Source organism: Shigella sp. SIG6, from assembly GCF_053555815.1.
On sequence record NZ_JBQZXC010000019.1, the window covers coordinates 1 to 44,537 of the forward strand.

Here is a 44,537-nt window from a genome sequence, read left to right on the forward strand (position 1 = left end):
GATTACGTAAAGAAGTTATTGAAGCATCCTCGTCAGTAAAAAGTTAATCTTTTCAACAGCTGTCATAAAGTTGTCACGGCCGAGACTTATAGTCGCTTTGTTTTTATTTTTTAATGTATTTGTACATGGAGAAAATAAAGTGAAACAAAGCACTATTGCACTGGCACTCTTACCGTTACTGTTTACCCCTGTGACAAAAGCCCGGACACCAGAAATGCCTGTTCTGGAAAACCGGGCTGCTCAGGGCGATATTACTGCACCCGGCGGTGCTCGCCGCTTAACGGGTGATCAGACCGCCGCTCTGCGTGATTCTCTTAGCGATAAACCTGCAAAAAATATTATTTTGCTGATTGGCGATGGGATGGGGGATTCGGAAATTACTGCCACACGTAATTATGCCGAAGGTGCGGGCGGCTTTTTTAAAGGTATCGATGCCTTACCGCTTACCGGGCAATACACTCACTATGCGCTGAATAAAAAAACTGGCAAACCGGACTACGTCACCGACTCGGCTGCATCAGCAACCGCCTGGTCAACCGGTGTCAAAACCTATAACGGCGCGCTGGGCGTCGATATTCACGAAAAAGATCACCCAACGATTCTGGAAATGGCAAAAGCCGCAGGTCTGGCGACCGGTAACGTTTCTACCGCAGAGTTGCAGGATGCCACGCCCGCTGCGCTGGTGGCACATGTGACTTCGCGCAAATGCTACGGTTCGAGCGCGACCAGTGAAAAATGTCCGGGTAACGCTCTGGAAAAAGGCGGAAAAGGATCGATTACCGAACAGCTGCTTAACGCTCGTGCCGACGTTACGCTTGGCGGCGGCGCAAAAACCTTTGCTGAAACGGCAACCGCTGGTGAATGGCAGGGAAAAACGCTGCGTGAACAGGCACAGGCGCGTGGTTATCAGTTGGTGAACGATGCTGCCTCACTGAATTCAGTGACGGAAGCGAATCAGCAAAAACCCCTGCTTGGCCTGTTTGCTGACGGCAATATGCCAGTGCGCTGGCTAGGGCCGAAAGCAACGTACCACGGCAATATCGATAAGCCCGCAGTCACCTATACGCCTAATCCGCAACGTAATGACAGTGTACCAACCCTGGCACAGATGACCGACAAAGCCATTGAATTGTTGAGTAAAAATGAGAAAGGATTTTTCCTGCAAGTTGAAGGTGCGTCAATCGATAAACAGGATCACGCTGCGAATCCTTGTGGGCAAATTGGCGAGACGGTCGATCTCGATGAAGCCGTACAACGGGCGCTGGAATTCGCTAAAAAGGAGGGTAACACGCTGGTCATAGTCACCGCTGATCACGCCCACGCCAGCTAGGTTGTTGCGCCGGATACCAAAGCGCCGGGCCTCACTCAGGCGCTAAATACTAAAGATGGCGCAGTGATGGTGATGAGTTACGGGAATTCCGAAGAGGATTCACAAGAACATACCGGCAGTCAGTTGCGTATTGCGGCGTATGGCCCGCATGCCGCCAATGTTGTTGGACTGACCGACCAGACAGATCTCTTCTACACCATGAAAGCCGCTCTGGGGCTGAAATAAAACCGCGCCCGGCAGTGAATTTTCGCTGCCGGGTGGTTTTTTTGCTGTTAGCAACCAGACTTAATGGCAGATCACGGGCGCAAACGCTCATGGTTAAAACATGAAGAGGGATGGTGCTATGAAAATAACATTACTGGTTACCTTGCTTTTTGGTCTGGTTTTTTTAACCACCGTCGGCGCTGCCGAGAGAACCTTAACCCCACAACAACAGCGTATGACCTCCTGTAATCAGCAGGCGACGGCGCAGGCGTTGAAAGGGGATGCTCGTAAGACCTACATGAGTGATTGCCTGAAGAACAGCAAGTCTGCGCCTGGTGAAAAAAGTTTGACGCCACAGCAGCAAAAGATGCGCGAATGTAATAATCAAGCAACGCAACAATCTCTGAAAGGTGATGATCGTAATAAGTTTATGAGTGCCTGCCTCAAGAAAGCCGCCTGATACCTGATAGTGCTAACGGGTGAGCTACGAAAGTGGCTCACCCGAAATTTCATACTTCTGCCTTTAGCCCCGTCTCTATAATTTGGGAAAATTGTTTCTGAATGTTCCCAAAAATAATGAATGATGAAAACTTTTTCAAAAAAGCGGCGGCGCATGGGGAGGAACCTCCTTTAACTCCTCAAAACGAACATCAGCGGTCCGGGCTGCGCTTCGCCCGTCGCGTCAGACTACCCCGTGCGGTTGGCCTGGCTGGCATGTTCTTACCGATTGCTTCAACGCTGGTTTCGCACCCGCCGCCGGGCTGGTGGTGGCTGGTGTTGGTCGGCTGGGCGTTCGTCTGGCCGCATTTAGCCTGGCAGATAGCGAGCAGGGCCGTCGATCCGCTTAGCCGGGAAATTTACAACTTAAAAACCGATGCAGTATTAGCGGGAATGTGGGTAGGCGTAATGGGCGTAAACGTGCTGCCTTCCACCGCTATGTTGATGATTCTGTGTCTGAATTTGATGGGGGCAGGCGGCCCCCGTCTGTTTGTCGCGGGTCTGGTGTTGATGGTGGTTTCCTGCCTTGTCACCCTCGAGCTTACGGGCATTACCGTGTCGTTCAATAGTGCGCCGCTGGAATGGTGGCTCTCCCTTCCCATTATTGTCGTTTATCCTCTGCTGTTTGGCTGGGTCAGCTACCAGACGGCAACCAAACTGGCGGAACATAAACGCAGGTTGCAGGTCATGAGTACTCGCGACGGCATGACGGGCGTGTATAACCGACGTCATTGGGAAACTATGTTACGCAATGAATTTGATAACTGTCGGCGGCATAATCGCGATGCAACGTTACTGATTATCGATATCGACCATTTCAAGAGCATCAACGATACCTGGGGTCATGATGTGGGCGATGAAGCGATTGTGGCGCTTACCCGACAGTTACAAATTACCCTGCGCGGTAGCGATGTGATTGGTCGGTTTGGCGGCGATGAGTTTGCAGTAATCATGTCCGGTACGCCAGCTGAGAGCGCCATTACCGCCATGTTACGGGTGCGTGAAGGGCTAAACACGTTACGCTTGCCGAATACGCCACAGGTAACTTTACGGATTAGTGTGGGGGTTGCGCCGCTGAACCCACAAATGAGTCACTATCGTGAGTGGTTGAAATCGGCAGATTTGGCGCTTTACAAAGCAAAGAAAGCCGGACGTAACCGCACCGAAGTGGCGGCCTGACGTCCGGCGAAAGTCATCAGGATTTGCTGAGTTTTTCTGATTTTTCCATACACTTCGTCATCGCTTCGATCACTGCGGCACGGAAGCCTTTCTCTTCCAGTACGCGTACCGCTTCAATGGTGGTGCCTCCCGGTGAGCAGACCATATCTTTCAGTGCCCCCGGATGTTCTCCCGTTTCCAGCACCATTTTTGCGGAACCCATTACCGCCTGAGCGGCAAATTTATACGCCTGGGCGCGTGGCATCCCGCCCAGCACGGCGGCGTCGGCCATCGCTTCGATAAACATAAATACGTAGGCTGGCGAAGAACCGCTCATACCGACCACCGGGTGGATCATCGGCTCAGCAATTACTTCCGCTTCGCCAAAGCAGCGGAAAATATTCAGCACATCAGCGGTATCTTCTGGGGTTACCAGCGCGTTTGGCGTTACGGAGGTCATCCCGGCATTAACCAGCGCGGGAGTGTTCGGCATGGCGCGGATAATTTTCCGGTCATGGCCCAGCGCGCGGGCAAGCTGGTCGAGCGTGACACCTGCAGCAATAGAAACGACCAGAGAGTCTTTATTCAGGCTGGAGGTGATTTCGCTAAGCACTTTAATCATGATGCCAGGTTTAACGGCAGCAAAAATGATGTCGGCGATTTGCGCCACTTCTTGCGCCGATTCTGCGGCGTTGATGCCGAACTGGTCATGCAGGGCGGCGACTTTATCCGGGGAGGGGGTGTATACCCAGATTTGCCCTGGAAGCACCTGACCGCTGGCAATCAGACCGCCGAGAATGGCTTTTCCCATATTGCCGCAGCCAATAAAACCGATTTTCTTTTCCATTGCCTCACTCCTGCCGTGAAATTCATTGTTTTGATAATCGCTGGCAGAAGCATAAACAGAACTATGCCGGAAGGCAAAAGCGCGACACAATAGAGGATTACCCAACAAAGGATGACTTTATGACAATTTGGGTGGATGCCGACGCGTGTCCCAATGTAATTAAAGAGATTTTGTATCGCGCGGCGGAACGTATGCAGATGCCGCTGGTACTGGTAGCAAACCAGAGTTTACGCGTGCCGCCATCGCGATTTATTCGTACGCTGCGCGTCGCGGCAGGTTTCGACGTTGCCGATAACGAAATTGTCCGGCAGTGTGAAGCGGGCGATTTGGTGATCACCGCAGATATACCTTTGGCTGCTGAAGCCATCGAGAAAGGCGCAGCGGCGCTTAATCCGCGCGGCGAACGTTACACGCCAGCGACCATTCGTGAGCGCCTGACGATGCGCGATTTTATGGATACCTTACGTGCCAGTGGGATCCAGACCGGCGGACCAGATAGCCTTTCACAACGTGACCGCCAGGCCTTTGCCGCGGAGCTGGAGAAGTGGTGGCTGGAAGTGCAACGTAGTCGTGGCTAAATGTAATTTATTATTTACACTTCATTCTTGAATATTTATTGGTATAGTAAGGGATGTATTGAGATTTTCACTTTAAGTGGAATTTTTTCTTTACAATCGAAATTGTACTAGTTTGATGGTATGATCGCTATTCTCATGACACCGGCTTTCGCCGCATTGCGACCTATTGGGGAAAACCCACGATGACACAACCTCTTTTTCTGATCGGGCCTCGGGGCTGTGGTAAAACAACGGTCGGAATGGCCCTTGCCGATTCGCTTAACCGTCGGTTTGTCGATACCGATCAGTGGTTGCAATCACAGCTCAATATGACGGTCGCAGAGATCGTCGAAAGGGAAGAGTGGGCGGGATTTCGCGCCAGAGAAACGGCGGCGCTGGAAGCGGTAACTGCGCCATCCACCGTTATCGCTACAGGCGGCGGCATTATTCTGACGGAATTTAATCGTCACTTCATGCAAAATAACGGGATCGTGGTTTATTTGTGTGCGCCAGTATCAGTCCTGGTTAACCGACTGCAAGCTGCACCGGAAGAAGATTTACGGCCAACCTTAACGGGAAAACCGCTGAGCGAAGAAGTTCAGGAAGTGCTGGAAGAACGCGATGCGCTATATCGCGAAGTTGCGCATATTATCATCGACGCAACAAACGAACCCAGCCAGGTGATTTCTGAAATTCGTAGCGCCCTGGCACAGACGATCAATTGTTGATTTTAGAGCGCCTATACTTAACGTTCATCCCGTGAAATAAGGAAGAACGATGCCAACGAAACCGCCTTATCCTCGTGAAGCATATATAGTGACGATTGAAAAAGGAAAGCCAGGACAGACGGTAACCTGGTACCAACTCAGAGCCGATCATCCTAAACCAGACTCGTTGATCAGTGAACATCCGACGGCTCAGGAAGCGATGGATGCGAAAAAACGCTATGAGGACCCTGACAAAGAGTGACCGCATCAGACTGCTCGGAAGGGATTCTGAGTGCCACTACAAGGGATCTGCGTCACATTTTTCATAATTCATGTTTTTCTAATAATTAGAATATTAAACAATAACATTCCATTACTGGAATCATTTGGAATCTTTACATTATGCCGTGCACGTCTGCTGCTACGCTTTTTGTCATTTGTAGCACAAGTAAGTGTCAGCAGTGGTGCTTCACACTTGCCCGGTAATTAACGACGAAAGAAAAGTAAGGTGGATGAACAATGAGTGCGTCGTTGGCGATCCTGACCATCGGCATTGTACCTATGCAGGAGGTTTTGCCGCTCCTGACGGAATACATTGACGAAGATAATATTTCCCATCATAGCCTGCTGGGGAAGTTAAGTCGTGAAGAAGTGATGGCGGAGTACGCGCCAGAAGCAGGCGAAGACACCATTCTCACATTATTAAATGACAACCAGCTGGCCCATGTTTCGCGTCGTAAAGTGGAGCGAGATCTGCAAGGTGTGGTTGAAGTGCTCGATAATCAGGGTTATGACGTCATTTTATTAATGAGTACAGCAAACATTAGTAGTATGACTGCGCGTAATACGATCTTTCTTGAGCCGTCGCGAATATTGCCTCCACTGGTTTCCTCTATTGTTGAAGATCATCAGGTGGGGGTTATCGTTCCGGTTGAGGAGATGCTGCCCGTTCAGGCGCAAAAATGGCAAATTTTGCAGAAATCGCCGGTATTTTCATTGGGTAACCCCATTCATGATTCAGAACAAAAAATCATTGATGCTGGGAAAGAATTACTGGCAAAAGGGGCTGATGTCATCATGCTGGATTGTTTAGGATTTCACCAACGTCATCGCGATTTACTGCAAAAACAGCTCGATGTTCCTGTCTTGCTCTCTAACGTATTGATTGCACGGCTGGCTGCGGAATTACTGGTGTAATTTTGCGTGACAGCCAGCGCCTCTGGCCCCTATAGTGAAGTAGATGTTCAACTACCAGACAGGGCCAGTTTATGCTTCAAAGTAATGAGTACTTTTCCGGCAAAGTGAAATCGATCGGCTTTTCCAGCAGCAGCACTGGTCGCGCCAGCGTGGGTGTTATGGTTGAAGGCGAATACACCTTCAGCACCGCTGAGCCGGAAGAGATGACGGTAATCAGTGGCGCGCTGAATGTGTTACTGCCTGACGCGACCGACTGGCAAGTGTATGAAGCCGGTTCGGTGTTTAATGTTCCCGGTCACAGTGAGTTTCATCTTCAAGTTGCCGAACCCACCTCTTATCTGTGCCGCTATCTGTAATTCCTCGCCTTCCCCTTGAACGGGAGGGCATTTTTCTGAAATATCCTCTCTTTAACCCATAATAATATTTCCTTTGCTGCGATTTTTTCAATTTCCGATATATTCATAATTCATCAAGGTTGATATAAATATCAGTGAAGATCTCCAGGTATTTTTTGCGGAACTGGCTACGATAAAAGATAAATCAGATGATGAATGGTGGCGTGCATTGCTGCAAAGTCGCAATGATCATTTGCGTCAAACGGCATTACGCAACGCACATACCCCGGCGTCGTTGTTAACGACATTGACTGAGCCTCAGGATCGGTCGCTGGCTATTAATAATCCACAGCTGGCTGCCGATGTGAAAACGGCGTGGTTAAAAGAGGATCCATCATTACTCTTATTTGTCGAACAACCCGATCTTTCGCAGTTACGTGATTTAGTGAAAACCGGGGCAACGCGGAAAATTCGCAGTGAAGCGCGTCACCAGCTTGAGGAAAAACAATGACACAACGTCCATGGAGCAAGTTACAGCGGGAGAACTATGACTTACTGACGCCAACGATCAACCTGCAAATTCACTGTACCCGTTATCCCATGCGCAGCCAAAATGGTGGAAGTACCGATTTACCGCGTTATTGGATCACGTTGGATAAAAACGTGATCTGGGATTACCCGAAAGACTTTATTGCAGGTAACGCTGGAGTGCGTAATTTTCACGGTGAAACTTGCTGGTATCCTTACCTGACGGATATTTGTTCAATTTCTGATTTATTGCGTGAATATATTGATACCCCAAAAGCGGAGCTGTTAACAAAACAATTTACCAGCGATAAATGGGGGGTAGTGAATATTCTGCGTGCAGCTGACAGGCGAATAGGGATGAGGCGATTAGATCAGTTACGGCGTAAAACGCATAATATTGCTGCGCTAAAAATTATTGCTCGCCGTAGCGAATAATTATATGCCTGGTGTGGCTTCGTACGCCGGATAAGACGCGGCAGGCGTCGCATCCGGCATTAAAGGAAAATCAGCAATTAACGTTGTGCTTCGCCACCTAATCCTTCAATCAGGTTTTGAATTAACGCTGCCAGTTCACCAGTCATCAGGATGAAATCGGCATCAAAACGCTGGGCGAAATCTTCACGGTCGATATCTTCGTTTTGATCGCGCAGCTCGTCGCAGAACTTAAGACGCTTGAGCGAACCATCGTCGCACATCACAAACTGAATGCGCTGCTGCCAGTCGAGCGCCAGTTTAGTCACCACTTTTCCGGCTTCAATGTGATTGGTGATCTCTTCGCTGGTCAGATCTTGTTTCTTCGCGCGGATCACGCCGCCATCTTCCAGCAACGATTTCAGCTCGGCTTCATCAAGCAGCTGGAAGCCCTGTGCAGCACTACCAGAGCGAACCCATTCGGTCAGCGTCAGTTCAATCGGGTTTTCCATGCTCAATGGTACAACCGGTAACGACCCCAGGCTTTTACGCAGTAATGCCAGCGTATCTTCCGCTTTTTTGGCACTGGCGCAGTCCACCATAATCAAACCGTTAACCGTGTCGAGCCACATCATTGTCTGGCTAAAACGGCTGAAAGCACGCGGCAGCAGAGAGTGCAGCACTTCGTCTTTCAGCGAATCTTTTTCGGTTTTCTTCAGCTTACGCGCCTGTTCCGCTTCCAGTTTGGCGATTTTCGCTTCCAGCGCCTGTTTAATCACCGGAGACGGGAGGATTTTTTCTTCTTTGCGCGCGCAGATAACAATTTGACCATTGGCAACGTACGTTAACGCATCGCTGTGCGATCCCATCGGAGGAACCCAGCCCATCTTCGCCATGTCCTGGCTGCCGCATGGGGTAAATGCCATCGAGGCTAGCTGTTTTTCCATCTCTTCTGCACGCAGCGAAATCTCGCGGCTAAGACGGTAAACCATTAAATTTTTGAACCACAGCATGATAATTTCCACGGCCTTGTCGTTAAATTTAGCGGGCATGATAACGAATTGTCGGCGGCCTTGCATTGCCAATCCGGTTGTCCGTCTCTACGCTATTGATATTGAAAAAAATAAGGAGAGTACAGTGCGTATAGGTATCGATTTAGGCGGCACCAAAACTGAAGTGATTGCACTGGGCGATGCAGGGGAGCAGTTGTACCGCCATCGTCTGCCCACGCCGCGTGATGATTACCGGCAGACTATTGAAACGATCGCCACGTTGGTTGATATGGCGGAGCAGGCGACAGGGCAGCGCGGCACGGTAGGTATGGGCATTCCAGGTTCGATTTCGCCCTACACCGGTGTGGTGAAGAATGCCAATTCAACCTGGCTCAACGGTCAGCCATTCGATAAAGACTTAAGCGCGAGGTTGCAGCGGGAAGTGCGGCTGGCAAATGATGCCAACTGTCTGGCGGTTTCAGAAGCAGTAGATGGCGCGGCAGCGGGAGCGCAGACGGTATTTGCCGTGATTATCGGCACGGGATGCGGCGCGGGCGTGGCATTCAATGGGCGGACGCATATCGGCGGCAATGGCACGGCAGGTGAGTGGGGACACAATCCGCTACCGTGGATGGACGAAGACGAACTGCGTTATCGCGAGGAAGTCCCTTGTTATTGCGGTAAACAAGGTTGTATTGAAACCTTTATTTCGGGCACGGGATTCGCGACGGATTATCGTCGTTTGAGCGGACATGCGCTGAAAGGCAGTGAAATTATCCGCCTGGTTGAAGAAAGCGATCCGGTAGTGGAACTGGCATTGCGTTGCTACGAGCTGCGGCTGGCAAAATCGCTGGCACATGTCGTGAATATTCTCGATCCGGATGTGATTGTCCTGGGGGGCGGGATGAGCAATGTAGACCGTTTATATCAAACGGTTGGGCAGTTGATTAAACAATTTGTCTTCGGCGGCGAATGTGAAACGCCGGTGAGTAAGGCGAAGCACGGTGATTCCAGCGGCGTACGCGGCGCTGCGTGGTTATGGCCACAAGAGTAAAAAACGTAGGCAATTGGCGCATCATGCCTGATGCGACGCTTGCCGCGTCTTATCAGGCCTACAAAATGTGCCAGAACCGCGTAGGGCGGATAAGGCGTTCACGCCGCATCCGGCAATAAGCAACGCGCACCGTGACAGTAATCTACCCCAGTGGTTTCGCCAGCACCGGACTATCCGCCGCTTGCTGGCGCTTATAGCGACCATACAGCAGCAACGATGACATCGCAGCAAACGAAAGCAGGGCGGCAGGCAGCGCCACGTAATTATATGCCAGCCCCAGCGTCAGCATCATACCTCCGCAATATGCGCCGACGGCGCTACCGAGGTTAAACGCTATTTGCCCACCTGCGGCACCTAATAACTCTCCGCCTTTGGCATTTTGCAGTAACAATATTTGCAGAGGTGCTGAAAGGGCAAATAATCCCGCGCAACAAATAAAAGCAAAAATAAGCGACGTTGTTTTCATGCCGCCGCAGAAAAAGAGCATCAGCAGTGCCAGTACAATGATAAAGTCAGTCACTGCTGCAATGCGCAGTGGTGAATAACGTCCTGAAATCCTGCCACTTAGCATATTTCCCAGCACCATCCCTAGCCCAACTAACATCATAATAAAGGTCATCGCCGTTTCCGAAAAACCGGAAATAAACATCATGTATGGCTTTACGTAGCTGAACCAGGCAAACACACCTGCGTTGCCAAACATCGTGGCGGCGAAAATTAACCACGGGGCCGGGCTGCGCAAAAAGTGAAATTGTTCGCGCAGATTTCCTTTCGCCTCGTCGCGAATATCTGGCACCCAAAAATAGACCGATGCCATCACCGCAATATTAAAAACAGCGATCAATAAAAAGGTGTAACGCCAGCATTCCTGACTTAAATACGTTCCCAGCGGAATGCCCAGCAAATTGGCGACTGTCATCCCGGAAACCATCCCCGCCACGGCGGCGGTGACTTTTCCGGGTTTGATAATTTTTGATAACACGATCGCTCCGACGCCAAAAAATGCGCCATGCGGAAAGCCGGATACCAGCCGACCAATGGCGAGCATCAGGTAAGACGAAGAGAGCGTGAACATGGCGTTGCCAATGACGCACAACGCCACCAGAAACAACAAGATATGTTTGAGTGAGTAGCGGCTGGAAAAGAGTGCGATGATTGGCGCACCGACCACCACCACCAGTGCATAATACGAGATCATATGCCCGGCAGCAGGAATCGAAATTCCTACGTTATGCGCCAGCTCCGTGAGCACGCCCATAATGCCAAATTCGGCCATCCCCAAACCAAACGTGCCCAGAGCCAAAGATAAAATGACTTTTTTCATACCACCATCACAACCACCAGAACGGCTACCAATCACCGTAGCCAATAAAGTGATAGCTTGCAGGATAACGACCAGCAAGGCCAAGAGATAATTCGCCCCTCTGTATTCATTATCCTGCTGAATAGTTATTTCACTGCAAACGTACTTTCCAGTTTGCTGTAGCCCAGGCCGTTGATCTTTTTCACTTTGATCTGCACCGGAATACGCTCTTTCATCGCTTCTACGTGGCTAATCACACCGATGGTTTTGCCACTGGCGTTCAGGGCATCCAGCGCATCAAGGGCGGTATCCAGCGTTTCGCTATCCAGCGTGCCAAAACCTTCATCAAGGAACAGCGAGTCAATACGTGTTTTATGGCTGACCAGATCCGAAAGCGCCAGCGCCAGCGCCAGACTAACGAGGAAACTTTCGCCGCCGGAAAGGGTACGGGTATCGCGTACCGCATCTGCCTGCCAGGTATCAACAACCTCGACTTCCAGCGCCTCGCTGGCTTTGCGCTGTAACAGATAGCGCCCGTGCAGCCGGGTAAGTTGCTGATTAGCGAGATGGACTAAATTATCCAGCGTCAGCCCCTGGGCAAACTTGCGGAATTTATCGCCCTCTTTGGAACCTATTAGCGAATTCAGATATCCCCAGTCCTCAACCTGCTGCGTCATTTGAGCAATTTGCTGCATTAAGGTTTGTTGTTGCTGACGGTTATCTGCATCCTGCTTCAGCTGCTGGCGAATCTCGCCTTGACTCGTGGTGTTTTCACGCAACTTTTGGTGAGTTTGCGCTAACTCTTGCTGAATCTGCTCCACCGTCACAGTGAGAGCCAACCCGTCAGGTCGGTGTTGTTGATGCTGTGCCAGCGTTTCTGCTGTCTGAGTGACCAGCGTTTGCGCCTGACGGCGCTGGTTTTCCAGATTCTGCTTGAGCTGTTCCAGCTGCGTTAGTGTTTGTTCATCCATTAGCGCCGCAAGGAACGCCTGCTGATCGTCAAAGACGCTGGCCTGTAGCGCGGTGTCAAACTGCGCTTGGGCTTTTTGCAGACTTTGCGCCGCCAGAACATCCTGTTGCTGTAACGTCTGCTGCTGGCTGTGTAATGCGAGACATTGTTCATGAACCTGCCGCCAGTTATCCAGCGCCACAGTTTCTTCGCTGTGCGGGAGATCATCACTTTGCGGCAACGTTTCCAGAATCGGCGTCAGCTGCTGAATACGGTTTTGCAGCGCGGTTAATTCGTTCTGGCGTTGCTGCCAGCTCTGCGCTTCTTGCTGACGTGTCGCCAACCAGCTCTCTTCTTCATCTTCCTGTGGCAATGTCAGTGCATAACCCGCCAATGCCGTTAAGAGCTGCTGCTGACGTTGTTCAATTTGCTGTTGATACTGGATAATTTGCTGATTATGCGCGGCAATCTGCCCTTGTAATTCATGTCGTTGGCTGAGTAACCGCAGCTGGCGTTCGTGCTCATCTTGTGCATCCAGCCACGGTTGAATATCGTCCTGTGGCTGCAAGGTGATATTGAGGCTGGCCGTGACGGCTTGCCATTGTTGAGTAAGTGCTTGCTCATCTTGTCGGAGGCTTTGCGCTTCGTTTTCATCGCGCTGAAGCTGCTTCGTTAATGCATCCAGTTGCCCGCGCAGCGCCGCACCTTCTTCGCCGAGCTTTTTAACTTCGTTTTCCAGCGCCAGTAATCGAGACTGATTAACACCAGGCTCCAGCGCCTGATACGCCTCGACCGCCGGGTGGCTGGTGGAACCACAAAGTGGACAAGGCTGACCCGCCTGTAACTGTGCACGCTGGGCTTCCAGCGTTTTGATGCGCGCTTCCTGCTCGCAAATGGTTTTCACATCGGCAAGTTGCTGCGTCTTTTCTTTATAACGCGGGCGCATTTCGTTAAGTGCGACATTACGTTGCGTCTGTTCCAGAGTGACATTCTGGATAGTGACCATTAACTGCGCCAGACGTTTTTGTTGGGGAACAATCTGCCCATGCAGCGCGACCAGGCGCTGACGCAGTGGGCGTTGCTCGGCATGTTGCGCCAGGGCGGTAGCAACTTCATCGGCGGTTAACGTCAACGTGATCGCCGCAAGCGCATTAAGTTTTTGCTCAGCATGGGTTAACTGTTGCTGCCATTGCCGCAGATGCTCGCGATCGCTGGTTTGTTGGGAGAACTGCGCACGCCAACCCGCCAGTTCGTTGTTCCACTGACGGAAGCGGTCGTGTTCCTGTAACCAGGTATTCAGGCTTTGTTGCTGCTGCTGTAATTCTGCTGACTGCTTCGCCGCGTGGTGGCGAATGCTCGCGCGAAGCGCCATTGTGCTCTGTAAGCGAGTATTTACTTCTTCAATCTGCTGGCGAATATGCGCCAGCGCCGCGCTGTGTTCTGCGATGCGTTCCCAGTGTGGACGAAGATTTCGTGCCGGTTGTGCCAGACTAAGCGCCGCCAGTTGAGGTTGCGCTTTTTCTTCTTCGGCTAACGCCTGTTGCAAGGCCTGCTGACGGCGGCTGGCTTCTTGCTGCAATTCGTCCTGACGCGTTAACCAGTTTAGCGATTGTTGTTCTTGCTGCTGCGCGGTAATTAACTGTTTTTCTTCGTCAGTAAGTACCTGCAAACTCGCTGTCAGCGATTGCACTTGTTCCGGCGTGAGCAACGTGACGCCGCTGGCCTGCGCTTGCAGCTTCTCCAGCTCAGTGCGGGCCGATTTGTGCTGCTCAAAAACCATCGCCGAGATTTGCCCGTAGATTTCAGTGCCGGTTAACTCCTCGAGCAATTCCGCGCGTTCTTTGGGTTTGGCATTCAGGAAGGCAGCAAATTGCCCCTGCGAAAGCAGCATCGAACGGGTGAAGCGCCCGTAATCCAGCCTGGTTAACGTCGCTGTCAGTTCCAGCTTATCTTTCACTTTGTCGGCGAGAATTTTGCCGTCGGCGCAGCGCGCCAGCTCTACGCGAGGCACCTGCAAATTACCGTCCGGCTGGTTACGCGCCCGATTCTGGCTCCAGAACGCGCGATACGCTTCACCTTTCACTTCAAACTCCACCTCCGCCAGACATTCAGCGGTATCGCGGGTCATGAGATCATTTTGCGATTGTGAAACGTTAGAGAGACGCGGAGTTTCGTGATACAGCGCCAGACAAATGGCGTCCAGCAGGGTGGTTTTCCCCGCACCGGTTGGGCCGGTAATGGCAAACAGCCCGTTGCTGGCGAACGGCTCGCGGGTGAAATCAATCTTCCATTCGCCTTTTAATGAGTTCAGGTTTTTCAGGCGCAGGCTGAGAATTTTCATGCTTCGTGTTCTCCGGCGAGGGTATGCAACGTCGTGGTGAAAAGATGCTGCAGACGTTGCTGCTGCGATTCATCCAGTTCTTCCAGTGCCAGACGGCGATTGAACACCTCTTCGACGCTGAGTTCGCTGAGGGTTTCACGCTGTTGGCTGGCTAACACACGCTCGCGCTGTTCACGACTCCGACGTACCAGCAATACTTCGACAGGCAATGATTCGGTTAATGCCTGGATTTTGCGCTGAATATCATGCAGATACTCATCAGTAGTGATTTCGATATCCAGCCAGACAGGTGGCTCCTGCGATACATCGCGCCACTGTTCCAGCTGTGCGGTAATCGACGCCAGATCGCCTTTCAGCACCGCCATGGGTTGAGTTACCGGTACGTTCAGGTTTTCCACGCTCTCTAATTTGCCGTTTGAAAATGTCACCAGATGGACATATTTACTCTTACCGCATTCATCAAAACTCAGTGGAATGGGGGAACCGCAATAGCGAACATGTTCCATGCCGCCAATAATCTGTGCGCGGTGAATATGCCCGAGCGCGATGTAGTCGGCTGGTGGAAAGTTTTGTGCCGGAAACGCGTCCAGCGTGCCAATATAAATGTCACGCACGGCGTCACTTTTACTGGCACCCACGGTCGTTAAATGTCCCGTGGCGATGATGGGCAGAGGCTGATCGCCGCGCAGTTTGCAGGCATCGGCATAGTGTTGTTGGTAATAATCGGTAATCGCTGCCAGTAAATGCTGCTGTTTTTCAATACCGTTAAGCCCCGCCTGGCTGGAAATAATGTCACGCGGGCGTAAAAACGGAATGGGGCACAGCACTGCGCCTGGCGTCCCGTCGCGACGAGGCAAGATTTGCGGCGCATGTCCGGCGCTGGCGACCACGGTTGTATTGAGGAACGCCATGATATCGCGCGATTCATTCAGCGTGGCGACCGAGTCATGGTTTCCTGCCAGTACCACCAGATGACAGCCAGTTTGCTGTAAATTGACAACAAAACGGTTGTATAACGTGCGGGCGTAACTGGGCGGCGAGCCGGTATCGAAAACATCACCAGCAACAATAATCGCATCCACCTGATGGGTTTGTGCTGTCTCCAGCAGCCAGTCAAGAAAAGCCTGATGTTCAGCTTCGCGGCTTTTACTGTAGAAGTTCTGGCCGAGATGCCAGTCTGAGGTGTGAAGGATGCGCATAACGGTTCCCTGGCGAAAAAGCATGGTCGCGATTATACCCAAACAGATGTGCCATTTGCTTTTTTCTGCGCCACGGAAATCAATAACCTGAAGATATGTGCGACGAGCTTTTCATAAATCTGTCATAAATCTGACGCATAATGACGTCGCATTAATGATCGCAACCTATTTATTACAACAGGGCAAATCATGGCGAGACGTATTCTGGTCGTAGAAGATGAAGCTCCAATTCGCGAAATGGTCTGCTTCGTGCTCGAACAAAATGGCTTTCAGCCGGTCGAAGCGGAAGATTATGACAGTGCTGTGAATCAACTGAATGAACCCTGGCCGGATTTAATTCTCCTTGACTGGATGTTACCTGGCGGCTCCGGTATCCAGTTCATCAAACACCTCAAGCGCGAGTCGATGACCCGGGATATTCCAGTGGTGATGTTGACCGCCAGAGGGGAAGAAGAAGATCGCGTGCGCGGCCTTGAAACCGGCGCGGATGACTATATCACCAAGCCATTTTCGCCGAAGGAGCTGGTGGCGCGAATCAAAGCGGTAATGCGCCGTATTTCGCCAATGGCGGTGGAAGAGGTGATTGAGATGCAGGGATTAAGTCTCGACCCGACATCTCACCGAGTGATGGCGGGCGAAGAGCCGCTGGAGATGGGGCCGACAGAATTTAAACTGCTGCACTTTTTTATGACGCATCCTGAGCGCGTGTACAGCCGCGAGCAGCTGTTAAACCACATCTGGGGAACTAACGTGTATGTGGAAGACCGCACGGTCGATGTCCACATTCGTCGCCTGCGTAAAGCACTGGAGCCCGGCGGGCATGACCGCATGGTGCAGACCGTGCGCGGTACAGGATATCGTTTTTCAACCCGCTTTTAACGCCTTGCTCATCGGACGCAGAGCAGGGCTTATGATTTCTTAACTGGAGTATCTTACGTGCTGGAACGGCTGTCGTGGAAAAGGCTGGTGCTGGAGCTGCTACTTTGCTGCCTCCCGGCTTTCATCCTGGGTGCATTTTTTGGTTACCTGCCCTGGTTTTTGCTGGCATCGGTAACAGGACTGCTTATCTGGCATTTCTGGAATTTATTGCGCCTTTCATGGTGGCAGTGGGTGGATCGCAGTATGACCCCGCCACCGGGGCGTGGTAGCTGGGAACCGCTACTATACGGCTTACACCAGATGCAGCTGCGAAATAAAAAACGCCGCCGTGAACTGGGCAATCTGATTAAACGCTTTCGTAGCGGCGCGGAGTCGCTGCCCGACGCGGTGGTGCTGACCACGGAAGAGGGCGGTATTTTCTGGTGTAACGGTCTGGCGCAACAAATTCTTGGTTTGCGCTGGCCGGAAGATAACGGGCAGAACATCCTTAACCTACTACGTTACCCGGAGTTTACGCAATATCTGAAAACGCGTGATTTTTCTCGCCCGCTCAATCTGGTGCTCAACACCGGGCGGCATCTGGAAATTAGCGTCATGCCTTATACCCACAAACAGTTGCTGATGGTGGCGCGTGATGTCACGCAAATGCATCAACTGGAAGGGGCGCGGCGTAACTTTTTTGCCAACGTGAGCCATGAGTTACGTACGCCATTGACCGTGTTACAGGGTTACCTGGAGATGATGGATGAGCAGCCGCTGGAAGGCGCGGTACGCGAAAAAGCGTTGCACACCATGCGCGAGCAGACCCAGCGGATGGAAGGGCTGGTGAAGCAGTTGCTAACGCTGTCGAAAATTGAAGCCGCGCCGACGCAATTGCTCAATGAAAAGGTTGATGTGCCGATGATGCTGCGCGTTGTTGAGCGCGAGGCTCAGACTCTGAGTCAGAAAAAACAGACATTTACCTTTGAGATAGATAACGGCCTCAAGGTGTCTGGCAACGAAGATCAGCTACGCAGTGCGATTTCGAACCTGGTCTATAACGCCGTGAATCATACGCCGGAAGGCACGCATATCACCGTACGCTGGCAGCGAGTGCCGCACGGTGCCGAATTTAGCGTTGAAGATAACGGACCGGGCATTGCACCGGAGCATATTCCGCGCCTGACCGAGCGTTTTTATCGCGTTGATAAAGCGCGTTCCCGGCAAACCGGCGGTAGCGGATTAGGGTTAGCGATTGTGAAACATGCGGTGAATCATCACGAAAGTCGCCTGAATATTGAGAGTACAGTAGGAAAAGGAACACGTTTCAGTTTTGTTATCCCGGAACGTTTAATTGCCAAAAACAGCGATTAATCCGCCTTTGTCATCTTTTATTGCCATAAGCCAGCCGATGCTGGCTTATTTTCTTTGCAGTCAAAATACGGGCGTTAGATTTTACAACGGTTGGTGATTTTTTGTTCGCATGATTAGCCATGTCTTTTTCACGGAAATAGTGTTTTATACTGGTTGGTGATTTCTTATCGCTATATACCTCTGGTTTTTAGATCCCTCCTTGCTTTAAAACGTTATAAGCGTTTAAATTGCGCTTCAGGTGCTGTCATACTGACTGCATTAACGCGGTAAATCGAAAAACTATTCTTCGCCGCGCCTGGTTGGGAGTATTTCCCGCTAAAATTGTTTAAATATACCGCTGTATCATCCCCAGGGATTGGCACAAAAATTTAACGTTACAACACCACATCCACAGGCAGTATGATTTATGACCCATCAATTAAGATCGCGCGATATCATCGCTCTGGGCTTTATGACATTTGCGTTGTTCGTCGGCGCAGGTAACATTATTTTCCCTCCAATGGTCGGCTTACAGGCAGGCGAACACGTCTGGACTGCGGCATTCGGCTTCCTCATTACTGCCGTTGGCCTGCCGGTATTAACGGTAGTGGCGCTGGCAAAAGTTGGCGGCGGTGTTGACAGCCTCAGCACGCCAATCGGTAAAGTCGCTGGCGTACTGCTGGCAACGGTTTGTTACCTGGCGGTGGGGCCGCTTTTCGCTACGCCGCGTACAGCTACCGTTTCCTTTGAAGTGGGGATTGCGCCGCTGACGGGTGATTCCGCGCTGCCGCTGTTTATCTACAGCTTGGTCTATTTCGCTATCGTTATTCTGGTTTCGCTCTATCCGGGCAAGCTGCTGGATACCGTGGGCAACTTCCTTGCGCCGCTGAAAATTATCGCGCTGGTCATCCTGTCTGTTGTCGCGATTGTCTGGCCGGCGGGTTCTATCAGCACGGCGACTGAGGCTTATCAAAACGCTGCATTTTCTAACGGCTTCGTTAACGGCTATCTGACCATGGATACGCTGGGCGCAATGGTGTTTGGTATCGTTATTGTTAACGCGGCGCGTTCTCGTGGCGTTACCGAAGCGCGTCTGCTGACCCGTTATACCGTCTGGGCTGGCCTGATGGCGGGTGTTGGTCTGACTTTGCTGTACCTGGCGCTGTTCTGTCTGGGTTCAGACAGCGCGTCGCTGGTCGATCAGTCTGCAAACGGCGCTGCTATTCTGCATGCTTACGTTCAGCACACCTTTGGCGGCGGCGGTAGCTTCCTGCTGGCGGCGTTAATCTTCATCGCCTGTCTGGTCACGGCGGTTGGCCTGACCTGTGCTTGTGCAGAATTCTTTGCCCAGTACGTACCGCTCTCTTATCGTACGCTGGTGTTTATCCTCGGCGGCTTCTCGATGGTGGTGTCTAACCTCGGCTTAAGCCAGCTGATCCAGATCTCCGTACCGGTGCTGACCGCTATTTATCCGCCGTGTATCGCACTGGTTGTATTAAGTTTTACACGCTCATGGTGGCATAATTCGTCCCGCGTGATTGCTCCGCCGATGTTTATCAGCCTGCTTTTTGGTATTCTCGACGGGATCAAAGCATCTGCATTCAGCGATATCTTACCGTCCTGGGCGCAGCGTTTACCGCTGGCCGAACAAGGTCTGGCGTGGTTAATGCCAACAGTGGTGATGGTGGTTCTGGCCATTATCTGGGATCGCGCGGCAGGTCGTCAGGTGACCTCCAGCGCTCACTAAATCACTGAACATTTGTTTTAACCACGGGGCTGCGATGCCCCGTGGTTTTTTATTGTGTTGATGGGTTAGGAATTGATGGAAAGTAAGAATAAGCTAAAGCGTGGGCTAAGTACCCGCCACATACGCTTTATGGCACTGGGTTCAGCAATTGGCACCGGGCTGTTTTACGGTTCGGCAGACGCCATCAAAATGGCCGGTCCGAGCGTGTTGTTGGCCTATATTATCGGTGGTATCGCGGCGTATATCATTATGCGTGCGCTGGGGGAAATGTCGGTACATAACCCGGCCGCCAGCTCTTTCTCGCGTTATGCGCAGGAAAACCTTGGCCCGCTGGCAGGTTACATTACCGGATGGACCTACTGCTTTGAAATCCTTATTGTCGCCATCGCCGATGTGACCGCTTTTGGTATCTATATGGGTGTCTTGTTCCCGACGGTGCCGCACTGGATTTGGGTACTGAGCGTGGTGCTGATCATTTGCGCCGTAAACCTGATGAGCGTGAAGGTCTTCGGTGAGCTGGAATTCTGGTTCTCGTTCTTTAAAGTCGCCACCATCATCATCATGATTGTCGCCGGTTTCGGCATCATCATCTGGGGGATTGGCAACGGCGGGCAACCGACCGGTATTCATAACCTGTGGAGCAACGGCGGCTTCTTCAGTAACGGCTGGCTTGGCATGGTAATGTCGTTGCAAATGGTGATGTTTGCTTACGGTGGGATCGAAATTATCGGGATTACCGCCGGTGAAGCGAAAGATCCTGAGAAATCGATTCCGCGTGCGATTAACTCCGTGCCGATGCGTATTCTGGTGTTCTACGTCGGTACGCTGTTCGTCATTATGTCTATCTACCCGTGGAATCAGGTTGGCACTGCCGGTAGCCCGTTCGTGCTGACGTTCCAGCATATGGGCATTACCTTTGCCGCCAGCATTCTTAACTTTGTTGTGCTGACCGCTTCGCTGTCGGCAATTAACAGTGACGTATTTGGCGTAGGCCGTATGCTCCACGGTATGGCAGAGCAGGGCAGCGCACCGAAAATTTTCAGCAAAACGTCGCGTCGCGGTATTCCGTGGGTTACGGTGCTGGTGATGACTACCGCGCTGCTGTTTGCGGTGTATCTGAACTACATCATGCCGGAAAACGTCTTCCTGGTGATCGCTTCGCTGGCAACCTTCGCCACGGTATGGGTGTGGATTATGATCCTGCTGTCGCAAATCGCCTGCCGTCGCCGTTTGCCGCCAGAAGAAGTTAAGGCGCTGAAATTTAAAGTGCCGGGTGGGGTAGCAACGACCATCGGCGGGCTGATTTTCCTGCTCTTTATTATCGGGTTGATTGGTTATCACCCGGATACGCGTATCTCGCTGTATGTCGGTTTCGCGTGGATTGTTGTGCTGTTGATTGGCTGGATGTTTAAACGCCGCCACGATCGTCAGCTGGCTGAAAACCAATAATACTTGCGTTCTGTAAGCCGGTTCAGGAGGAAATCCTGATCCGGCTATTCCGAAAGTTATCCGCCCCCGTCCTCCTCCCCCAAATATCCTTCAGATGATGAGTGATCCTGCATTAGGCTATGGCAAGGTGATCAGATTTTCATCACAGGGGAATTATGATGTTAAATGCATGGCACCTGCCGGTGCCCCCATTTGTTAAACAAAGCAAAGATCAACTGCTCATTACACTGTGGCTGACGGGCGAAGACCCACCGCAGCGCATTATGCTGCGTACAGAACACGATAACGAAGAAATGTCAGTACCAATGCATAAGCAGCGCAGTCAGCCGCAGCCAGGCGTCACCGCATGGCGTGCGGCGATTGATCTCTCCAGCGGACAACCCCGGCGGCGTTACAGTTTCAAACTGCTGTGGCACGATCGCCAGCGTTGGTTTACACCGCAGGGCTTCAGCCGAATGCCGCCGGCACGACTGGAGCAGTTTGCCGTCGATGTACCGGATATCGGCCCACAATGGGCTGCGGATCAGATTTTTTATCAGATCTTCCCTGATCGTTTTGCGCGTAGTCTTCCTCGTGAAGCTGAACAGGATCATGTCTATTACCATCATGCAGCCGGACAAGAGATCATCTTGCGTGACTGGGATGAACCGGTCACGGCGCAGGCGGGCGGATCAACGTTCTATGGCGGCGATCTGGACGGGATAAGCGAAAAACTGCCGTATCTGAAAAAGCTTGGCGTGACAGCGCTGTATCTCAATCCGGTGTTTAAAGCTCCCAGCGTACATAAATACGATACCGAGGATTATCGCCATGTCGATCCGCAGTTTGGCGGTGATGGGGCGTTGCTGCGTTTGCGACACAATACGCAGCAGCTGGGAATGCGGCTGGTGCTGGACGGCGTGTTTAACCACAGTGGCGATTCCCATGCCTGGTTTGACAGGCACAATCTTGGCACGGGGGGAGCTTGTCACAACTCTGAATCGCCCTGGCGCGACTGGTACTCGTTTAGTGATGATGGCACGGCGCTCGACTGGCTTGGCTATGCCAGCTTGCCGAAGCTGGATTATCAGTCGGAAAGTCTGGTGAATGAAATTTATCGCGGGGAAGACAGTATTGTCCGCCACTGGCTGAAAGCGCCGTGGAATATGGACGGCTGGCGGCTGGATGTGGTGCATATGCTGGGGGAGGCGGGTGGGGCGCGCAATAATATGCAGCACGTTGCCGGGATCACCGAAGCGGCGAAAGAAACCCAGCCGGAAGCGTATATTGTCGGCGAACATTTTGGCGATGCACGGCAATGGTTACAGGCCGATGTGGAAGATGCTGCCATGAACTATCGTGGCTTCACATTCCCGTTGTGGGGATTTCTTGCCAATACCGACATCTCTTATGATCCGCAGCAAATTGACGCCCAAACCTGTATGGCCTGGATGGATAATTACCGCGCAGGGCTTTCTCATCAACAACAATTACGTATGTTTAATCAGCTCGATAGCCACGATACTGCGCGATTTAAAACGCAGCTCGGTCGGGATATTGCGCGCCTGCCGCTGGCGGTGGTCTGGCTGTTCACCTGGCCTGGTGTACCGTGCATTTATTACGGTGATGAAGTGGGACTGGATGGTAAAAACGATCCGTTTTGCCGTAAACCGTTCCCCTGGCAGGTGGAAAAGCAGGATACGGCGTTATTCGCGCTGTACCGGCGAATGATTGTGCTGCGTAAGAAAAGTCAGGCGCTGCGTCGTGGCGGCTGTCAGGTGCTGTATGCGGAAGATAACGTAGTGGTATTTGTCCGCGTGCTGAATCAGCAACGTGTACTGGTGGCAATCAACCGTGGCGAGGCCAGTGAAGTGGTGCTACCCGCGTCACCGTTTCTCAATGCCGTGCAATGGCAATGCAAAGAAGGGCATGGGCAACTGACTGACGGGATTCTGGCTTTGCCTGCCATTTCGGCTACGGTATGGATGAACTAACGTTTTATAACGCCTTGTGTGACGCCTGCGCCATCATCCGCGGATAAAACTGCCAGAAGCGGGTTTCGAGGGCGTCATAATGAGCGTCTAAATCGTACCATGAGTCACGCAGGGCATCCAGACGTGGGCGGCGGCTTGCCATGCCGTTTAACACGTTCTGGATGAAATCCATATCGCGATAGCGCACCAGCCACTGCTCTGACCACAAGTAATTGTTCAGATTGATAAAACGTGGCGGTGAGTCCGGCAAAATCGTCATCACTTGCTCGCGGGCATAACAGACAAATACCTGTAGCGGAAAGTCCGGCGACAGCTGCGACCAGTGGCGGGAAAGAAAGTGATCCCACATGACATCCAGCGTAATAGGCGCAACGCGGCGCGTTTCACTACGAAACCACTCCCGTGCTTCGCGGACTTCCGGCAGATTGTCAGTCAATACGTCGATACGTCGATGCATATGAATGCCAGCCACGACGTCGGGCGGAAAACTTTCTTCAGGATTTCCGCGTACGAAATCAGCCAGTAAATTGCCAGAAAGCGAGCTTTCCGCGAGATGGGCTAAATGCAGGTGAGCTAAAAAATTCATCGATTATATTCTATCCAAAGGGGGGGAAAGGTTGCAGGGAGAGCGCCCCGGCACTAGACTACCCGACTCTTATTTTAGTCTGAGTCAGTGTCATGCGCGTTACCGATTTCTCCTTTGAATTGCCCGAATCCCTGATTGCCCACTATCCCATGCCTGAACGCAGTAGCTGTCGTTTACTGTCGCTGGACGGGCCGACGGGCGCGCTGACGCACGGTACTTTCACCGATTTACTCGATAAGCTCAACCCCGGCGATCTTCTGGTTTTTAATAATACCCGCGTGATCCCGGCGCGTCTGTTTGGGCGTAAAGCCAGCGGCGGCAAGATTGAAGTGCTGGTTGAGCGGATGCTCGACGACAAACGCATTCTTGCGCATATTCGCGCCTCGAAAGCGCCAAAACCTGGCGCAGAACTGTTGCTGGGCGATGACGAAAGTATCAACGCAACAATGACCGCGCGCCACGGCGCACTGTTTGAAGTCGAATTTAATGATGAACGCTCGGTACTGGATATCCTCAACAGCATCGGCCATATGCCGCTGCCGCCGTATATCGATCGTCCGGACGAAGACGCTGACCGCGAACTTTATCAAACCGTTTATAGCGAAAAACCGGGCGCGGTTGCAGCCCCGACCGCTGGTCTGCATTTTGACGAGCCTTTGCTGGAAAAATTACGCGCCAAAGGCGTGGAGATGGCGTTTGTGACGTTGCACGTTGGTGCGGGCACCTTCCAGCCGGTGCGCGTCGACACCATTGAAGATCACATCATGCACTCGGAATACGCTGAAGTACCGCAGGATGTGGTAGACGCGGTACTGGCGGCGAAAGCGCGCGGTAACCGGGTGATTGCGGTTGGCACCACTTCAGTACGTTCGCTGGAAAGCGCGGCACAGGCGGCAAAAAACGATCTTATCGAACCGTTCTTTGACGATACCCAAATCTTTATCTATCCGGGCTTCCAGTACAAAGTGGTCGATGCGCTGGTGACGAACTTCCACTTGCCAGAGTCGACGCTGATTATGCTGGTTTCGGCCTTTGCCGGTTATCAACATACCATGAATGCCTATAAAGCGGCGGTAGAAGAGAAATATCGCTTTTTTAGTTACGGTGATGCGATGTTTATCACGTACAATCCGCAGGCAATTAATGAGCGCGTCGGGGAGTAATTCCGCGGCGCTGGTTTAAACGTTGGACTGTTTTTCTGACGTAGTGGAGAAAAAATGAAATTTGAACTGGACACCACCGACGGTCGCGCACGCCGTGGCCGCCTGGTCTTTGATCGTGGCGTAGTGGAAACGCCTTGTTTTATGCCTGTTGGCACCTACGGCACCGTAAAAGGGATGACGCCGGAAGAAGTTGAAGCCACTGGCGCGCAAATTATCCTCGGCAACACCTTCCACCTGTGGCTGCGCCCGGGCCAGGAAATCATGAAACTGCACGGCGATCTGCATGATTTTATGCAGTGGAAAGGACCGATTCTTACCGACTCCGGCGGCTTCCAGGTCTTCAGCCTTGGTGATATTCGTAAAATCACCGAACAGGGCGTTCACTTCCGTAACCCGATCAACGGCGACCCGATTTTCCTCGACCCGGAAAAGTCGATGGAGATTCAGTACGATCTTGGTTCGGATATCGTCATGATCTTTGATGAGTGTACGCCGTATCCTGCTGACTGGGATTACGCAAAACGCTCTATGGAGATGTCTCTGCGTTGGGCGAAGCGTAGCCGTGAGCGTTTTGACAGTCTTGGTAACAAAAATGCGTTATTTGGTATAATTCAGGGCAGTATTTACGAAGATTTACGTGATATATCTGTTAAAGGTCTGGTAGATATCGGCTTTGATGGCTACGCTGTCGGCGGTCTGGCTGTGGGTGAGCCGAAAGCAGATATGCACCGTATTCTGGAGCATGTGTGTCCGCAAATTCCGGCAGACAAACCGCGTTACCTGATGGGCGTTGGTAAACCGGAAGACCTGGTTGAAGGCGTACGTCGCGGTATCGATATGTTTGACTGCGTAATGCCAACCCGCAACGCCCGAAATGGTCATTTGTTCGTGACCGATGGCGTGGTGAAAATCCGCAATGCGAAATATAAGAGCGATACTGGCCCACTCGATCCTGAGTGTGATTGCTACACCTGTCGCAATTATTCACGCGCTTACTTGCATCATCTCGACCGTTGCAACGAAATATTAGGCGCGCGACTCAACACCATTCATAACCTTCGTTACTACCAGCGTTTGATGGCGGGTTTACGCAAGGCTATTGAAGAGGGTAAATTAGAGAGCTTCGTAACTGATTTTTACCAGCGTCAGGGGCGAGAAGTACCACCTTTGAACGTTGATTAATATTAATAATGAGGGAAATTTAATGAGCTTTTTTATTTCTGATGCGGTAGCGGCAACGGGTGCACCGGCGCAAGGTAGCCCGATGTCTTTGATTTTGATGCTGGTGGTATTCGGTCTGATTTTCTATTTCATGATCCTGCGTCCACAGCAGAAGCGCACCAAAGAACACAAAAAGCTGATGGACTCCATTGCCAAAGGTGATGAAGTTCTGACGAACGGTGGCCTGGTTGGTCGCGTAACCAAAGTAGCGGAAAACGGCTACATTGCTATCGCGCTGAATGACACCACTGAAGTAGTTATTAAACGTGACTTCGTAGCTGCCGTCCTGCCGAAAGGCACCATGAAGGCGCTGTAATTAAAATTTTTCCCTAAGGGAATTGCCGTGTTAAACCGTTATCCTTTGTGGAAGTACGTCATGCTGATCGTGGTGATTGTCATCGGTCTGCTGTATGCGCTTCCCAACCTGTTTGGTGAGGATCCGGCTGTTCAGATCACTGGTGCGCGCGGAGTCGCCGCCAGTGAGCAAACGCTGATCCAGGTCCAGAAAACGTTACAAGAAGAAAAAATAACTGCTAAGTCTGTGGCACTGGAAGAGGGCGCTATTCTTGCGCGCTTCGACTCCACTGACACCCAGTTGCGCGCTCGTGAAGCATTAATGGGCGTTATGGGTGACAAATACGTCGTGGCGCTTAACCTTGCCCCGGCAACGCCGTGCTGGCTGGCAGCTATTCATGCTGAGCCGATGAAGCTCGGCCTTGACCTGCGTGGCGGCGTTCACTTCCTGATGGAAGTGGATATGGACACCGCGCTTGGCAAACTCCAGGAACAAAATATCGATAGCCTACGCAGTGACCTGCGCGAAAAGGGCATCCCGTATACCACTGTTCGTAAAGAAAACAACTACGGCCTGAGCATCACTTTCCGCGATGCTAAAGCTCGTGATGAAGCCATTGCGTATCTGAGCAAGCGCCATCCGGACCTGGTGATTAGCAGCCAGGGCAGCAACCAGCTGCGTGCGGTAATGAGCGATGCTCGTCTGAGTGAAGCGCGTGAATATGCGGTGCAGCAGAACATTAATATCCTGCGTAACCGTGTAAACCAACTTGGCGTGGCGGAGCCGGTGGTTCAGCGTCAGGGTGCTGACCGTATCGTTGTTGAACTGCCTGGTATTCAGGACACTGCGCGTGCGAAAGAGATTCTGGGCGCGACGGCAACGCTGGAATTCCGTCTGGTAAACACCAATGTTGATCAGGCCGCTGCGGCATCCGGTCGCGTACCGGGCGACTCTGAAGTGAAACAGACCCGCGAAGGTCAGCCGGTTGTGCTGTACAAACGCGTAATTCTGACTGGTGACCATATCACCGACTCCACTTCCAGCCAGGACGAATACAACCAGCCGCAGGTTAACATCTCGCTCGATAGCGCTGGTGGCAACATTATGTCTAACTTCACCAAGGACAACATCGGCAAACCGATGGCAACCCTGTTTGTGGAGTACAAAGACAGCGGTAAGAAAGATGCAAATGGTCGTGCGGTTCTGGTGAAACAGGAAGAGGTGATTAACATCGCCAACATCCAGTCTCGTCTGGGTAACAGCTTCCGTATCACCGGCATCAACAACCCGAACGAAGCCCGTCAGCTGTCACTGCTGCTGCGTGCCGGTGCGTTGATCGCGCCGATTCAGATTGTTGAAGAACGTACAATTGGCCCGACCCTGGGTATGCAGAACATTGAGCAGGGGCTGGAGGCTTGCCTTGCCGGTCTGCTGGTTTCTATTCTGTTCATGATCATCTTCTATAAGAAGTTTGGTCTGATTGCGACCAGTGCTCTGATTGCCAACTTGATCTTGATCGTCGGTATTATGTCGCTGTTGCCAGGCGCAACACTGAGTATGCCAGGTATCGCGGGTATCGTCTTAACCCTTGCGGTAGCGGTCGATGCGAACGTACTGATCAACGAACGTATTAAAGAAGAGTTGAGCAACGGACGTACTGTTCAACAGGCAATTGATGAAGGTTATCGTGGCGCATTCAGTTCTATCTTCGATGCGAACATCACCACGCTGATTAAAGTCATCATCCTGTACGCAGTGGGTACCGGGGCAATTAAAGGGTTCGCGATTACTACCGGTATCGGTGTGGCGACGTCGATGTTTACCGCGATTGTCGGTACGCGTGCCATCGTAAACCTGCTATATGGCGGCAAGCGCGTCAAGAAGCTGTCAATCTGAGGAGTGCGATGTGGCACAGGAATATACTGTTGAACAACTAAACCACGGCCGTAAAGTCTATGACTTTATGCGCTGGGACTACTGGGCTTTCGGCATCTCTGGTCTGCTGTTAATCGCTGCTATCGTTATTATGGGCGTGCGCGGCTTTAACTGGGGGCTGGATTTCACCGGTGGTACGGTTATCGAAATTACGCTCGAAAAACCGGCTGAAATTGACGTAATGCGTGATGCATTGCAAAAAGCCGGTTTTGAAGAGCCAATGCTGCAAAACTTTGGTAGCAGCCACGACATCATGGTCCGTATGCCGCCTGCTGAAGGCGAAACCGGCGGTCAGGTGCTGGGCAGCCAAGTTCTGAAGGTGATTAACGAATCCACCAATCAGAATGCAGCAGTGAAGCGTATTGAGTTCGTCGGTCCGAGCGTGGGGGCAGACCTTGCGCAAACCGGTGCGATGGCGTTGATGGCAGCGCTGCTGTCTATCCTCGTGTACGTAGGTTTCCGCTTTGAGTGGCGACTGGCGGCAGGGGTGGTTATTGCGCTGGCGCACGACGTTATCATTACGCTGGGTATTTTGTCGTTATTCCATATCGAGATTGACCTGACCATTGTGGCATCGTTGATGTCGGTTATCGGTTACTCGCTTAACGACAGTATCGTGGTATCGGACCGAATTCGTGAAAACTTCCGCAAGATCCGTCGCGGTACGCCTTACGAAATCTTTAACGTGTCCTTGACCCAGACGCTGCACCGTACCTTGATCACATCCGGTACTACCTTGATGGTTATCCTGATGCTGTATCTCTTCGGTGGTCCGGTACTGGAAGGCTTCTCGCTGACCATGCTTATCGGTGTTTCCATCGGCACTGCATCTTCCATCTACGTAGCATCTGCGTTGGCTCTGAAACTGGGTATGAAGCGCGAACACATGTTGCAGCAGAAAGTGGAAAAAGAAGGGGCGGATCAGCCGTCAATTCTGCCTTAATCAAGTTCCCGTTGATGTTGAAAATCCCGGTCAGAAGATCGGGATTTTTTTTGATGTATGGAGATTGCGAAAATCCCCGCATCTTGGGAAACTGCGCGTAACCCTACATTTCATCCAGGTAACTTTTCATGGCTATCATCCCAAAAAACTATGCACGGTTAGAAAGCGGCTATCGCGAAAAAGCATTAAAAATCTATCCGTGGGTCTGCGGTCGCTGTTCCCGCGAGTTTGTTTATTCTAACCTGCGTGAACTTACCGTTCACCACATTGATCACGACCATACCAATAACCCGGAAGATGGCAGTAACTGGGAATTGTTGTGTCTCTATTGCCACGATCATGAGCATTCGAAATATACCGAAGCGGATCAGTATGGTACGACCGTTATCGCAGGGGAAGATGCGCAGAAAGATGTCGGTGAAGCGAAGTACAACCCATTCGCTGACCTGAAAGCGATGATGAACAAGAAGAAGTGATTAAAACGTAAAATTGCCTGATGCGCTACGCTTATCAGGCCTACGTTATTTCAGCAATATATTGAATTTACGTGCTTTTGTGGGCCGGACAAAGCGTTTACGCCGCATCCGGCATGAACAAAGCACACGTTGTTAACAATCAGAAATGCCGGGAATAAATCCCGGCATTTTCATAATCAGAAGTTGTAACCTACTACCAGGTAACCACCCCAGCCGGTAGAGCGAACGTTGAAGTTGCCGTTGCCGAAGTTCAGTTCTGCATCGTCGTTCCACTGACCACCGTCGTGCCAGTAACGAGCTACGACAGAGTAGTGCCAGTGATCGTAGTTCAGAGCCAGAATATGGCTGGAAGCGATAGAGTTATTAGTACGGGTCTTAATACCGTTGATTGCGTTACCGCTGTCATCCCCTAAATCGGAACCCCAGTCGAAGTTGGTGAAGCCGATGTAGCTCAGCTGACCGCCCCACAGATCGGTAATCGGCACAAAGTATTTAATTTTGAAACGGTAACCGTCCCACTCGTTTTCGTTCGCTGCGCCATAGTTCTGCCACTGGTATTTCGCATAGACGTTCATGGACAGGCTCATCGGCAGGCCAGTGTCGATATCGGTACCCAGACCCATGTACCAAGTGCTCTGGCGACCATCTTTATTACGACCCATGTCGTAAATGTAGTTGTTCGCGAAGTACCACTCTTTGAACGGACCGAAGCTAAGGTCAGTATTGGTCAGCTTGTCGATGGAGAAACGTGGTTCGATTTCCATAAACAGCGGAGAACCGTGGTTCCAGATACCTTTAGCATCGGAGTTACCGCCGAAGAATACCGGCGCATCCGCATAACCATAGAAGTCGAACCAGTCTTTTTTAGCGAATGCTTCGTACTCAAGGTAGGTATCGTTGCGGATCTGCGGTCCGAAACGGGTGTGATAGCTTCCGACAACGTTAACGCTCTGGTGCCACCAGTCGGAAAGATACTGCGGTTTGTCGTTTTCAGCTGCGTTGACAGTAAAAGACGAAGAGAGCGCCAGTACCGCACCGGCTGCCAGTAATGTTTTTTTCATATGTATGCCACTGTTTGAAAATCCCTTGCGGGAGTGAAAAAGGCGCAAATTGCGTTTCTAAATATTTCGTATACAGAGGAGCCTATTATAAAAATCATTGCTCACAAAAATATGTTTCGTTTCACAGTTCTATCATTCACGTAATCGATTGCGTTCACGTTTACACACATTCGGGCGGGGATTGTACTGACTTTCGCCCTTGTTGCAAACTTTTACTATCAATCCAGGTGATGTAAGCAGAGTAACAAAATGACGGGGAAAGATGTTGCGGGACGCACAAAATCGTCCCGAAATACGTTTACTGCATAACAGGTTGAATGTCGTGGATACGTACAAAGCCTAACTGATCCACAGAAATCCCCTTTAATTGTAACGGAATATCAACATCGCTGGGGGCGAGGACGCTGGCAGGGGCATTAATCAATTGATTCTGCACATTGATTTCCTGAAAGTTGTCTATTGTTCCCTGAATTTGCCCATATTCAACAGTTCCGCTGAATGCGGGCAAGGGATCATTCGACTCACCCTGAATACGTAGTGTAAGGGTGGTGCCATCTGTATCAGGCGTAATATTCACCAGCGACATACGTAAAGTACCGATCTGGCTTTCCAGTCTTGCCGGTGTTTTCGCTCTAGGCAGAAGGTAAACCCCACTGCTGGATTTTGCATTCAGCCTGTTTTGCTGAGTGATTTTGACTGTTTCTTGATTGAGTTGCGTCATCTCCTGGTTCAGCGTGCTGACGCTGTGTTTCATCTGTCGCACTTCACTTTGCTGCACACAGGCGCTAAGGCTGAACAGGCTTCCCAGCAGGAGCAGTCGAAAAACGTTAGTATTCATAGGTCGTCCCTTTCTCGTCGCAATTAGCCTAATGGTAGAGGGTAAAAGCAGCGAAAGCATCGATCCTTTATCTCAAAAGCGTTGCGCCTTTGTTGTATCGTCAGTTCAGGGTAAAATAGATTTCCGTTAACCACCTGGTCAGGACGCCGTATGCATTGCCCATTCTGTTTCGCCGTGGACACTAAGGTAATTGACTCTCGTCTCGTGGGCGAGGGTTCATCCGTACGCCGCCGTCGGCAGTGTCTGGTGTGTAATGAACGTTTCACCACCTTTGAAGTGGCGGAGCTGGTTATGCCGCGTGTTGTAAAAAGCAACGACGTGCGTGAACCGTTTAATGAAGAGAAATTGCGTAGCGGAATGCTGCGGGCGCTGGAAAAACGTCCGGTGAGTTCCGATTACGTTGAAATGGCAATCAATCATATTAAATCGCAGCTGCGCGCCACCGGTGAGCGCGAAGTACCGAGCAAGATGATTGGCAATCTGGTGATGGAGCAATTGAAAAAGCTCGATAAAGTCGCCTATATCCGTTTTGCCTCTGTCTACCGCAGTTTCGAAGATATCAAAGAATTTGGCGAAGAGATCGCGCGCTTGGAGGACTAAGCCGTGCAGGACGAGTATTACATGGCGCGGGCGCTAAAGCTGGCGCAACGAGGACGTTTTACCACCCACCCCAACCCGAATGTCGGGTGCGTCATTGTCAAAGATGGCGAAATTGTCGGTGAAGGTTACCACCAACGAGCGGGTGAACCACATGCCGAAGTACACGCGTTGCGTATGGCGGGTGAAAAAGCCAAAGGCGCAACGGCGTATGTGACACTCGAACCCTGTAGCCATCATGGCCGTACGCCACCGTGCTGTGACGCACTCATCGCCGCTGGCGTAGCGCGCGTGGTCGCAGCGATGCAAGATCCTAACCCGCAGGTCGCTGGGCGTGGACTTTACCGTCTGCAACAGGCTGGCATTGACGTCAGCCACGGGCTGATGATGAGTGAAGCCGAGCAATTGAATAAAGGCTTTCTCAAGCGGATGCGCACCGGCTTTCCTTATATTCAGTTAAAACTTGGCGCATCGCTTGATGGCCGCACGGCGATGGCGAGCGGCGAAAGCCAGTGGATCACTTCGCCTCAGGCGCGGCGCGACGTACAACGACAGCGCGCACAAAGTCATGCCATTTTAACCAGCAGCGCCACGGTGCTGGCGGATGATCCAGCCTTAACAGTGCGTTGGTCTGAACTGGATGAACAAACTCAGGCGCTCTACCCGCAACAAAATCTCCGCCAGCCAGTACGTATTGTGATTGATAGCCAAAATCGCGTGACGCCGGAACATCGCATTGTGCAGCAGCCCGGCGAAAGCTGGTTCGCGCGTACGCAGGAAGATTCTCGTGAGTGGCCGGAAACGGTGCGTACCTTGCTGATTCCAGAGCATAAAGGTCATCTGGATCTGGTTGTACTGATGATGCAACTGGGTAAACAGCAGATTAACAGCATCTGGGTGGAAGCGGGGCCAACGCTCGCTGGCGTATTGCTACAGGCGGGTTTAGTCGATGAGCTGATTGTCTATATCGCACCTAAACTATTAGGCAGCGACGCCCGTGGATTATGCTCGCTGCCAGGGCTTGAGAAATTAGCCGACGCCCCCCAATTTAAATTCAAAGAGATACGTCATGTAGGCCCGGATGTTTGCCTGCATTTAGTGGGTGCATGATCTCCCGGCTCGAAAGGGAAGCAGCGCACGAAATATTATGCTAAAATCCGCCCCCCTGCGGGGCCATACTCGAACCCGAAGGAAGAAAATGAACATTATTGAAGCTAACGTTGCTACCCCGGACGCTCGCGTCGCCATCACCATCGCGCGTTTCAACAACTTTATCAATGACAGCCTGCTGGAAGGTGCAATTGACGCACTGAAACGTATCGGTCAGGTAAAAGATGAAAACATTACCGTTGTTTGGGTGCCTGGTGCCTATGAGCTGCCGCTGGCGGCGGGTGCACTGGCTAAAACTGGTAAATACGACGCGGTGATTGCGCTGGGTACGGTTATTCGTGGTGGCACTGCCCACTTTGAATATGTCGCTGGTGGTGCAAGCAACGGCCTGGCGCATGTTGCCCAGGACAGCGAAATTCCGGTTGCTTTTGGGGTTCTGACCACTGAAAGCATTGAACAAGCGATCGAACGTGCTGGCACCAAAGCTGGCAACAAAGGTGCAGAAGCTGCACTGACCGCGCTTGAAATGATTAATGTATTGAAAGCCATCAAGGCCTGAAATTAGTAAGGGGAAATCCGTGAAACCTGCTGCTCGTCGCCGCGCTCGTGAGTGTGCCGTCCAGGCGCTCTACTCTTGGCAGTTGTCCCAGAACGACATCGCTGATGTTGAATACCAGTTCCTGGCTGAACAGGATGTAAAAGACGTTGACGTCCTGTACTTCCGTGAGCTGCTGGCTGGGGTGGCGACTAACACCGCATACCTCGACGGACTGATGAAGCCCTACCTGTCCCGCCTGCTGGAAGAACTGGGCCAGGTAGAAAAAGCAGTACTGCGCATTGCGCTGTACGAACTGTCTAAACGTAGTGATGTGCCATACAAAGTGGCCATTAACGAAGCGATCGAACTGGCGAAATCGTTCGGCGCAGAAGACAGCCATAAGTTCGTCAACGGCGTACTCGATAAAGCAGCACCTGTGATTCGCCCTAACAAAAAGTAATATCCAGGCCGGTAGATTCACGGAAGACTGTTCCATGATCGCCGGCCTTTTCTTTTTTACCTGCTGAGGCATAACGTATGGCATGTGGCGAGTTCTCCCTGATTGCCCGTTATTTTGACCGTGTAAGAAGTTCTCGTCTTGATGTCGAACTGGGCATCGGCGACGATTGCGCTCTTCTCAATATCCCCGAGAAACAGACCCTGGCGATCAGCACTGATACGCTGGTGGCGGGCAACCATTTCCTCCCTGATATCGATCCTGCTGATCTGGCTTATAAAGCACTGGCGGTGAACCTAAGCGATCTGGCAGCGATGGGGGCCGATCCGGCCTGGCTGACGCTGGCATTAACCTTACCGGACGTAGACGAAGCGTGGCTTGAGTCCTTCAGCGACAGTTTGTTTGATCTTCTCAATTATTACGATATGCAACTCATTGGCGGCGATACCACGCGTGGGCCATTATCAATGACGTTGGGTATCCACGGCTTTGTTCCGATGGGACGAGCCTTAACGCGCTCTGGGGCGAAACCGGGTGACTGGATCTATGTGACCGGTACACCGGGCGATAGCGCCGCCGGGCTGGCGATTTTGCAAAACCGTTTGCAGGTTGCCGATGCTAAAGATGCTGACTACTTGATCAAACGTCATCTCCGTCCATCGCCGCGTATTTTACAGGGGCAGGCACTGCGCGATCTGGCAAATTCAGCTATCGATCTCTCTGACGGTCTGATTTCCGATCTTGGGCATATCGTGAAAGCCAGCGACTGCGGCGCACGTATTGACCTAGCATTGCTGCCGTTTTCTGATGCGCTTTCTCGCCATGTTGAACCGGAACAGGCGCTGCGCTGGGCGCTCTCTGGCGGTGAAGATTACGAGTTGTGTTTCACGGTGCCGGAACTGAACCGTGGCGCGCTGGATGTTGCTCTCGGACACCTTGGCGTACCGTTTACCTGTATCGGGCAAATGACCGCCGATATCGAAGGGCTTTGTTTTATTCGTGACGGCGAACCTGTCACGTTTGACTGGAAAGGATATGACCATTTTGCCACGCCATAAAGATGTCGCGAAAAGTCGCCTGAAGATGAGTAATCCGTGGCATCTGCTTGCTGTCGGATTCGGAAGTGGATTAAGCCCAATCGTTCCTGGCACGATGGGATCGCTGGCGGCGATCCCTTTCTGGTATCTGATGACCTTTTTACCCTGGCAGCTCTACTCGCTGGTGGTGATGTTGGGGATCTGTATCGGCGTCTATCTTTGTCATCAAACGGCGAAAGATATGGGCGTGCACGATCACGGCAGCATTGTCTGGGACGAATTTATTGGTATGTGGATCACGCTCATGGCGCTGCCGACCAATGACTGGCAGTGGGTTGCCGCCGGGTTTGTGATTTTCCGTATTCTGGATATGTGGAAGCCGTGGCCGATCCGCTGGTTTGATCGCAATGTACATGGCGGCATGGGGATCATGATCGACGATATTGTCGCCGGGGTGATTTCCGCAGGCATCCTGTACTTTATCAGTCATCACTGGCCGCTGGGTATTCTGTCGTAGTTGTGCACCGATGCCTGATGTGACGCTTGTCACGTCTCATCAGGCCTGGACTCTTATTTAAATCCTACGACCGCATGCGGTTTATACGGCGTTTCCAGCTCGGCAATCTGTTCTGGCTTCAAAGTGATATCCACCGCGTTCAGCAGCTCATCAAGCTGTTCTTCCCGCGAAGTTCCGATAATCGGTGCGGCAATGCCCGGTTTACTTAACAACCAGGCCAGCGCAACTTGTGCTCGTGTTGCACCGAGTTCTTCACTGACGCCCGTTAACCGCTCTGCGATCTGCGCGTCATTTTCATCGCTTTCTTTATAGAGATTTTTCCCCACCTCATCAGACACCAGTCGTGCGGTAGTTTCTCCCCATGGACGCGTCAGTCGCCCCCGCGCCAGCGGGCTCCACGGAATCACCGCCACGCCCTCCTGATAACACAGAGGCAGCATCTCGCGCTCTTCTTCGCGATAAATCAGATTATAGTGATCCTGCATACTGACAAACTGCGCCCAGCAGTGCTGTTTTTGTAGTTCCAGCGCCTGAGCAAACTGCGAAGCGTGCATGGATGACGCGCCGATATAACGCGCTTTCCCGGCTTTTACCACGTCGTTCAGGGCTTCCAGCGTCTCTTCGATCGGCGTGTTGTAATCCCAGCGATGAATTTGCAGGATATCGACATAATCCATGCCGAGACGTCGCAGGCTGTCGTTGATAGAGCGCAAAATTTGTGCACGGGATAATCCTTCCGGTAAATCACCAACGCGATGGAACACTTTGGTGGCAACGACTACGTCTTCACGACGGGCGAAATCCCGCAGTGCGCGACCAACGATCTCTTCGCTGCTACCATCGGAATAGCTATTGGCGGTATCAAAGAAATTTATGCCACCTTCCAGCGCGCGTTTAATTATGGGACGGCTGCTCTCTTCCGGCAGTGTCCATGCGTGATTACCGCGATCTGGCTCGCCAAAGGTCATACAGCCGAGGCAAAGTCGGGAAACGCGAAGGTCGGTTTTTCCTAAGGGGTTGTATTGCATGCTGCCACTCCTGCCATGAATAATTTCTTAAGCATAGCAGGAGTGGAGTAGGGATTATGCCAGCCAGGCCTTGATTTTGGCTTCCATACCGGCGGCATCGAGGCCGAGTTCGGCGCGCATTTCTTCCTGAGTTCCTTGCGGAATAAAGAAGTCCGGCAGGCCAATGTTCAGCACGGGTACTGGTTTACGATGGGCCATCAGCACTTCGTTCACTCCGCTACCTGCGCCGCCCATAATGGCGTTTTCTTCTACGGTGACCAGCGCTTCATGGCTGGCGGCCATTTCCAGAATTAACGCTTCATCAAGAGGTTTCACAAAACGCATATCGACCAGCGTAGCGTTCAGCGATTCGGCGACTTTGGCCGCTTCTGGCATCAGCGTACCAAAGTTAAGGATCACCAGTTTCTCGCCACGACGCTTCACAATGCCTTTGCCAATTGGTAGTTTTTCCAGCGGCGTCAGTTCCACGCCAACCGCGTTGCCGCGCGGGTAGCGCACCGCGGACGGGCCATCGTTATAGTGATAGCCGGTATAGAGCATCTGGCGACATTCGTTTTCATCGCTCGGGGTCATAATGACCATTTCTGGTATGCAGCGCAGGTAAGAGAGATCAAAAGCGCCCTGGTGAGTTTGACCGTCAGCACCAACAATGCCCGCGCGGTCAATGGCGAACAGGACCGGTAGCTTTTGAATTGCCACGTCATGCAGCACCTGATCATAGGCGCGTTGCAGGAAGGTGGAGTAGATCGCGACAATGGGTTTGTATCCACCAATCGCCAGACCGGCGGCAAAGGTCACTGCGTGTTGCTCGGCAATAGCCACGTCGAAGTAACGATCCGGGAATTTACGTGAAAACTCGACCATGCCGGAACCTTCACGCATCGCCGGAGTAATCGCCATCAGCTTGTTGTCTTTCGCTGCCGTTTCGCACAACCAGTCGCCAAAGATTTTTGAATAGCTCGGCAAACCGCCGCTACTTTTCGGCAAACAACCGCTGGAGGGATCAAATTTAGGCACGGCGTGGAAAGTGATCGGGTCTTTTTCTGCCGGTTCATAACCACGACCTTTTTTGGTCATGATATGCAGGAACTGCGGGCCTTTCAGGTCGCGCATGTTCTTTAGCGTGGTGATAAGCCCCAGCACATCGTGACCGTCCACCGGGCCGATGTAGTTAAATCCCAGCTCTTCAAACAACGTGCCAGGCACCACCATGCCTTTAATATGTTCTTCGGTACGTTTGAGCAGCTCTTTAATGGGCGGCACGCCAGAGAAAACTTTTTTCCCGCCTTCGCGCAGTGAAGAGTAAAGCTTACCGGAAAGCAGCTGAGCCAGATGGTTGTTAAGCGCGCCAACATTTTCGGAAATCGACATTTCATTGTCGTTGAGGACCACCAGCATATCAGGACGAATATCGCCCGCGTGATTCATCGCTTCAAACGCCATGCCAGCGGTAATCGCGCCGTCGCCAATCACACAGACGGTGCGGCGATTTTTGCCTTCTTTCTCGGCAGCAACCGCAATACCAATTCCGGCACTGATGGAGGTTGATGAATGCCCGACGCTTAATACGTCATATTCGCTTTCGCCGCGCCACGGGAACGGGTGCAGACCGCCTTTCTGACGGATGGTGCCGATTTTGTCGCGGCGTCCGGTCAAAATTTTATGCGGATAAGCCTGATGTCCCACATCCCAAATCAATTGGTCAAATGGGGTGTTGTAGACATAGTGCAGCGCCACGGTCAGTTCGACCGTGCCCAGCCCGGAGGCGAAGTGCCCGCTGGAACGGCTCACGCTGTCGAGTAAATAGCGGCGCAGTTCGTCGCAGAGTTTCGGTAAACTCTCTTTCGGCAACAGTCGTAACTCCTGGGTGGAGTCGACCAGTGCCAGGGTCGGGTATTTGGCAATATCAAAACTCATCAGGGGCCTATTAATACTTATTGTTTATTTATTACGCTGGATGATGTAGTCCGCTAGCGCTTCCAGTGCCGAGGTATCGAGTGACTGTTCAGCCAGTTGTTTCAGCGACTGACGGGCATCGTCGATCAGATCCCGGGCTTTCTTCCGGGCTTGCTCAAGACCCAGAAGTGCAGGGTAGGTACTTTTACCAAGTTGCTGGTCGGCACCCTGGCGTTTTCCCAACGTTGCAGTATCTCCTACCACATCCAGGATGTCATCCTGAACTTGGAAGGCAAGGCCGATGCTCTCTGCGTACTTGTCGAGTACTGGCAGAGCACGACGCCCTTTATCTCCGGCGCTTAATGCACCAAGGCGAACGGCGGCGCGAATCAATGCGCCGGTTTTATGACGATGAATACGCTCAAGCGCGTCCAGAGGTACGTGTTTGCCTTCCGCGTCTAAATCTAATGCCTGACCACCGCACATTCCGGCAATACCGCTGGCGCTCGCCAGTTCAGAAATCATCGAAATTCTGTCGCGATCCGACACTTCCGGCATATTGGCATCGCTTAGAATCGAGAACGCCAGCGTTTGTAAAGCGTCGCCAGCGAGAATCGCGTTTGCTTCGCCAAACTTCACATGGCAGGTCGGCAAACCGCGACGCAGATCGTCATCATCCATCGCCGGTAAATCATCATGAATTAATGAGTAAGCGTGGATACACTCTACGGCAGCAGCGGGTGCGTCCAGCGTGTTTGTGCTAACGCCAAACATATGACCGGTGGCATAAACCAGGAAAGGTCGCAGGCGCTTACCACCTAATAATGCGCCATACTGCATGGTTTCGACCACGGGAGTGTTCTGAAAGGGCAGTGGGGCGATAAAACGGCTCAGCGCCTGGTTGGCCTGCTTAACGCAGGCTTCGAGTTGCTGCGGAAAGTCCATTACTCATTGTCCGGTGTAAAAGGGGTTAGAGAGGCGTCTTCATTGTCAGACAGCAGAATTTGTACGCGCTGTTCGGCTTGTTGTAATTTGGCCTGCCCCTGACGTGCCAGCTGCACGCCGCGTTCGAACTCGTTCAGCGCCTCTTCCAGCGGCAGGTCGCCACTTTCCAGACGGGTTACAATCTGTTCCAGCTCGCTCAGCGCCTTTTCAAAGCTGGCGGGCGCCTCATTTTTCTTCGGCATAATGAATGTCTGACTCTCAATATTTTTCGCCCCGTCATGGTAACGGACTCAGGGCAAATAGCAAATAACGCGCAATGGTAAGGTGATGTGCGCAGCAAAGTGATGTTAGTGGTATACTTCCGCGCCTGGATGCAGCCGCAGGTGTGGGCTGCTGTATTTTTCCCTATACAAGTCGCTTAAGGCTTGCCAACGAACCATTGCCGCCATGAAGTTTATCATTAAATTGTTCCCGGAAATCACCATCAAAAGCCAATCTGTGCGCTTGCGCTTTATAAAAATCCTTACCGGGAACATTCGTAACGTTTTAAAGCACTATGATGAGACGCTCGCTGTCGTCCGCCACTGGGATAACATCGAAGTTCGCGCGAAAGATGAAAACCAGCGTCTGACTATTCGCGACGCCCTGACCCGTATTCCGGGTATCCACCATATTCTCGAAGTCGAAGACGTGCCGTTTACCGACATGCACGATATTTTTGAGAAAGCGTTGGTTCAGTATCGCGATCAGCTGGAAGGCAAAACCTTCTGCGTACGCGTGAAGCGCCGTGGCAAACATGATTTTAGCTCGATTGATGTGGAACGTTACGTCGGCGGCGGTTTAAATCAGCATATTGAATCCGCGCGCGTGAAGCTGACTAACCCGGATGTAACTGTTCATCTGGAAGTGGAAGACGATCGCCTCCTGCTGATTAAAGGTCGCTACGAAGGTATTGGTGGTTTCCCGATTGGCACCCAGGAAGATGTGCTGTCGCTCATTTCCGGTGGTTTCGACTCCGGTGTTTCCAGTTATATGTTGATGCGTCGCGGCTGCCGCGTGCATTACTGCTTCTTTAACCTCGGCGGCGCAGCGCATGAAATTGGCGTGCGTCAGGTGGCGCATTATCTGTGGAACCGCTTTGGCAGCTCCCACCGCGTGCGTTTTGTCGCCATTAATTTCGAACCGGTCGTCGGGGAAATTCTCGAGAAAATCGACGACGGTCAGATGGGCGTTATCCTCAAACGTATGATGGTGCGTGCCGCATCTAAAGTGGCTGAACGTTACGGCGTACAGGCGCTGGTCACCGGCGAAGCGCTCGGCCAGGTGTCCAGTCAGACGCTGACCAACCTGCGCCTGATTGATAACGTCTCTGACACGCTGATCCTGCGTCCGCTGATTTCTTACGACAAAGAGCACATCATCAACCTGGCTCGCCAGATTGGCACCGAAGACTTTGCTCGCACGATGCCGGAATATTGTGGCGTGATCTCCAAAAGCCCGACGGTGAAAGCGGTTAAATCGAAGATTGAAGCGGAAGAAGAGAAGTTCGACTTCAGTATTCTCGATAAAGTGGTTGAGGAAGCGAATAACGTTGATATCCGCGAAATCGCCCAGCAGACCGAGCAGGAAGTGGTGGAAGTGGAAACCGTCAACGGCTTCGGCCCGAACGACGTGATTCTCGATATCCGTTCTGTCGATGAACAGGAAGATAAGCCACTGAAAGTCGAAGGGATTGATGTGGTTTCTCTGCCGTTCTATAAACTGAGCACCAAATTTGGCGATCTCGACCAGAACAAAACCTGGCTGCTGTGGTGTGAGCGCGGGGTGATGAGCCGTCTGCAGGCGCTCTATCTGCGCGAGCAAGGCTTTAACAATGTGAAGGTATATCGCCCGTAATTTGTAGTTTTTACGTCGCATCTGGTCGGATGCGACGTTTGCCGCATCCGACACTACTCGTAATAATTATAAATCCCTGCCGCCATCTCCAGTTGTGATGCCACTTCATGGGCTTTCTCGCGCCCAACCAGCAGGTCGATAATTTTCAGACCAAAGTCGATAGCTGTACCCGGCCCCTGGCTGGTCAGCAATTTTACCCGTGCATCCCAGACGACGCGCTTGTCCTGCCATTGTTCAGCGGGAATTTTGTCTTTCAGCGTCGGGAAGCCGGTCATATTGCCAATCGGAAAGATATCGTGCGGCACCAGCACGGTGGCTGGCGCGGCGCAAATAGCCGCGACGATACGCCCGGAACGGTGGAACTGTTTAACGGTTTCAACCAGCAGAGTGCTATCGCGAAAACACTCCGTGCCTTTAATGCCACCAGGCAGCACGATCACGTCATATTCGCCATCAGCCACTTCGACCAGCGGCGCATCCGCCAGCAGCTTCACGCCGCGCGAGCAGGTAATTGCCAGGTTGCCATCGCTGTCGACGCTGGCAGTGGTGACTTTGATACCGCCGCGAACCAAGAGGTCGATCGTGGTGACGGCTTCAGTCTCTTCACTACCAGGGGCGAGGCAAACCAGTGCCGATGCGCTCATATTCACTCTCCTTTCCTTTTACCATTTCAAACAGGCGGGTGTTTTCCGGTACGGCAATCCCATGCGCGCGGGCGCGGCGTAAGAGAAAACCATTGATATAGTCGATTTCGGTGTGGCGCAGCGCGCGGATATCCTGCAACATCGACGAGATATTTTCCGCTGTGGCATCAATCACCTGCATCACGTAATCACGCAAATCTTCCGCTGAAGTATGATGCCCTTCGCGTTCGATCACTGCCGCGACTTCTTCGCATATTTGCATAATTTCTTGCGGATGATGACGTAATTCACCGTTCGGGCAATTCCAGATGGCAGTCAGTGGATTAATCACGCAGTTGACGGCCAGCTTGCGCCACAGCTCGGCGCGAATATTGTTATGCCAGGCAACGTCTGGCAACACGGTTTGCAAAATATCCGCCAGATAACTGTAATCGCCATCCTGTTGCCGTGCCGGACCGATATGCGTGATTCCGTTTGCCACATGAATAATGACATTGCCGTCGCGGCGGGCGGCATGGATGGTGGTGCCCATCAGTAATGGCTGCTGAATGTTTTGCAATTCTTCGATGGTGCCCATGCCGTTGTGAATTAACAGTATTGGCGTAGTTACAGGCAGTGTGGATGCGAGGCTTTTGACGGCATCGGAAACCTGCCATGCTTTCAGCGTCACCAGGAGCAGATCGCTGGTGGCGAGAAAATCGGGATCGTTGGCGGTCAGCGATTCGTTAAATATCGAACCATCTGTCTCAACCAGATTCACACTACAATAAGGTTGCGGTACGCGCAGCCAGCCCTGAACTTCATGACCCTGTTTACAAAGTGCTGTAAGCCATAATTGCCCTAAGGCACCGCATCCCAATACGGTAATTTTCATTGTTCCTCCTCACCCGCAACCACTCCGGGTGTTCAATAAGGCTATCCCTTAATTGTGCATGCTGTTGCGACTATGCACAATTAAGGGATACGTCCTGGTGCAGGACTGTTGGTTATTTAACTTTGCAGGTATTATGCTTCGCATCAAAAATGAAGGGAGAGGAAAAGATGCCATCTTTCGATATTGTCTCTGAAGTTGATCTTCAGGAAGCACGTAACGCGGTCGATAACGCGAGTCGCGAAGTGGAGTCCCGTTTTGACTTCCGTAACGTTGAAGCCTCATTTGAGCTGAACGACGCCAGCAAAACCATCAAAGTGTTGAGCGAGTCCGACTTCCAGGTCAATCAGTTGCTGGATATTCTGCGTGCCAAGCTGCTGAAGCGCGGCATTGAAGGCAGTTCACTGGATGTACCGGAAAATATCGTTCATAGCGGTAAAACCTGGTTTGTGGAAGCGAAACTGAAACAGGGCATTGAGAGCGCCACTCAGAAAAAAATCGTCAAGATGATCAAAGACAGCAAACTGAAAGTGCAGGCGCAAATTCAGGGCGATGAGATCCGCGTGACTGGCAAATCTCGTGATGATTTGCAGGCTGTCATGGCGATGGTGCGCGGTGGCGATCTCGGTCAGCCGTTCCAGTTCAAAAACTTCCGCGATTAACTTTCTGGATATAGCTACTGATTGTCAGGGCCACCGTGGTGGCCCTTTTGACCATGCATTTATTGAGTTGCAGAGGCGCTTCCTGATGCCCGGTCATAAAGCGACTGAATTAAAACTTGTTGCTCTGGCTCAGGTTTAATTTCCAACTTATGGTAGATTTTGCCAATCTGATAAAGTTGCTCATTACCCACGCTATCTATTTTTGTTATTGCTGGTTGTGTTGTTAATTTATTAAGCGTAAAGGTAATGTGTGCCATGCATTCTGCATTTTTTTGCATACAAATATTCTCCAACAATATCAGATTATGCATACCCAACATTTCCTCTTTTATCAATAATTCCCTGGCATTGTTCCATTCTTTGGCATTTATAAAATATTGAATCATATGATCTGTATTGAAGGCAGGGACATGCTGATGGAACACTCGGTTTGCGCTGGCAGTATCATTACCAAAACTATATAATTCGGCAAGTGATGAAAATAGTCCTCTCATTTCACTTTCAGAATGTGATTTTTGCTCTTTTATATAAAATTCTTCAGCGAAAGATGCGAGATGTTGAGCATATTTGGTTAGACCCACTTCACTAAATTTTTCACCAGTATTACTTATTATTATATCCCAGTCTTCTAATGGTTGATTACTGATCTCTTTAAGAAGAGTCGTGAAATATTTGTCCATTAGCTCATTGTCATGATGACGATACAGGATTTTTAATGCGCTGACTTTGTCTTCATAACAATACTGACTATCATAACAAGCGTATTCTGGTGCTGTCATCAGAAACGCCAGACGTTTTCTCATCAATTCCACCTCATTTAATGAATTTAAT

The 44,537-nt window shown here is 51.6% G+C and carries 42 protein-coding genes and 3 pseudogenes; 30 read left to right on the plus strand and 15 right to left on the minus strand.

Annotated elements, in window-relative coordinates; genetic code table 11:
* The first annotated feature begins 139 nt into the window (after positions 1-139).
* The 3 genes and pseudogenes from phoA (at position 140) to adrA (ending at position 3,211) form a co-directional block, all read left to right on the plus strand.
* Positions 140-1,555, plus strand: a pseudogene (gene phoA, locus ACUU1M_RS05345) (alkaline phosphatase).
* A gap of 118 nt (positions 1,556-1,673) precedes the next feature.
* Complete coding sequence (gene psiF / locus ACUU1M_RS05350; protein ID WP_001295332.1) at positions 1,674-1,994, plus strand: phosphate starvation-inducible protein PsiF; 321 nt, start codon at positions 1,674-1,676, stop codon at positions 1,992-1,994.
* Positions 1,995-2,095: 101 nt separating this feature from the next.
* Positions 2,096-3,211 carry a diguanylate cyclase AdrA gene (gene adrA, locus ACUU1M_RS05355; RefSeq protein WP_024259952.1) on the plus strand — a complete coding sequence of 372 codons (1,116 nt, stop codon included), beginning with the start codon at positions 2,096-2,098 and terminating at the stop codon, positions 3,209-3,211.
* A 16-nt stretch (positions 3,212-3,227) separates the two neighbouring features.
* Here adrA and proC read toward each other — a convergent pair whose 3' ends face one another.
* Positions 3,228-4,037 carry a pyrroline-5-carboxylate reductase gene (proC, locus tag ACUU1M_RS05360; RefSeq protein ID WP_005072833.1) on the minus strand — a complete coding sequence of 270 codons (810 nt, stop codon included), beginning with the start codon at positions 4,035-4,037 and terminating at the stop codon, positions 3,228-3,230.
* 119 nt (positions 4,038-4,156) lie between these two features.
* Here proC and ACUU1M_RS05365 point away from each other — a divergent pair, with 119 nt between their 5' ends.
* The 7 genes and pseudogenes from ACUU1M_RS05365 to ACUU1M_RS05395 all read left to right on the plus strand — a co-directional run bounded on the left by ACUU1M_RS05365 (position 4,157) and on the right by ACUU1M_RS05395 (position 7,796).
* Entirely contained in the window at positions 4,157-4,615 is a 459-nt protein-coding gene (locus ACUU1M_RS05365; protein ID WP_000158159.1) for a YaiI/YqxD family protein, read from the plus strand.
* A gap of 182 nt (positions 4,616-4,797) precedes the next feature.
* On the plus strand, positions 4,798-5,322 hold the full coding sequence (gene aroL / locus ACUU1M_RS05370) for a shikimate kinase AroL (protein WP_000193393.1): 525 nt from the start codon (positions 4,798-4,800) through the stop codon (positions 5,320-5,322).
* Between the two features lie 49 nt (positions 5,323-5,371).
* Positions 5,372-5,563, plus strand: a complete 192-nt coding sequence (gene yaiA, locus ACUU1M_RS05375; protein WP_001142439.1) for a protein YaiA — start codon at positions 5,372-5,374, stop codon at positions 5,561-5,563.
* A 257-nt stretch (positions 5,564-5,820) separates the two neighbouring features.
* On the plus strand, positions 5,821-6,498 hold the full coding sequence (locus ACUU1M_RS05380; RefSeq protein ID WP_001276420.1) for an AroM family protein: 678 nt from the start codon (positions 5,821-5,823) through the stop codon (positions 6,496-6,498).
* Positions 6,499-6,569: 71 nt separating this feature from the next.
* The gene (gene ppnP, locus ACUU1M_RS05385; protein WP_000941942.1) at positions 6,570-6,854 is read left to right on the plus strand and encodes a pyrimidine/purine nucleoside phosphorylase; all 285 of its coding nucleotides are present in this window, start codon (positions 6,570-6,572) and stop codon (positions 6,852-6,854) included.
* A gap of 154 nt (positions 6,855-7,008) precedes the next feature.
* Positions 7,009-7,344: pseudogene (locus tag ACUU1M_RS05390) on the plus strand (DUF2773 domain-containing protein); the annotation flags it as partial.
* Positions 7,341-7,796, plus strand: coding sequence for an SF0329 family protein (locus tag ACUU1M_RS05395; protein WP_449144650.1), 456 nt, complete (start codon positions 7,341-7,343; stop codon positions 7,794-7,796). The pseudogene ACUU1M_RS05390 and the gene ACUU1M_RS05395, both read left to right, overlap by 4 nt.
* 77 nt (positions 7,797-7,873) lie before the next feature.
* Here ACUU1M_RS05395 and rdgC read toward each other — a convergent pair whose 3' ends face one another.
* Entirely contained in the window at positions 7,874-8,785 is a 912-nt protein-coding gene (gene rdgC, locus ACUU1M_RS05400) for a recombination-associated protein RdgC (protein WP_005072845.1), read from the minus strand.
* A 124-nt stretch (positions 8,786-8,909) separates the two neighbouring features.
* On the opposite strand from rdgC, the gene mak reads away from it, so the two are divergent.
* On the plus strand, positions 8,910-9,818 hold the full coding sequence (gene mak, locus ACUU1M_RS05405) for a fructokinase (protein WP_152028887.1): 909 nt from the start codon (positions 8,910-8,912) through the stop codon (positions 9,816-9,818).
* Positions 9,819-9,960: 142 nt separating this feature from the next.
* On the opposite strand, the gene araJ is transcribed toward mak, so the two are convergent.
* The 3 genes from araJ to sbcD form a co-directional block, all read right to left on the minus strand.
* The gene (gene araJ, locus ACUU1M_RS05410) at positions 9,961-11,142 is read right to left on the minus strand and encodes an MFS transporter AraJ (protein ID WP_005072849.1); all 1,182 of its coding nucleotides are present in this window, start codon (positions 11,140-11,142) and stop codon (positions 9,961-9,963) included.
* A 125-nt stretch (positions 11,143-11,267) separates the two neighbouring features.
* Complete coding sequence (sbcC, locus tag ACUU1M_RS05415; RefSeq protein WP_000698963.1) at positions 11,268-14,411, minus strand: exonuclease subunit SbcC; 3,144 nt, start codon at positions 14,409-14,411, stop codon at positions 11,268-11,270.
* Complete coding sequence (gene sbcD, locus ACUU1M_RS05420; RefSeq protein ID WP_001221304.1) at positions 14,408-15,610, minus strand: exonuclease subunit SbcD; 1,203 nt, start codon at positions 15,608-15,610, stop codon at positions 14,408-14,410. The genes sbcC and sbcD overlap by 4 nt, the downstream gene beginning before the upstream one ends.
* Before the next feature lie 189 nt (positions 15,611-15,799).
* Between sbcD and phoB the strand changes: the two genes are divergently transcribed.
* The 5 genes from phoB to malZ all read left to right on the plus strand — a co-directional run bounded on the left by phoB (position 15,800) and on the right by malZ (position 22,990).
* Positions 15,800-16,489 carry a phosphate response regulator transcription factor PhoB gene (gene phoB, locus ACUU1M_RS05425; RefSeq protein ID WP_000113929.1) on the plus strand — a complete coding sequence of 230 codons (690 nt, stop codon included), beginning with the start codon at positions 15,800-15,802 and terminating at the stop codon, positions 16,487-16,489.
* 57 nt (positions 16,490-16,546) lie between these two features.
* The gene (gene phoR / locus ACUU1M_RS05430; RefSeq protein ID WP_000893628.1) at positions 16,547-17,842 is read left to right on the plus strand and encodes a phosphate regulon sensor histidine kinase PhoR; all 1,296 of its coding nucleotides are present in this window, start codon (positions 16,547-16,549) and stop codon (positions 17,840-17,842) included.
* A gap of 406 nt (positions 17,843-18,248) precedes the next feature.
* On the plus strand, positions 18,249-19,568 hold the full coding sequence (brnQ, locus tag ACUU1M_RS05435) for a branched-chain amino acid transporter carrier protein BrnQ (RefSeq protein WP_000149647.1): 1,320 nt from the start codon (positions 18,249-18,251) through the stop codon (positions 19,566-19,568).
* A gap of 75 nt (positions 19,569-19,643) precedes the next feature.
* Entirely contained in the window at positions 19,644-21,017 is a 1,374-nt protein-coding gene (gene proY, locus ACUU1M_RS05440; RefSeq protein WP_000444172.1) for a proline-specific permease ProY, read from the plus strand.
* Between the two features lie 155 nt (positions 21,018-21,172).
* Complete coding sequence (gene malZ / locus ACUU1M_RS05445) at positions 21,173-22,990, plus strand: maltodextrin glucosidase (protein WP_000979360.1); 1,818 nt, start codon at positions 21,173-21,175, stop codon at positions 22,988-22,990.
* A 4-nt stretch (positions 22,991-22,994) separates the two neighbouring features.
* On the opposite strand, the gene acpH is transcribed toward malZ, so the two are convergent.
* The gene (gene acpH, locus ACUU1M_RS05450) at positions 22,995-23,576 is read right to left on the minus strand and encodes an ACP phosphodiesterase (RefSeq protein ID WP_001009888.1); all 582 of its coding nucleotides are present in this window, start codon (positions 23,574-23,576) and stop codon (positions 22,995-22,997) included.
* A gap of 92 nt (positions 23,577-23,668) precedes the next feature.
* Between acpH and queA the strand changes: the two genes are divergently transcribed.
* The 6 genes from queA to yajD all read left to right on the plus strand — a co-directional run bounded on the left by queA (position 23,669) and on the right by yajD (position 29,609).
* A complete protein-coding gene (gene queA, locus ACUU1M_RS05455; RefSeq protein WP_001266503.1) occupies positions 23,669-24,739 on the plus strand; it encodes a tRNA preQ1(34) S-adenosylmethionine ribosyltransferase-isomerase QueA in 1,071 nt (356 codons plus the stop codon).
* Between the two features lie 54 nt (positions 24,740-24,793).
* Positions 24,794-25,921, plus strand: coding sequence for a tRNA guanosine(34) transglycosylase Tgt (gene tgt, locus ACUU1M_RS05460; RefSeq protein WP_000667315.1), 1,128 nt, complete (start codon positions 24,794-24,796; stop codon positions 25,919-25,921).
* A 22-nt stretch (positions 25,922-25,943) separates the two neighbouring features.
* Positions 25,944-26,276, plus strand: a complete 333-nt coding sequence (gene yajC, locus ACUU1M_RS05465) for a preprotein translocase subunit YajC (protein ID WP_000007629.1) — start codon at positions 25,944-25,946, stop codon at positions 26,274-26,276.
* Positions 26,277-26,303: 27 nt separating this feature from the next.
* A complete protein-coding gene (gene secD, locus ACUU1M_RS05470) occupies positions 26,304-28,151 on the plus strand; it encodes a protein translocase subunit SecD (protein WP_134799714.1) in 1,848 nt (615 codons plus the stop codon).
* A gap of 10 nt (positions 28,152-28,161) precedes the next feature.
* Entirely contained in the window at positions 28,162-29,133 is a 972-nt protein-coding gene (secF, locus tag ACUU1M_RS05475) for a protein translocase subunit SecF (RefSeq protein WP_000046637.1), read from the plus strand.
* Between the two features lie 128 nt (positions 29,134-29,261).
* Positions 29,262-29,609 carry an HNH nuclease YajD gene (yajD, locus tag ACUU1M_RS05480; RefSeq protein ID WP_000974813.1) on the plus strand — a complete coding sequence of 116 codons (348 nt, stop codon included), beginning with the start codon at positions 29,262-29,264 and terminating at the stop codon, positions 29,607-29,609.
* A gap of 176 nt (positions 29,610-29,785) precedes the next feature.
* Here yajD and tsx read toward each other — a convergent pair whose 3' ends face one another.
* Complete coding sequence (gene tsx / locus ACUU1M_RS05485) at positions 29,786-30,670, minus strand: nucleoside-specific channel-forming protein Tsx (protein WP_001295328.1); 885 nt, start codon at positions 30,668-30,670, stop codon at positions 29,786-29,788.
* A gap of 298 nt (positions 30,671-30,968) precedes the next feature.
* A complete protein-coding gene (locus tag ACUU1M_RS05490) occupies positions 30,969-31,508 on the minus strand; it encodes a SadB/YajI family lipoprotein (protein ID WP_005072877.1) in 540 nt (179 codons plus the stop codon).
* Between the two features lie 150 nt (positions 31,509-31,658).
* Here ACUU1M_RS05490 and nrdR point away from each other — a divergent pair, with 150 nt between their 5' ends.
* The 6 genes from nrdR to pgpA all read left to right on the plus strand — a co-directional run bounded on the left by nrdR (position 31,659) and on the right by pgpA (position 35,764).
* Positions 31,659-32,108, plus strand: a complete 450-nt coding sequence (gene nrdR, locus ACUU1M_RS05495) for a transcriptional regulator NrdR (RefSeq protein WP_000543539.1) — start codon at positions 31,659-31,661, stop codon at positions 32,106-32,108.
* A 3-nt stretch (positions 32,109-32,111) separates the two neighbouring features.
* Entirely contained in the window at positions 32,112-33,215 is a 1,104-nt protein-coding gene (ribD, locus tag ACUU1M_RS05500) for a bifunctional diaminohydroxyphosphoribosylaminopyrimidine deaminase/5-amino-6-(5-phosphoribosylamino)uracil reductase RibD (RefSeq protein ID WP_001150447.1), read from the plus strand.
* An 88-nt stretch (positions 33,216-33,303) separates the two neighbouring features.
* A complete protein-coding gene (ribH, locus tag ACUU1M_RS05505; protein ID WP_001021161.1) occupies positions 33,304-33,774 on the plus strand; it encodes a 6,7-dimethyl-8-ribityllumazine synthase in 471 nt (156 codons plus the stop codon).
* A 19-nt stretch (positions 33,775-33,793) separates the two neighbouring features.
* On the plus strand, positions 33,794-34,213 hold the full coding sequence (nusB, locus tag ACUU1M_RS05510) for a transcription antitermination factor NusB (RefSeq protein ID WP_000801125.1): 420 nt from the start codon (positions 33,794-33,796) through the stop codon (positions 34,211-34,213).
* A 77-nt stretch (positions 34,214-34,290) separates the two neighbouring features.
* On the plus strand, positions 34,291-35,268 hold the full coding sequence (gene thiL, locus ACUU1M_RS05515; protein WP_000742107.1) for a thiamine-phosphate kinase: 978 nt from the start codon (positions 34,291-34,293) through the stop codon (positions 35,266-35,268).
* Positions 35,246-35,764: a phosphatidylglycerophosphatase A gene (gene pgpA / locus ACUU1M_RS05520; protein WP_000154046.1), complete on the plus strand. Its 519-nt coding sequence runs from the start codon at positions 35,246-35,248 to the stop codon at positions 35,762-35,764. Before thiL ends, pgpA begins: the two co-directional genes overlap by 23 nt.
* 53 nt (positions 35,765-35,817) lie before the next feature.
* Here the strand turns inward: pgpA and yajO are convergent, their stop codons facing one another.
* From yajO to xseB, 4 genes are read right to left on the minus strand one after another with little or no spacing between them, the layout of a single operon-like run.
* Positions 35,818-36,792: a 1-deoxyxylulose-5-phosphate synthase YajO gene (gene yajO / locus ACUU1M_RS05525; protein ID WP_001199829.1), complete on the minus strand. Its 975-nt coding sequence runs from the start codon at positions 36,790-36,792 to the stop codon at positions 35,818-35,820.
* A 54-nt stretch (positions 36,793-36,846) separates the two neighbouring features.
* On the minus strand, positions 36,847-38,709 hold the full coding sequence (gene dxs / locus ACUU1M_RS05530; protein ID WP_000006824.1) for a 1-deoxy-D-xylulose-5-phosphate synthase: 1,863 nt from the start codon (positions 38,707-38,709) through the stop codon (positions 36,847-36,849).
* A 24-nt stretch (positions 38,710-38,733) separates the two neighbouring features.
* Positions 38,734-39,633, minus strand: a complete 900-nt coding sequence (ispA, locus tag ACUU1M_RS05535) for a (2E,6E)-farnesyl diphosphate synthase (protein WP_000347235.1) — start codon at positions 39,631-39,633, stop codon at positions 38,734-38,736.
* A complete protein-coding gene (xseB, locus tag ACUU1M_RS05540) occupies positions 39,633-39,875 on the minus strand; it encodes an exodeoxyribonuclease VII small subunit (RefSeq protein WP_001124935.1) in 243 nt (80 codons plus the stop codon). The genes ispA and xseB overlap by 1 nt, the downstream gene beginning before the upstream one ends.
* A gap of 205 nt (positions 39,876-40,080) precedes the next feature.
* On the opposite strand from xseB, the gene thiI reads away from it, so the two are divergent.
* The gene (gene thiI, locus ACUU1M_RS05545; RefSeq protein WP_000668704.1) at positions 40,081-41,529 is read left to right on the plus strand and encodes a tRNA uracil 4-sulfurtransferase ThiI; all 1,449 of its coding nucleotides are present in this window, start codon (positions 40,081-40,083) and stop codon (positions 41,527-41,529) included.
* Positions 41,530-41,582: 53 nt separating this feature from the next.
* Here thiI and yajL read toward each other — a convergent pair whose 3' ends face one another.
* Complete coding sequence (gene yajL / locus ACUU1M_RS05550) at positions 41,583-42,173, minus strand: protein deglycase YajL (protein ID WP_001276324.1); 591 nt, start codon at positions 42,171-42,173, stop codon at positions 41,583-41,585.
* Positions 42,136-43,047 (minus strand): 2-dehydropantoate 2-reductase, encoded by a 912-nt coding sequence (gene panE, locus ACUU1M_RS05555; RefSeq protein WP_000705857.1) that lies wholly within the window; start codon positions 43,045-43,047, stop codon positions 42,136-42,138. Before panE ends, yajL begins: the two co-directional genes overlap by 38 nt.
* A 167-nt stretch (positions 43,048-43,214) precedes the next feature.
* On the opposite strand from panE, the gene yajQ reads away from it, so the two are divergent.
* Entirely contained in the window at positions 43,215-43,706 is a 492-nt protein-coding gene (gene yajQ / locus ACUU1M_RS05560; RefSeq protein WP_001138904.1) for a nucleotide binding protein YajQ, read from the plus strand.
* 59 nt (positions 43,707-43,765) lie between these two features.
* On the opposite strand, the pseudogene ACUU1M_RS05565 reads toward yajQ, so the two are convergent.
* A pseudogene (locus ACUU1M_RS05565) lies at positions 43,766-44,537 on the minus strand (tetratricopeptide repeat protein); the annotation flags it as partial.

Excerpts from the sequence above, each read along its gene's own strand:
- dxs (WP_000006824.1), bottom strand. The coding sequence starts at position 38,709 with ATGAGTTTTGATATTGCCAAATACCCGACCCTGGCACTGGTCGACTCC.
- thiI (WP_000668704.1), top strand. The coding sequence starts at position 40,081 with ATGAAGTTTATCATTAAATTGTTCCCGGAAATCACCATCAAAAGCCAA.
- malZ (WP_000979360.1), top strand. The coding sequence starts at position 21,173 with ATGATGTTAAATGCATGGCACCTGCCGGTGCCCCCATTTGTTAAACAA.
- ACUU1M_RS05365 (WP_000158159.1), top strand. The coding sequence starts at position 4,157 with ATGACAATTTGGGTGGATGCCGACGCGTGTCCCAATGTAATTAAAGAG.
- sbcD (WP_001221304.1), bottom strand. The coding sequence starts at position 15,610 with ATGCGCATCCTTCACACCTCAGACTGGCATCTCGGCCAGAACTTCTAC.
- yajL (WP_001276324.1), bottom strand. The coding sequence starts at position 42,173 with ATGAGCGCATCGGCACTGGTTTGCCTCGCCCCTGGTAGTGAAGAGACT.
- panE (WP_000705857.1), bottom strand. The coding sequence starts at position 43,047 with ATGAAAATTACCGTATTGGGATGCGGTGCCTTAGGGCAATTATGGCTT.
- pgpA (WP_000154046.1), top strand. The coding sequence starts at position 35,246 with ATGACCATTTTGCCACGCCATAAAGATGTCGCGAAAAGTCGCCTGAAG.
- ribH (WP_001021161.1), top strand. The coding sequence starts at position 33,304 with ATGAACATTATTGAAGCTAACGTTGCTACCCCGGACGCTCGCGTCGCC.
- nrdR (WP_000543539.1), top strand. The coding sequence starts at position 31,659 with ATGCATTGCCCATTCTGTTTCGCCGTGGACACTAAGGTAATTGACTCT.
- ACUU1M_RS05380 (WP_001276420.1), top strand. The coding sequence starts at position 5,821 with ATGAGTGCGTCGTTGGCGATCCTGACCATCGGCATTGTACCTATGCAG.
- ACUU1M_RS05490 (WP_005072877.1), bottom strand. The coding sequence starts at position 31,508 with ATGAATACTAACGTTTTTCGACTGCTCCTGCTGGGAAGCCTGTTCAGC.
- adrA (WP_024259952.1), top strand. The coding sequence starts at position 2,096 with ATGTTCCCAAAAATAATGAATGATGAAAACTTTTTCAAAAAAGCGGCG.
- brnQ (WP_000149647.1), top strand. The coding sequence starts at position 18,249 with ATGACCCATCAATTAAGATCGCGCGATATCATCGCTCTGGGCTTTATG.
- phoB (WP_000113929.1), top strand. The coding sequence starts at position 15,800 with ATGGCGAGACGTATTCTGGTCGTAGAAGATGAAGCTCCAATTCGCGAA.
- yajQ (WP_001138904.1), top strand. The coding sequence starts at position 43,215 with ATGCCATCTTTCGATATTGTCTCTGAAGTTGATCTTCAGGAAGCACGT.
- sbcC (WP_000698963.1), bottom strand. The coding sequence starts at position 14,411 with ATGAAAATTCTCAGCCTGCGCCTGAAAAACCTGAACTCATTAAAAGGC.
- psiF (WP_001295332.1), top strand. The coding sequence starts at position 1,674 with ATGAAAATAACATTACTGGTTACCTTGCTTTTTGGTCTGGTTTTTTTA.
- araJ (WP_005072849.1), bottom strand. The coding sequence starts at position 11,142 with ATGAAAAAAGTCATTTTATCTTTGGCTCTGGGCACGTTTGGTTTGGGG.
- rdgC (WP_005072845.1), bottom strand. The coding sequence starts at position 8,785 with ATGCTGTGGTTCAAAAATTTAATGGTTTACCGTCTTAGCCGCGAGATT.
- ACUU1M_RS05395 (WP_449144650.1), top strand. The coding sequence starts at position 7,341 with ATGACACAACGTCCATGGAGCAAGTTACAGCGGGAGAACTATGACTTA.
- tgt (WP_000667315.1), top strand. The coding sequence starts at position 24,794 with ATGAAATTTGAACTGGACACCACCGACGGTCGCGCACGCCGTGGCCGC.
- thiL (WP_000742107.1), top strand. The coding sequence starts at position 34,291 with ATGGCATGTGGCGAGTTCTCCCTGATTGCCCGTTATTTTGACCGTGTA.
- yajD (WP_000974813.1), top strand. The coding sequence starts at position 29,262 with ATGGCTATCATCCCAAAAAACTATGCACGGTTAGAAAGCGGCTATCGC.
- aroL (WP_000193393.1), top strand. The coding sequence starts at position 4,798 with ATGACACAACCTCTTTTTCTGATCGGGCCTCGGGGCTGTGGTAAAACA.
- acpH (WP_001009888.1), bottom strand. The coding sequence starts at position 23,576 with ATGAATTTTTTAGCTCACCTGCATTTAGCCCATCTCGCGGAAAGCTCG.
- queA (WP_001266503.1), top strand. The coding sequence starts at position 23,669 with ATGCGCGTTACCGATTTCTCCTTTGAATTGCCCGAATCCCTGATTGCC.
- ispA (WP_000347235.1), bottom strand. The coding sequence starts at position 39,633 with ATGGACTTTCCGCAGCAACTCGAAGCCTGCGTTAAGCAGGCCAACCAG.
- tsx (WP_001295328.1), bottom strand. The coding sequence starts at position 30,670 with ATGAAAAAAACATTACTGGCAGCCGGTGCGGTACTGGCGCTCTCTTCG.
- proY (WP_000444172.1), top strand. The coding sequence starts at position 19,644 with ATGGAAAGTAAGAATAAGCTAAAGCGTGGGCTAAGTACCCGCCACATA.
- xseB (WP_001124935.1), bottom strand. The coding sequence starts at position 39,875 with ATGCCGAAGAAAAATGAGGCGCCCGCCAGCTTTGAAAAGGCGCTGAGC.
- yajO (WP_001199829.1), bottom strand. The coding sequence starts at position 36,792 with ATGCAATACAACCCCTTAGGAAAAACCGACCTTCGCGTTTCCCGACTT.
- ppnP (WP_000941942.1), top strand. The coding sequence starts at position 6,570 with ATGCTTCAAAGTAATGAGTACTTTTCCGGCAAAGTGAAATCGATCGGC.
- yajC (WP_000007629.1), top strand. The coding sequence starts at position 25,944 with ATGAGCTTTTTTATTTCTGATGCGGTAGCGGCAACGGGTGCACCGGCG.
- proC (WP_005072833.1), bottom strand. The coding sequence starts at position 4,037 with ATGGAAAAGAAAATCGGTTTTATTGGCTGCGGCAATATGGGAAAAGCC.
- yaiA (WP_001142439.1), top strand. The coding sequence starts at position 5,372 with ATGCCAACGAAACCGCCTTATCCTCGTGAAGCATATATAGTGACGATT.